This window comes from Bacillus cereus group sp. Bc061 (genome assembly GCF_027715825.1).
Taxonomy (GTDB): domain Bacteria; phylum Bacillota; class Bacilli; order Bacillales; family Bacillaceae_G; genus Bacillus_A; species Bacillus_A paranthracis.
The window spans coordinates 173,014-230,684 of sequence record NZ_JAQFTZ010000005.1 but is presented as its reverse complement, the minus strand read 5'-3'; the positions used below and the strand labels follow the sequence as shown (position 1 = coordinate 230,684).

The window sequence follows — 57,671 nt, the reverse complement described above, 5'->3', positions numbered from 1 at the left end:
TAGAGGAAAGCGGTGCTGACAGCTTACTCATCCATCATGATGATGCACAGCAGTTACAACAAGTCGCTAAAACGTTAGAAAATAACAATTTCCGCTCTGCTTTAAGAACAACTGGAGATGCTTCGTATATTGAAGTATTGAACAGATAGTGAAAGTCCGGATGTATGCCGGGCTTTCTTTTTTATAGTAAAACTTCAAACTCTTTCACATACACAGCTGTACCAGCAATATCTATTTGTAACTTCTCATTTTCTACATCTTTCGTTACATATACCGTTACACGACCATCTTTATGTATTTCTTGCCCTTGTTCAACGATTAACTCCATTTCATGGTCAAAATCTTTCTCCACATACGTCGCATAATATGCTCCCATTACACCTGAAGCTGTTCTTGTCACGGGATCTTCAATCGTTCCAGCATAAGCTGATGAGAAATGACGCCCATGCATATGTACCTTCTCGTCATAAGTTTCTAGACAAATTGGGTGAATAGAAGCGTTAGGTATTTCTTTTAATACCGATGGAAACACCTCATTGTTAGGTTTCATTCTCTCACATACATCTAGATTTTTAACCGGTACAATTACGGTCCAGTTCCCCGTACTTCCATATACAATCGGTAAACTTACATCTAAATCATTTACTTCTAAACCGATACTATGAGCTAATTCTTCTTTTGAACCTGTAAATTCTTTAAACTGAGGTGCTGCCTGCCTCATTTTAATAAAGGTTTCTCCATTTTCATTTACACCTATTTGTATCGGTAAAATCCCGGCCTTCGTTTCAATCGTAAGGCTTGCTTTCTCTTCTAATAAACCTCTTTCACGCAAAGCAAATATTGTCCCAACTGTCCCATGACCACATAAATCTATTTCAAAACCAGGTGTAAAGTAGCGCATTCTTATATCTCCTACTTCTGAGGAAAGAACAAAAGTTGTTTCGTTAAATCCAACTTTTTCAGCAATACGCTGCATTTCCTCTTCTGTTAATCCATCTGCATCTAATACAATACCTGCTGGATTACCCATATTCGATTTATTCGTAAATGCGTCATAATGAAATACGTTTATAGTCTTCATTTTCTTTTCTCCTAACCTTCTTTAAAAATTTTATAATAAAGCTCTATCTCCGTTTTCAACGAACAATTATTTCTCCAAAATATTCTCTGCATCTTTTCATTTGAAGTATGTGTGCTTCCGATGTAATAAGTAGCCCCTATTTCCTTTAACATATGTAAAGATTGAAGATGCAGCCGGGAAGCAATTCCTTTCCCCCGATAATAAGGCATTACCCCAAAATAAAATAATCGTCCTTCACTTTCTGTTCCAGTTTCTATATGCGGTATGGACATACCAATCGGCTCATTTTTATCATAAAAAACAATACATGACTTTTCCCAACCCTTACCTAACTCTGTTTGTACGGAATAAAAATGTTCATCGATAGTTAAAATTGAAGTTTGATTCCCTGAACCCGACATACATTGTTCCCAAATATATTTAAATTCTTTTTCCGATAACGTTCCTTCTGCTATTGATCGATATGTATATTGTCTTTCAAGTTCTTCTATATTGTTCAATTCTCTACATACTTCTATCTTTGCTGCGTGCAAAGAAAAACCGGCATCAAGTAACACTCTCACACTTGAGTTATAACTACTAAACCTTTTGTTTAATACAATACTCGCTCTTTTTAACTCCCAATTAAAACAAACCTCTTCAAATCTACTTATCTTTTCTTTATATGTTTGTACGTTATACAAAACGTCTTCTTCGATTTCTTCAATCGTTACTGCATTTGGTAAGCCATTTAATACTTTTTTAGAAGGGCCAAACAAATTCTGAATGATTGCAAGATCGTATATCACCACTTTAATTCACCTACACCTGGCTCAATAAACTTCCCTGAAACATCCTCATTTGAATCTATTATCCAATCATATATATTTTTTGCTCCTTCAGCCGGGGTCATATTCGCATCAAAAGCACCAATTTCAGTCTTTAATTTTCCAGGGTGAATAGCAGTTACACGAATTCCTTTATCCTCAAACTCTTGTTGTAAACAGAGTGTTAGCATATTTTGTGCAGCTTTAGCAATTCGATATGAATATGAGAAATGGCCTTGCGGAAACTCTTTGTTGGCCATTTTATGCAATGAACCTAACCGAGAGGACACATTTATGATTCTCGGATGATCCGATTTAGCTAAAGCCACATATGTACCTTTTACAGCTCGAATTACACCTAAGCAATGAATATTAAATAAGTCCGTTAACTCTTCTGAATTCGTATGTAAAACCTCAGTCTCCTTTCCAGTAATTCCTGCGTTATTTATAACTAGATCAATATACTCTGTATATTCCTCAAGCTGGTTTTTCATTTGCTCCGTACTCTCATCAACCGATAAGTCTGCCAATATAGGAAAACATCTGCAACTAAACATTTTCTTCAATTGTGTTAACGCAACCTCAGTTCTAACTAACGGATAAACGATATGTCCATTTTCATGAAACACTTTTACTAACTGTAACCCTAATCCGCGATTTCCACCTGTAATTAGAACTCTCATATATTCATCTCCTTATTTTTAAAATAAATAAGAAAATCCATCCACTTACCATTCTCTAATGAAAACGCCTCTCTCTTGCATTCAAAAGAAAAACCGGCTCTTTCCGCAAGACGAACGGATGGTTCATTACCAACATGTATATGTAATTCGATTCTATGAAAATGAAGACGATTAAAAAATAACGATACTGCAGCTTTCACACTTTCTATGCCATATCCGTTTTTCCAGTATTGATTATGTATGGAATATCCCATCATCGCCCATTGATAGTCCATACGTAAAATTTTAATCAGCTCTAGCTTACCAATATTAGCTCCGTCTTCTTTACGAAAAATACCTAATACGTACATCTCATCTCGATGTGCTGCTTCATCAAAGCCTCTAATCCATTCCGTGAACCATTCTTTCGTTGATGATGCCATAACTTGATAACCATCGTCATATTTATACTGCGATGGTAACCTCTTATGAAATCCATCTAACCAACTTTCATAATCATCATTTTGGAACGGACGGATCATCAGTCTCTCTGTCTCTACCTGTAATAGCGGCAGCTTCATTTACATCTCTTCCCTTGATTAATATTTGAATATTCTTTATTATCTTACACAAAATACAAAATCTAGTAAATTATTATGTTTTTGATAAACAAGGTTCTATTAAAATACAAAAGGAAACCCTGTTCTAAAGGGTTTCCTTTTGTCATCATACTACCAATCTTATCTATTTAAAACCTTGTATTCTGTCTTTAATATTCCATACACATCAACATCTTCATATGTATTTAATAAAAGTCTATTTTGTCTCAACGTGCCTTCTTTACGTAAGCCCGACTTCTCCAACACCTTAATCGATGATCGGTTTCTAGAAATGGCAGATGCCCAAATTTTATTTAAACCTAATTCGATAAAGCCAAATTGAATCATTCTGTTTACAGCCTCAGTTGCAAAACCCTTTCCCCAATAATTCTTACCAATCCAATAACCAAGTTCACCTCTATTGTTACCCTTGTCAATTCTTAGTGTAATTGTACCTACAATTTCTCTCGATTCTTTAGAGACAATTCCTAAAGGATATTCGATTCCTTTCCTTATAAGTTCTGGTTGCATATCAACCCAATCTTGCGCGAACTCTAATTTATATGGGTGTGGAAGCCCAAGGATGTTAGCTAATTCCTTATCATTAGCTAACTCTTTAATTCTAAACACGTCATCATTAGTAAAAGGTTCTATACATAAATGCTCAGTTTCTAATTTTATAGCCATAGTTTCTCCCCCTAGTACTGAAATTAGTTAGCTCCCTTTATTTTCAATATTACACTAAAAAAACATAAAAGGTTTTAAATATTTACAATATCCACCAACAAAATCATAAACAAAAAATCCAGTTATGCTTTATACATAACTGGATTCCTCATCATTTAATCGTTTTTATTTTACAAGTATATTTTCTCTTAATTCCCTTTTCAGTACTTTCCCTAAAGCATTTTTCGGTAATTTGTTCATAAATACAACTTTGGGTATTTTATAGCTTGCTAGTTTTTCTTTACAATACTGTATAATTTCTTCTTCCGTTAAAAACGTTTGCATGTCTTTTACAATGTACGCTGTCGGAATCTCTCCCCAAAATCCATCTGGAACTCCAACTACTGCAACTTCTAAAACACCATGTATTTCATGAATAACATCTTCTACTTGGTCTGGATATACATTGTCACCACCGCGTATAATAACGTCTTTATATCTTCCCATAATATGCAAGAATCCGTCGTCATCTATCATGCCAGCATCGCCCATGTTAAACCAATTATCTTTTACTACCTTCTTTGTCGCCTTTTCATTATTCCAATACCCTTTAAACATGTATGGACTTCTTACATGAATCTCTCCAACTTCATTTGCTTTAAGTTCATGTCCTGTTTCTGGATGAACAATTTTCACCTCTACATTTTTCAAGGCTTTTCCAACAGAAGACATCTTTTCTTTTCCCATCATTGGATGCCATGATGTTACAACCCAACCTTCTGTACTACCATAGCCTTGCACCATATAGATTCCTTTTTCCATATATTTTTGGATGAGTGTTTCTGGCACTTTTGTTCCACCGCTTTGTGCTACTTTAAAAGTAGAGATGTTACGTTCTTTTTTATTTAGTTCATCAAGCATATAGCTATAAACAGCTGGGAATGCAAGCATCGTAGTAATTTTCTCTTCTTCAATCTTATCCCAAATAAGAGTAGGATTCGAATCAGCTAAGAAGATCATCGTAACACCATGATAAATACAATTTAAAATAGAAAGCACGCCACTCATATGAAATAATGGATGCACGGATAAAAAGCGTTCACCTGCTGGAATTTCTCTTTGTCCTGCAATCTCATCAAAATAATGATGTAAGTTTTTATGACCAATTACACATGCTTTTGCCTGTCCAGTCGTTCCTGAAGTAAATAAATAAATGGCATCGTCTTCTTCATGAACTTCTACGTTCGGTTCTGTCATTGGCTGTTTTTGCAACTCTAATTCAAATGAACCAAAGCCTTCTTTTGTCGTTTGAATTACATAAGGAATTTCTTTAACAGCATCAACATTTAATAACACTTCACTAAATTCTTCATCAATAACTAACACTTTTAATTTCGCTTCTTTTACAATCGTTTCTAATTCATATACAGTAAGCTGATGATTTAGCGGAATACATACCGCTCCAATTTTTAAACTTGCCATCATAACGCTTGGAAATGGGTGATTATTTTTGCATAGTATTCCTATACGATCTCCTCTTTGCACACCATTATGTAATAAATAATGTGCAAGCTGATTTACTCGTTCATTATATTGCTGAAACGAATATCTTTTCCCTCCGCCTACAAGCGCTTCCAAATTTGGTGATTGCATTGCTCTTTTTTGTAATAATTTTTGCATCGTTCTCAAGTAAAACTCCCCTTTATATATGTTAGGTTTTTTATTTTACCAGATTAACTATTAATTTACTAAAGATTATACTTAGTGAATATAATAAGAATATAAAATAGCCATTTACTTCACAAGTAAATGGCTATTTCCTCTTATATATTAGAATACTTCTTGTTCATCACATATTGCACATACTCAGGTGCACTTTTATCAATCTCTTCATCACTTAGTTTATATTCTGCACCATATAAATAAAATGAAGGTATAAATTCCATACCTGTATATAAGCATGTAGCTTGGAATGGTTTCGTCAACTCATCCATCGTAATTCCGCTATTTTCATAATCTTTTTCTAATCCACCTATAGAAACTGCTACACCAAACTCTTTTCCCTTCACTTTATCCCCTTTTGATCCGTATGCAAATCCATATGTTAATACATCATCAAACCATTTTTTTAATAATGGCGGTGTGCTGTACCAGTAAAGCGGAAATTGAAATATATATCTGTCATGTTCTACTAATAACTTTTGCTCTTCTTCAATATTAAACTCCCAGTTTGGTGCCACTTTATATAATTCATGCACCGTAATTTCATCTGAATGTTTCTCAAGTTCTTCTATCCATCTTTTATTAATTTTTGATTTTTCAATATGAGGGTGTGCTACAATTACAAGTGTTCTCATCATTTTCCATCCCCTTTATAAATGAATCAATCCTTTACATATTAGTATGAATGCATTACATATAATTGAAAAGTACGTACTTTCAGGTGCTATAGGAACCTTGAGGTACCTTTGGAGGTGTTATATGAATCAAAATGATAACTGTCCAATTGCAACGACGCTCGATGTAATCGGTGGAAAATGGAAAGTTCATATTTTATGTGTTTTGATGGATGGAAAAATGCGAACAAATGAAATCCGACGAGAAATCCCAAACATTACGCAAAAAGTTCTGACTCAACAACTTCGGCAACTTGAAGCTGATGGGATTATCCATCGTACTGTATATCAAGAAGTACCACCAAAGGTTGAGTACACAATAAGCGAATACGGGAAATCTTTAATGCAAATTATGAATGAACTATTTGAATGGGGAAAAGATCATCAGCTCAAAAGATTACATGACTAAAAAGGCACTATATACTTTGTTTAATCCTCAATGTTTATATTTTGTGTTTTTATAAATTTTATTTTTATCGTTTTTGGGCTAACTTGTTTTCTTAGATTGATGGACGTGACCCCACATCCATCGATCTAAAAAGATATAATTAGAAAAATGAGATTTCTATACAATTTCGCATATAAACACTACTTCTACCTCATTAAACACTTGCCCGACTTTTTCTAATCTCAATTGTACGTAAACTATAAAGGAGCACACCTAAACCGAGAATTTTTTCGTTATTAGACGCATTAGAACCTAAGGTAATAGTAGGTACATTTAAACCCATAAACCTTTCACTCCATTCTATAGGCATATATCCCTGCTTACCAATTACTAATGTACGTCCATCTATTGTACGGAGAGTACTTTGAATAAAATCAAACTCAACTTCTACATCTGACAATTTTGTGGCTTTATCTGTCATCAAAGTACCTCGTATCATAGTAAATCCTTGTATCATTTTTTCTTTAAACATACCAATCTGATTATAATTTGAATCATAGACTACCCAATCATATCCGTCCACTTCAGTATGAAAATAAGCTAGAATTTCCCCGCTACTCGTTTCTAATCCGTAAACATCTTTATTATGTAAAAAGGGTATTACTGAAAAAAGAATATTTGATGAAACCATCTTTGTTCCTGCTATATACTTACCATCAGGATGATATAGACCAAATTGCTTGTTTCGTTTTGGTAATTCTAATACAACCAAAGTATCAACATCCCAAAATGTTGCATTACTTTTTATCATATTCTTTTGTATCAACTTTCCTTTTCTTAACTGCCAAAATCCAATCCCAAAAAAGATAGAAGCAGCGATAACAAAAAAGATAAACTGCCCCCAATTAATATGTCCCCAATCTTCATATACAGCGCATAAAGCAAGAATAAAAATACCCGTCCCAATTAACAGTTTCAACTTTCCTTTTCGTTTATAGTAATCAAATAATTCCATTTCTATATCTTCACCCCTTATTTGTGGTTCCTAACTATTAATATATCAAAAACATATAATTCCCTCTATTCAAAAATATAAGTTCTTCCACTGTCCACTGCATTGGAAACAAAGTGATAGTCGGCCTTTTGAGCTCAAACTCCTGAGAAAGAATAAAAGCGAAATCAATATTTTTTTATTTTAGAGATAATACCATATCACCATCAAGCTAATAAAAAGATACTCCTTAAAAATAAAAAACGCTATTCTCTCTGTAAAATCATAGAAAAGAATAGCGTTTCTTATTTTGAAATAGAAGTCAGCATTTAAACTAAACATGCTAATATTGATTTTGTGCGATTGTCAGTTACTTCATAATAAATTTCTAATCCTTTCCGAGTACCTGTAACCATTTTAGCAGCTTTTAGTTTAGATAAATGTTGACTAATTGTACTTTGAGGCATTTCCAAATCCCCATACATTGTTGTTACATTAGTAGGACCTTTTGCAAGCATTATTTTTACTAATGATAAACGAACAGGATGCGCCAATACCTTTAGTACTTCAGAGATTTCTTCAAACATTTCTTTTTGTTCTTTCATCTTATTGCTCCCCTTTTATATACATATTTATGTTATCCATATATATAATTCGAAGGTATATACGATTTTATGTCCGTCATTTTAAAAAAATATAAAAAAACTTTTTCTCGAAACTAAAGGAGTATCTTCACATAATGTCTCACTATTAGAACTCTTATAGATACAGATGTATGTACTCTACACTCAGCTCACTAAATCAATAAAAAAGAGAGCAGATAACCTGCTCTCTTAAGATGCCTCCTTATGTTCCGTGGAATGTTTTACACTTCCTATTCTCTTTAGCTTATTCCAACCTACCGCTACTCCTCGAATCGATGAGAATATAGATTTAACGACAACATAAGTCATAAATTGACGATAAATAAAGCGTTGTAAAATTAACCATACTAATGGTTTCGGATTCTCTTCCTCTAATTTAAATGCAAATAGAGATGCGAGAAGATCCATTAAAAAGAATACAAAATAAAATCCTAAAACTTTTAGCGGATCACTACTAAATAACCCCATAATCATTAATATATCTGCAAAAGGAGCAATGAATTGCAAAACATATTGGAATAACCACATGTTAGGCAATGCAATAAATCCTAACGTTTTATGCTTTGAATTACATAACGCTTTTCGATGTTTCCAAAGACATTGGAGTGTACCATATGACCAACGATATCGCTGTTTAATGAGACTTTTCACATCTTCAGGTGACTCCGTAAAAGCATACGCTTTTTCTTCATATACAATTCTATGTCCTTGACGTAAAAATGTAATAGTAAGATCTGTATCTTCTGCTAATGTATCTTCGCTTAAATATCCCGATTCAACTACATTCTTCTTACGCCACGCCCCAATAGCCCCTGGAACTACTGTAATACAATTTAATTCATCAAAAGCTCTACGTTCTAAATTAAATCCTGTTATATATTCAACATGTTGCCAAGTAGTTAACAAGTTTCGTCTATTCCCCACTTTAACATTACCTGAAACTGCTGCTACATTTTGATCTTCAAAGTGTCTAACCATGAGGGAAATGGCGTCTTGCGCAATAATAGTATCCGCATCTAAAGTGACAATAATCTCTCCTCGCGATTGTTGAAACCCTAAGTTCATTGCCGATGATTTCCCGCCGTTTTCTTTCTGAATGAAACGAACTTTAGAGTGTTTATAAAATGTTTCTTGCATTACTTTTGACGTACCATCTGTCGATCCGTCATCCACAACAATAACTTCAAATTCTCCATACTTACTATCCAAAATTGAGCGAATCGTCTTAGCTATCACCTTTTCTTCATTATATGCTGCTATGACAACACTAACAAAAGGTTGATAGGACGAATGAATAGTGTGAGGTAGCGTTTTTCTTTTCTGCTTCCATGCAAAATAAATTAAGAATAAGAATCGAAAAATCCCTAATCCAATAGCGATATAAAAAATAGTTGTTAATATATGTTTAAAGTATCCCGCCCCTGAAAAGACAGCTTTATTGTAAAGTAAATATTGCTTCCCCTCAGAAGAAACAGGAGGCATAATTTCATCACGTTCTTTATTCATTAAATCTGAAATTGTTACAAAACTATATCCATGCTTTTTTAAGTCTTTAATAATGATCGGCAACGCCTCTACCGTATGGGTACGATTCCCTCCCGCATCATGGAGAAGAATAATATTTCCCTCTCCCTTATAAACGGGATTAAGAGCACGCTTTACTAATTCATTTGTTGATGGTGTTGCCCAGTCCTCAGGATCCACTTTTTCTGCTACCATTGTATAGTTCATATTTTGTGCCCGTAAAATAGGCAATATTTCATTTGAGGAATCCGGGTTAGCATCCGCTTCGTATGGTGGCCTAAACAAAACTGTAGAATGCCCAGTTATTTCCTGGATCAGACGTTGCGTCGTATTAAGTTCTACTTTGGTTCGTAGTAAAGACGTATCAGCTACGTTAGGATGCTTGAAAGTATGATTGCCAATTTCATGCCCTTCATCGTATATTCTTTTCACAATACTAGTATTTAGTTGTGCGTTTTCACCAAGTACAAAAAAAGCAGCTTTGATCTTATTCTCTTTTAATATATCTAAGATTTCCGGCGTATATTTCGGGTCTGGTCCATCATCAAATGTTAGTACTACTTGTTTCCCTTTCGGTTTTCCATATCGTTGCACTTCGTATGCAGATGGTAAGGATTGATATACTTCATCTGTAAGATAACCATCTTTACCTACTTTAAAATCTCTCAATCCATTTTGCTTTTCATTCTCAATCTGTAAAATTTCACCTTGTCCAGAATAATTCACTTCATCTAAACTAGTGATTTTATGTAATACATCAGGATTTTTTTGTGCCTCAATCGGATTTTTTAAAACTTTCCATATTGTAGGATCTTCTGCTCCTAATCTCCATAACGCAAACCCCTTTGCTTTGTTGTCCATTGCGATTTTCACTTGATTATAGAGAGTAACGCCGTCTAAGAACCAAGCAGTATGTTCTTTATCTCCTGTTTTATATCTAAAATAAGGATTTCCACTCATCTTATCCCATTGAATATTCATATCTGAATTATGAGCCATTACCATAACTTCTGAAAAAGTTAAAGATTTCGCCGGTTCCTTACTATTTACTTTCCAATCATATCCATAGTTACCGAAAGCAACTATAAGTTTATTAGACGGAATATTCAGTTCTTTCAATGTGTGTTGAAACCATTTATTTGAAGCAATTGGTCCTGGCTCTCCTGCTCCATAGTGCTCATCGTACATCATTACAATCATTCGATCTATTATTTTTGCTAACGCACTATAATCAAAAGCCTTATCATTAGCTGGAACATCTTGTGTAACGAGCAAATCATGTTTATGAAAGACCGTAGTAAGTTCTTTCATAAAATTTGTTACGTTTTCTCTATCACTTTCAGGTACGGCCTCAAAGTCAATATTAATACCCGCAAATCGATTCTTTTCAACTTGCTTTACTAAATCATTTATAAACTTTGTCTTTACATCATTTGAGGAATTCAGCAACTTATGAATTAGCCCACTATCCGGACCAGAAGCTTCCTCAGTATAGTTAGTTAGTAAAGGCATAATTTTCACTTGATTTTTTTCTGCTAACTTTACTATCTCAGGTTTTATCTCACTTCTAATCGTTAAATCTGCTTTTAAATGATACCACTCTGGTACTAGCGTGGTTAATGAATCGATATTTTCTTTTAAAGAAGCGGTACTATTTTCATCCCAGTTTACATAAAAACCATACACTTCTTTACGTTGTTTACTATCCTTCGGCGAATTCACCAAATTTTTATTATCCTTCGTTTCGGTATTTGGTTTAAACTCTTCCTTCTTTAACTGCTGATCACTAAGTTTTTGATTAATTGGTACAAGTTTATTATCTTGTTGTACAGCGGTATTCATATTTGGAATTTCTGGTGTTGAAAAAATACTTTGAAAGAAAAAATAAAATACAATACTTACGCTAACTATTGAAATACATAGAAACGAAATAAAAGCTATGTTTCTTCTTCCTTTCGGATCATAAAAAACAGGTTTTACTTTATCTTTCTCTTGTTGAATGTTTTTCTCCATTATATTTTTCACATACTCCTTCTTAATAGAACGATAGAATAATAAAGTGCAACTTTAAGCAGCCCAACTCCCACCTAACTTCTTTACCCTAGCCAAATTTTGAGATGGGAGTTTTACTGCCCGCAATAGTGAGATAACTCCTTTTCACTTTAAAATGAATCTCCCACTTCTATATTTCTATTGATTCTTCTTTTCATTCCCTTGCTGGTGGCCTCTATTCTCTTGTTGAGATCCCCTACCATTATTTCCTTGCTCGTTCCCAACATTTTCTTTTTGGGATCCTCTTCCATTGTCACCTTGCTGGTTCCCATTATTTCCTTGTTGAGATCCCCTACCATTGTCACCTTGTTGATTCCCATTATTTCCTTGGGGTACTCTTCCGTTGTTTCCTTGCTGGTGCCCATTATTTCCTTGGGACCCTCTTCCGTTGTTTCCTTGCTGATTCCCATTATTTCCTTGGGACCCTCTCCCGTTATTTCCTTGCTGATTCCCATTATTCCCTTGTGATCCTCTCCCGTTATTTCCTTGCTGATTCCCATTATTCCCTTGCGATCCTCTTCCGTTATTTCCTTGCTGATTTCCATTATTCCCTTGTTGGGATTCTCGACCGTTGTTTCCTTGCTGATTCCCATTATTTCCTTGTTGGGATTCCCTACCGTTATTCTCCTGCTTATTCCCTCTATTTTCTTGCTGAGATCCTCTACCATTGTTTTCTTTTATTTGCTTCGTTGGCTGTTCCTCTATTTTCTTTTGTTCTTTATGCTCTGGCTTCTCATATTTTTTGTCTTTTACAGAAGACAAATCTGGCGCTACATCAGGAGATGAATCCGGCTGCGATTGCCTCTCTTCTTCGTTTTCCACCGGATTAGACGGCGTGGCGGGCGGCGTAACCGATTTGTTCTTCTCATTCTCTTGCTTTATATAGACACCTGTGCCCATTCCAGCTTTTCTAGCATTCTCTCGTACTTGCATCGTGCTATTTTGATATTCGACTGTAATATGTTTTAGCTCATATTCTTTCTTTAATTCTTTCATTACCTTTTCCAACTTCGGTTCTAGCAACTTATCCTTTGCAATAGCGGTTAGCATAACTTGCTTATCATTCGTTAAATACTTATCCTCTTGACTCTGCTTTATAATTGTACGTATTACTTCTTGCAATTGTTTATTTTCCCATTGCTTTAATTCTTTTAAAATACGTCTTCCATCATCATTACAAGCTTGTAAATCTATAACGCGAAGATCCTTCGTTACGCTCACTTCTAAACTTGGATTTATATCAACTGAGACGTAAGCGAATACTTTTTCTTCCGGTTGGTTGTAGAAAAATAACAGCGCACATAGAAAACAAGCAACAAGTAAGGATGCCGGCTTTAAGAAATAAGGGATTGAAAAACGCGATGCTTTTTGTTCTTGCTCATCAAATGAAATTTCCTCTCCAATCATGCAAGAATCCCCTTTTCTTTTACACGTAATAAACTCTCCATTTGGCGTTAAAACAACTACGCTATGTTTTTTTATATCCATCACAATTCCTTTATTCATCATGCTTCCCTCCCCTTATATAATCAAGAATGTATGTATAGTTGTTTGCGAAGATAATACACATTGCAATGATATATTTTCTATGCCGTTCCAACGTTTTACGACTTACCCTAACACGCGGTTCAATATGTTTAAGCGGTAACTTTTTCTTCCGGAACAGCTCCTCCATCATTTCCTCTTCTTTTATAATCATCTTTACAATTTCTATTAAGTGTTCACGCGTATCACGATGCTTAGGAGATTCTTTAGCAAGCTCTGAAAATGTGATTTTAAACTCAGCTAACACACTTTGAAAATGGAGAATTTCTTCCTTACGGTTACCATTTTCTATTTCCTTCATATACTCCGTAAGCGATACTTGCATTTCTAACATTTCCTCTTGCTCATCTTCTTTTAAAAAGACAAGGTTATGCTTAGACTCCTTGCGTATATAGTCAATTACATCTCTTTTTATAAGAAGATCAGCAAACGCTAGAAAAGATTTCCCTTTTTTATATGAATACTGTTCAATTGCTTCGTTAAACGCAAACAATCCAATACTATATTCATCATCCTGTTCTGTAATATATCGGCGGCAGACAGACGAGATTGATTTTCTAATAAACGGCTGATACTGTACGATAAAAGCTTCTTTATCTTCTTCATTATTTTGTATGTTACATACGATATCTTCTATTTTCGGTTTTCTTAAGATCTTCATTACTAAACTCAACACGGGTAATCTCTCTCCCTCCTTCTGCTTGAAATAGAAAAATGGTCACTAAACAAGTGACCATTCAACCACAGTTTCTTTAGGCTTGTCTTCTTGTTGTTCATATTTTTCAAAGCCAACTTTTCTATCGTTCTTACAGTTAGGCTTACATTTCACTCTACTTTCTTATTTTCTTCCGCTTGTTTTGCTTGCTCTGTTTCTATTTTATCTGCAATCCTTGAATAACTCTTCTCTATATCATTGGTAATTTCACCCTTTTATTTCGGATGCCCCACTTAATCTAGTAATTTTATTAACACGTCAATATTCTTTCATAATCAATTTTCTTCTATTTATTTTCTTCACTATACATATTCGGAGGAATACAAAGTTTTATGGGGGTCAAAAAATATTTTTTATAAAAAATACATATTTATTTCAAAAATAAAAACCATTGATTTGAAAAGGACTAATCAAATTGATGGTTTTCTTATCATATCTATTAAATTAAGTTCGGCTCTCATTATGTATAAAAAAATCTGCTGTTCTCCCTATTTCCTGCCGCTTTTCTCCATCGTTATCTTTCTTGATTATCATAATATGTCTTATCTGCATATTTTTGATCATTTCCTTTTAGATAAGCTAATATTACTTTTGGATTTTTAAGTAAAGCCCAGTCTCCATATGTATCAAATCTTCTGCATGAAGTTATCATGCCATTTTTAATGGTACCAAATTTCTTATTATTTCGTTTTCCCCATTCTTTTAAGCGTTTCGCGAAATCTGCATCCTCTGCCATAAGCATGTTTTCATTAAATCCGTTAATTGCCATAAAATCTTTTCTATAACACCAAAAAATCCCCACAGATATAGCTCCGTACTTAAAAAGTAAGGGAATTATAATTAGAATTGCAGAAAAGAATATTCCAAAAGACATTCTTTCGAACTTCCCATTCACCCCACCACCAATATATTTACCTGAAGATAAATATTTATCTACATTAGATAACAAAGACTCTGTCATTATCGTATCAGCATCTATAGTAACGATTATTTCTCCACTAGCTATTTCTGCCCCTGCATTTCGGATTTTAGATAAGTTTTTATCTTCATTTTTTAATGTAATACAATCATAAGATTTTGCTATTTCCTCTGTTTTATCTGTGCAACGATTTAAAACAACTATAACTTCCGTTTGCTCTTTATATGCCACTGATGCTTTTGCAATTGAATCCAAACATTTTCTAATGTACTTTTCTTCATTATGTGCAGGGATTATAATAGAAAACTTCACATCTTTTTGTAAATCGCTTCCTGAAGATTCGTTTATTTCAGTCATAATATTCCCCCTTATTTTAGATAAATATATGTTATACATAACATATATTAAAATTGATTAAGTTTTATTATAAAAAAGTACTTAAAACAATATAGACATATTATTTTAATTGTAATAGGGCTACTATTAAGCTAACAAAAATTGACGTTGCATAAGCTTAGCTTAATAGGGACGTGTTGGGGCCTCTATATAAAAAACCACAGTTTACACCCAAACTGTGGTTTTTTGACGTACAATGATTTATCAACTTCTGTTTTTAGTCTTAAAATCTGCAACAGAACCAGGATCCCTCCTGAAAGTATAAATTCCAAGGAGGGAATCCGTTTTTTTATTTACTTATATACGTACAGCTGTACCACTTACCGCAACCATTAACATTCCATCACGAACAACTTCGTAATCTACGTCAATACCAACGATAGCGTTCGCACCTTTTTGTTTTGCAAGTTCTTTCATTTCGTCCATTGCGATATCACGAGCTTCTTTTAGCTTACTTTCATAAGAACCAGCACGACCACCGACAACATCACGAACAGAAGCGAATAAATCGCGTACAATGTTGGCCCCCATAATAGCTTCACCATTTACAATATCAATATAGTCAATAATTTCTTTACCTTGAATTCCAGACGTTGTTGTTACAATCATGTTTGACACCCTCCTAATTTTTTATAATATTCAACTGCATGTGTCTCTCTATGACATATGCAATTAAATAAAAGGAATAAAATTGTTTAACATATGTATCGCTATAACATATGCAAGGGATCTATTAGAAATAAGATAAGCTGCAGTAAGCATCACCGCGCCAGGTAAATAGATAGCAATATCCGAAAGTTGGTTCGTGTGAAGAAGTGTAAAAATTATAATCGAAACGATGGATGCAATAGCAGTACCAACATATTCCGAAAAACGATTTACTAATATATGGCGAAATATAATTTCTTCAATTATTGGTCCTATAATCCCAAATACAAGTAATGTGAATATAATAGGCATCTCTGCGCCATTTGTAAGGATCTGTTCTTGGTTCTCTGGCTGACCTGTATTTAGAAAATGCATAATAGAATTTTCCACAATTATCATAAGTAAAACTACCATAGGAATGCTTACTATTTTCAAAATTGTTTTCTCTTTAAAATAAGTAAAACTTTCAATAATTTCTTTCCTAAAGAAAATGATTCCTACAATAGCAGGTACAGTCACACCGATGGCACTAAGAGCAAATTCTGATTCAACTAAGTTGCTGTTAGTTAAAAGGGATATGCCAAATAATATGAACAAGCCAATTTGAAGTAGTGCAAACAGTATATAAACTATTAGCATAATAAGTTCTTTTGTATTCGTTTTTATAAAGCTCACTTTATTACCTCCATAATGAAATTACTTAGAATCTTTGATTTTTCTTTCTGCATAACGTTCTCCTTCTAAATATACTTATATAAATCCCAAACCGGACGGTTCGGTCCGAAAACTAATGATACTATAAGTTTCTAGTTTTTTAAACCCCCTTTATAAATTATTTACAAAATCAAAACGGTACAAAGCAAATAAATTTATATTTCAGCTCCTGATTTACAATCAAATTCCAGTACTCATTCATTATTAACAATTAATCTTTTATAGTATGAAGTGATACGGCTTTTAACCGCAAGATCTCCTAATTAAACGAAGTGAAAATGAGAGTAGTTCAAACATTTTAGCTAAACATATTAATTAAAATTATATATAATACTCATATGTCGATACGGTAAAATTAGTTGCATGATATGACTGAATTAACCAACTGGTCATATTGTTTTTGACAGAAAATTCATTCGAATAGTATGGATAATACAGTTTGAGGTTTCCATCAGATAGGAATTGATAAGATATTTTTTGTTCCAAACTTATTTCTACTTACAAAAAAATCAAGGAAATAGAGGGTAAACATTACCTGGAATATTAAGCTCGTTTTTATTAGGAGGACTATAAAGCATGACTAAAGTTGATACAGTAAAAGAAAAGATTATTGAAACATCTTTATATTTATTTAATACTAATGGGATAACTCGCACATCCATTCAGGATATAATGACAGCCACTGAACTACCGAAAGGATCTATTTATCGTAGATTCAAAAATAAAGAAGAAATTGTTCTTGCTGCCTACGACAAAAGTGGTGAGATTATGTGGAGTCATTTTCATAAAGCAATGGAAAATAAAAAGACAGCAATCGATAAAATCCTTGCAATTTTCCTTGTATATCAAGATGCAGCTAATAACCCCCCTATCGCCGGAGGCTGTCCATTGCTTAATAGCGCAATTGAAAGTACTGGAGTATTTCCAGAATTACAAAAAGCAGCAGCAAAAGGCTATGATGATACAGTAATGTTAATGGCTTCTCTCATAAAAGAAGGAATAGAGAAACAAGAACTTAAAGAAGAGATAAACATTATTTCGCTCGCTTCTTTCCTTGCCTCTTCAATGGAGGGCGCTATTATGGCAAGTCGTGTCTCTAACGATAATATACACCATCATTATTTTATTGAACAAATAAAACATCATCTTTTCTCTTATTCTAAATAAGTGAGAACTTGCATTGCTTTCATTCAATTTTTATAGACTTAAATTGAATAAACCCCTCACATAAAGAATGCTTTCTATTTATGTGAGGGGTGAATAGTTTTTAGCAAAGGTAGCTTTTTAGGCGTTGTATATTATGCATACAACCAATCTATTTTTTTACATACCTCTCCTCACTATCTTGACGTGGATTTTAGGTTCTTATTTGTTACTGGTTAACCAAAAACTTTATAAAATCTCACATGTTCTTAGCTTGATAGCGATGCGCCGCTTCCCTATTTAAAAGAATGTAAAAAAGGCCAACAATTCAAGATTGTTAGCCTCCATATTCCATAATCGTGCATTTTAAAATACTACAAACGACTGGATTCTTCAACTTACACTATATTCTCCTTTAATTACAAAAAACGAACCCCGAATTGTTCCAGCTAATTTAGACTTCTGCCTAGCAAACTTAAATTTCTCTGCCAATTCTGTTGGTACCTCCATTCCATCAGAAAGCTTAAATCCAACAGCCCTCTTCTTCGGGTTATCCAATGTATACATGACGTTAATCACAAGACCATCTTCATAAAAGACGTATGCAAACTTAATATTTTCCACTTGAAAATACGATGTTTCTAAAGGTTTCGCCGCAAATTCAATATCACGTTCTTCCTTCAAAATGCGGTTCACATAATCAAGAGTCTTCTGGCTTGCACTAGCTGGTACAACTATAAATTCATGCTTGTATTTATTCATAAAGTAACGGGCTTCATGAGCACGTAAACCAGCTAGCGCTTCTACTATAGGTGAAGACTCTAAACCAACTGTAGTTACATTTTTAAAATCAACGATACAGGACAATTTCATCTCTCCTTTTAACTATTTACTTCCTAACAACCGGAATCCACATTTCACCAAACACTAAACCGTTTCTTTTCCCCATCTCAACCGTCGTATTTGGTCCACCAACATAAGCAAAATCTGTTGCTTCTCGTAAAGCCTGACCGAAGGCGATACCAGTAAGCTTATTACTTAGCTCTTCAGCTGTTTTGTCTTCTCCTTTTACTACTAAGTATTCTCCCTTAGGAAACTGAATCACTCTAGATTCTTCTATTTGTGCTTCTGTCATGACGCCCGCATAATACATCATCTTGTTATTCACCGCTTCGCTCACAGAAAAAATGTAATCATTTGTAGCTAGAGCTTTTAAAGTATCCAACCTTCCATCTTCTTTAACAGCCGACCAAAAGTCTTCCTTTTCTTTTTTTATTCCAACAAAATCTGTATATTCACTCTTAATTTCAGTTCCAATACCTAACACAATAAAGCTATCTTTTTCTTCAATCGTATAATTTTTCATATTCAAAACCTTCCTTCTTTTAAAATGAATCAAATGATTTATCTTTTCATCTGATGAGTTTATAATAACTTTAAATCATGTCAAAAAATGATACTGTTTAGGAGAACCAAATGAAAAAAGTTGAACGGATTAATACAATTATGCGGTATATCAACAACCGCTCCCACTTTACAATTTCAGAAATCATACAAGAATTTAACATCTCTCGATCGACAGCTATTAGGGACATTAGAGAAATAGAAGCTATGGGCATGCCACTTGTTGCTGAAGTTGGGAGGACTGGGGGATATTTTGTTATGCATAACTCTATCCTGCCCGTTGTTCGCTTTACTGATAACGAAGTGAAAGCTCTTTTTATTGCCTTTATGGCTACAAGAAATCAACAACTTCCCTATTTAAAAAGTCGTCAATCTTTAGCCGAAAAACTGTTAGGACTCATCTCAGAAACCCAGCAAGATGATATCGTTCTTTTAAATCAACTCTTGCTGTTTGAAGGGACTAACCCATATAACCCTGATCTACTTGAGCTTTCTGACCTCCCTCACCCTATGTTAGAAAAACTCATCCAAATCCTTCTTTTGGATAGACATTTATTGATTTCCATTAAAGAAGAGAAAGAAATCAAGTCTTATTCCATTTATCTATTACACCTGTATCAAGAAAAAAGTCAATGGATCATTGAAGGTTTTGACTTAAAAGAAGAAAAGAAGAGAATGTTTCCTGTCGATCATCTCATCCATATCGAACCATACACGACGAAAAAAAAGCTAAATAAGAAAAAGATTTTAGAAAAACTAAGTAAGAAGGATGAAGTGATTAACCTTATACTTGAACTTGGTCCAAAAGCAATTGCCCAATTCAAAAAATACCACCCTTTCAAAATTTCAATATCTTATACAAATCCTTACCAATCCACAGCCATTTTAAAAACATTTATCAATGTTAACAATTCGGATGAAGTAACGGAAATAGTAAATTGGCTACTTTTCCTAGGGAAAGATATTACAATTAGGGAAATGCCTGAAGAAATACTAGAGAATTTACAAAAGCAATTGTGCTTTTACACTCCATAAGCAGTGAGCCATTGTCACTGGGTAGATATCCTTTTTTAATATCATTTTATTTACTACAGCGAGAGCACAACAAATAATAAAAGCACGGAAAATCTTTCCGTGCTTTTTCAAAGATATATATTATTTCGGACGATTTATTTCACTTACCCTAACTGACGTTTAAATGCTTTACTAGCGAAAAAGTAAGAGATGATCATGATCCCTACGCACCAAGCGAGCGCAATCCAAATATCGCTTCCAACAGATCCTTCATATAAAAGAGCACGAATCGCATTCACGATTGAAGTTACAGGCTGGTTTTCAGCAAATGCACGAACAATTTTCGGCATCGTTTCGGTAGGTACGAAGGCCGAACTAATAAATGGAAGAAAAACGAGTGGGTACGAATATGCTGTCGCCCCTTCCATAGACTTCGCTTTCAGCCCTGGAATGATAGCCAACCATGTTAGCGCTAACGTAAACATCCCTAGTATCCCAGCTACTCCAAGCCAATCTAGAATATTCGCACTGGAACGGAAACCCATTAAGAGCGCAACAAGAATAACAACTAAGATAGTAAGTACATTCGCAACAAGAGAGGTTAAAACGTGAGCCCACAATATCGATGAGCGCTTAATAGGCATCGTAATGAAACGTGCCATAAGCCCACTCTTTACATCCGTAAATAATCGTACAGAAGTGTAAGCGACACCAGATGCGATAGCCATTAGCAAAATTCCTGGCAATAAATAATTGACGTAGTTATCTGTTCCTGTTTGTATAGCCCCACCAAATACGTATACAAACAATAGCATCATCATAATCGGTGTAATCGCTACCGTAATAATTGTATCTGGACTACGCATAATATTGCGCATTAAGCGCCCAAGTAATACCCCTGTTTTGCTTTTCATTTACATCTCCTCCTTTTTGCCAATGATCGCAAGGAATATTTCTTCCAATGTAGGCTGCTTCTCGATATACTCCACTTTTGCTGGCGGGAACATCTCTTTCAGTTCAGTAAGAGTACCTGTCGTAATAATTTTTCCACCATGTAAAATAGCGATACGGTCAGCTAATTGTTCTGCTTCCTCTAAATACTGGGTTGTTAGTAAGATAGTTGTTCCTCCACCAGCAAGCTCTTTAACTGTATCCCACACTTCAATGCGCGCTTCAGGATCAAGCCCAGTCGTTGGTTCGTCAAGAAAAATAACTGCTGGCGCCCCGATCAAACTCATCGCGATATCAAGCCGGCGCTTCATCCCACCTGAATACTGATCTGCCCTTTGATTGGCCGCATCTGTCAGGCTAAATCTATCAAGCAAATCGTCAGCAACTTGAGCAGGATTGGAAACACCACGTAACTTGGCAATCATGATTAAGTTTTCCCTCCCGGTAAGCATGCCGTCTAAAGCTGCAAATTGTCCTGTCAAACTGATACTTTGACGAACATGATCTGGTTGGCGCTTAATATCAAATCCGCAAATACTTCCTTCACCGCTATCTTGTTTCAGTAGCGTCGAAAGGATGTTAACCGTTGTCGTCTTTCCCGCTCCATTTGAGCCTAGCAGCGCGAAAATTTCTCCACGCTGCACCTCAAAATCCACTCCCTTTAAGACTTCTTTATCTCTAAAAGCTTTTTTTAACCCTTTTACAGAAATCGCTGCATTACTCATACTTTTTCCCCCTTATAAAATTAAATTACCTGCACCCTCTATTTAGTACCACTGATAATCTGTATTACTTAGTAGTGGTTTAAAAATATAACTGAATAGCGATGGCGTTAATTCACATTTATGACCAGCTAATCAGTCGGTATTACTTGTTGCATTTATTTTTTTCTCAATTTCTTCATAATACTTTCATTCAAATCTTCACGATACTTAGAAACATACGTTTTAGCGTTTGCCACTAGTTCGTCAGCAAAAGATGCCACATCTTCCCCAGTAATATCTAACACTTGTCTGCCTTCCGCTGCACCAGCTTCAAACAAATCGATTAATTCGTACTGAATGTGCAGCATATCCATCCCGTTTCCGGTCGAAAAATTCCACATGTAGTTTTGAATTTTCTTAAACACAAACTGATAGTCCTCTGGCAGTGCTGCAACACGTGCCATCATCATTCTGTACTCTTTTTTATCACCAATTAATTTTTTGAATATTTCCAACATCTTTTTTTCCTCCTTTTTTTATAAAGCAGAACCAGAAACTCTCCACATATGAGCCGAAACATTTTATATTATGAGGCTAGTTTGACTTCAAGACGTTAATTTTTGACGATACAAAATCCCATTTTTTCCAAAACAATTCAAGTTCCTGACGTCCAGCTTCATTTAATGAATAAAACTTACGAGGCGGTCCCATATCTGATGGTTTCTTTTCAATATTCACAAGCTTTTTCTTCTCCAATCGTACGAGGATAGTATAGACTGTTCCTTCCACGACTTCTGTAAACCCAAGATCATTCAGGTGGCGAGTAATCTCATAACCATACGTTTCACGGCGACTAATGATTTCCAGCACACACCCTTCCAGTGAACCTTTCAACATTTCAGTTAAATTTTCCATGTTCTGATCCTCCTTTACCCCCTATTCTGTCTGACTTATATTCAGTATTACAGAGTACTAAGGCGAATTTTTACTGAATAGCTTTTGAGTAAAACTACACTATTCAGTATTACTTATTACAACTACATTGTATGACTAAGTAGTGGTACATGTCAACTGATTTTCAAATTTCTTCTAAAATCCGCTATTACCTATTATTTAGTGAAAAGTTTTTTAAGAAACAACACTACTCAGTATCACCTATTACAACTACATTGTATGACTGAGTAGTTGTAAATGTCAACTCGATTTTTATATTTTTCTAAAATCAACTACTACCCACCCCGCTAAGAAAAGAAAATACCCCAAAACAATAATTCTATATTATTGTTTTGGGGCGCTATAAGCTAGCTCTTCTTCTGAATAAGACCAATCATCCTCTTGTTACGATAACATCATATCCATATCTTCTGCTGCAGTTGTAATTAATTTCAAACCGAATGTTTCTTGTAATACATCGAGCACGCCAGCTGAAATAAATTCAGGTGCCTTTGGACCGATGCGAATATCTTGAATTCCAAGACTAAATAGCCCAAGCAAAATAGCAACCGCTTTTTGTTCAAACCAAGATAAGACAATGCTTACTGGCAATTCATTCACTTCGCATTGGAAAGCATCAGCTAAAGCAGCCGCTATTTTCACTGTAGAAATGGAATTATTACATTGTCCTAAGTCGATGTAGCGCGGAATCTCGGTACCAGGTACAACGCCGTAATCCACATCATTGAAGCGGAACTTTCCGCAAGAAGTCGTTAAAATCACTGTTTCAGGCGGAAGTGACGTTGCTAATTCACGATAATATTCCCCGCCTTTTCCTGGTGCATCACAACCTGCGATGACAAAGAAACGCTTAATCTTTCCTTCTTTTACTGCCTCAATAATTTCTGGAGCTAATGATAAGACTGTATTATGATGAAACCCTGTTACTAACTGTTCATCCGACTCCATATGTACTTCTGGAAGTTCTAGCGCTTTTTGAATCAATGATGCAAAGTTATCATTTTCAATTTTTTGTACACCCTCTAAGCCGGCAATATCATATGAAAAGAATCGATCAGAGTATGATCCTTTAATTGGCATAACACAGTTCGTTGTCGCTAATATGGCACCTGTAAATTTTTCAAAAAGGCGTCTTTGATCATACCATGCCTTACCGATGTTTCCTTTTAAATGTTTATATTTTTTCAGCTGCGGATACCCGTGTGCTGGTAACATTTCCGAATGCGTATAAATATTAATTTCTTTTCCTTCTGTTTGTTTTAATAATTCTTCTAACGCAAATAAATTATGGCCTGTAACTACAATAGCTTTACCTTCTACACGGTTTTGTGTAATTTGAACAGGCTCTGGAACACCAAAATGATTCGTATGTGCCTCATCTAGCAACTCCATTACCCGTAAAGCTGATTTCCCAACTTTCATAGCCATATCAACATGTTCTTGTTCATTAAAGTTAGAATTGGTTAATGTCATATACAATGCTTCTTGCGTCGTAGCATCTACAAAAGCATCCGTATACCCTAGCTGAGCAGCATGTGTGCGATAAGCTGCAATTCCTTTTAACCCAAAAACAATCGTATCTTGTAAACTCGCAATCGTTTCATTCTTGCCACAAACACCCATTACTTTACATCCGCCTGTTGGGGTTTGCTCACATTGATAACAAAACATATCATCCCACCCTCTCCCAATCATTCATTACACCCTAAGCATAATATCCATTGAAAAAAAGTGATGTGATATCAATCACAATAATATATAAAGATTTGTGACAGTTCATATTGTTGACATAATATTTTTACTATATCCTGGCATTCATACTTGCACATGATTTATTTGCATCATATATCGGTACACTTTTAAGGAATACAAATATCCTATCCACCTAACATTTCACAAATTTTTCCTTACTAATGGTACAATTAAAGTTATGGAGGGACAATATGATGGTATATATGATGTTTTATTACGGAATACTGTTTCTTATACTTGGTATTGCAGTATTTCTGTTTATTATGGCTGGGGCACGAAAAATTAGGAATAAAAATCTTTCATTCGTATTGATCGGTTTAGGGATAAATATACTTGCAAGTCCAGTGGCACTTTTTATAGGGGGGATGGCAACAGATTCTCCATATAGTACTGCACTTGATTTTTGGAAAGGATTTTTCTTTATTCAAGGAATACCTCTTTTCTTACTACTTATAGCTTTCGTTTGGTGGTTTATTTGCCCGCCAAAAGTAACAGTTCAAACGAGTATTGAAAAAGAACTTGAACAAGATAGTAAAAGCACTAAGAAAAAAAGGAAAAGAATCCGTCCAATTACTGCCTTACGTATTGTAATTTCGATTATTTTAGTAGTAGGCTGTTTGTCTTACATTTTGTATTTACAGGACATTACACTAGAAAAAAGTCATTCTCCAAATAATAAAAATACGATTAAAGTAGTGAAAATAGATTCAGACTCTTCTCATGGTTCCTCTCCTGTCAGAATTAAATACGGCTTATGGGAACATTTTGACATAAGTATTGCAAATGAGGGAGAACGCCTCGATTCCTCAAACGTTTTCGTAGATTGGAAAAACGATTATGAAGCAACGATAACACTACGAGGAAAAGAATCCGTACCTGAAGTTGTGGAATTTAACATATCAAATAAATCCAATGGTCCTGTTTTTAAGAAGGTACAAAAAGTGGTCAGTTCCTTTACCTTTCAAAAAAGTGAATCTCCAAATCTCATAAATATTATCGAGCTTAGAGAAACAATAAAATCAAAAGGACCAAGTCCCAGCTCAACTGTAAGAATCTATTATGGGAAAAGAGGTAGCATTTTAGAAAAATATAAAGAGGTCACTCTTAAGGAAATGTATACGACAGACAACTTCAATATCAATTGGAGAAACGATGAACAAGTACAGGTAGAAGTAATAGAGGAAAATGTAGTAACATCTAGCATCGTGATTGATTTATCAAAATGAATCTATTTTTCACATATTATAACTGCGTTCTATCCGGCACACGAGAGATACATAGTATTTACAAATAAAGTGAAACTTTAATCAGTGGGGGGGCATCCCCCACTAATTATTAGTTGAACCAATCGGACTTTTATGGGCAGTTGATCCCCCACCTAACTTCTTTGCTTTCGCTGAATTTTGAGGTGGGGGTCTTACTGCCCATTAAAGCGGGATAAATAAATTTATAGACTGATGAGTCACCCCTTTCTTTACAATACATTTACACTTTCTTAACATCGTTTACATTATTTATATGATATATTTATATAGAATCTACTTAATAAATTTCATGTACATTGTTATCTTTATAATCTCTGATTTAATTGATAAGAGATTATGTTATATTTTCATGCCAGGGGTGAATGAGGATGACTGAAACTTTAAAAACACTTATTATGCTTGATGCTACTTACGTTGTTATCGCAATTATGACGGTACTGGTATTTGTATACTTGGAATTAAAATCTCAGTAACGTATGCGGACTTCGCATTTAAATATAGTTAGAAGAAAGCGAGGAGAAAATTGTTTCTCCTCGCTTTTTTTATTTCAACAAATCCAATGTATGTAAAAGTAATCCTCTATCCCCTACTTCTCCATGACCAGGCACTACTAAATTTATATTTCCATATCGCTTCAGCACATTTTCAATCGATGTGGACCATTCATTTACATAAGCATCAGCAACATTTCCTAAATCTTTCGAGGACGCAGACTTAACTAAACAGCCTCCAGCTAAAATTTGATATTGTGGCAACCAAACAACAATATTATCTTCTGTATGTCCCTTCCCTGGATAAAATGTTTCTACTTTCATATTTCCAAACTTCAAATTTGTAACGCTTTGTAAGTCTCCAAGTGGTTCTTCATATCCATTTTTCTTTGCTAATTCCGCAGTTAACGCTGTACTATGCGCTTTAATGCCTCTTTCTTTCAATGTTTTCATTCCACCAATTCGATCAGCGTGTGCATGTGTAATAATGACATCTGTTACGCGCTTCTTAAATTTCTTTTCTACCATCTCTATTAATTCCTTCGTTAACTTATCATCCCAAGAAGAATCGACAAGTACTAACCCTTTAGAAGTAATAAGGACTAAACCGTTCGAAGGAACTGCTTCTCCGCTAAAATAACCTAACTCCGTATGAACCCATACATTTTTGTTTAACTGAGAAATCGAAATAGTTCCTGTCTCATTTTTTATTACTTTATGCTCTACCGTTCGTTCTGCTTGTACAGAAGAAATTGTACTAACAAATGGAATTGTTCCTAGCAAACTAACACATACCCCTAATTTTAATAATGTATTTTTCATTTTCTCCACCCTTTCTTTCAAACGAAATAGTTATTACCTATAATAGACAATTCATCTTCAGTGTTTGTTCCATCTTTTCTTACTATTTTTCATACCATTAATTAAAGCGCACAAAATTTTGTACGCTTTTTAACTTCCCTTTTACCATTCACGTTTTTTATTAATCATCATTTTTTCTTCAAATGCCTTCTCCAAATCAATTTCTAACTTGTTTGCTAAATCACATATATTCCAAATGACATCAAACATTTCTAAACCGATTTCTCTTTTTGCATCTTGTATTTTATCGCGCTTTAATATAACTTCCGCTAATTCCCCTAATTCCGCCATTGTATACATTGTACGCTCTTCAATTGTTGTATCTTGAAATCCTTTTTCTTCACTGAAATTTGATACATATCTCTGGAATTCCACAATATTCATACTTAATCCCCCTTCATGATACATACTCCATTTTCTATTACACTTATATTTTGTTAAATTATAACATTCATACTATAATTGATTTATAGCCCTTTAACGGAGGTGTTCTCAATGACTCTCTTCGCTTCCCCATCATTATTCATACTAGCAATCATTTCATTTGCACTAGCTTATTTCATCGGAGTAAAACAATACACTTGGCTCTTATCAGGATTCAATGAACGCCGTGTACCAGAAAAAGATAAGTTATCAAAAATAGTTGGTCTTTATAATTTAACTGCTGGTGTTATTGCCACAATTGGTAGCGTCTTCCTTACTCCTAATGTAAAAATCTTATTTCCTATCATTATAATTGGACACTTTATAATCGCTGCTTATGTAAATACACGCATGGTGCAGTGAAAAAAGATCACCCACACGGATGATCTTTTTATAATTTATCAACATATTGCTTCGCTTCTAGTAAAGAAAAACCAAAAGCTTCTCTTACTCTCTTAACTGCTGTAACTGTTTTTCCTTCTTCCATAAGCTGCCGCAACTCTTTATTAATTTCCGGTTCTCTATCTACAATTCCCATTTCTTTCGTAATTAGCTGTAACCTATCTTCCATTCGCTTTAAACGCGCATCCGTTTTCTTTTCAATTTTATTTAACTTTTCAACGATATAAATAAACCCAAAGATCGCTATCGGTATGATCATCCAAAATTCCATGACTATTCCTCCTCACTAGCTTTCATTTGTTTTATTTCACTAACTTATGTAAATTTTACCACGAAACACATTTAATGTATAATAGTAATATACAACACTGTTGATAAACCTTTTATTTCAGGGGGACACTTTATGAAAAGATTTTTTAAGACGTTACTACAATTTGTAGTTCTTTCAATTGCACTACATTTATTATTTGATATCGTTGGCTGGCTTGTTTTCAAGGCACCAATTCAAAACAAACAAATCATTATTTCATTAATTACAGCCTCATGGCTTATGTACATGTACCGCGATAAATTTTTTAAAACATTCACTTCGAATTAACTAAAAAAACTTCATCGATAAAAGATGAAGTTTTTTCTTTTTCTCTCATTCTCTATATTACATTTTTCGCAACAATTTTTATATGTTCTGGTGCGATAATCTCCGTTATACTTTCTTGGAAATCTTCCTGCAACATTTCTTCAATATGTTCTAGCTGCACTTCAACATGTGTGCATTCTAAATTATGTATATTTAAAAGTGCATAATGATCTTTTTTCTTTATTACTAAATATTGATTTTCTTCTGTTACAAGTACAGAACCTAATCGTACTCCTAGTAGGCGTTGATCATCAAACTTCACAGTCATCCCCCTTACTTTATATGTAATAAAATAACATTTTATGTAATCCACTCTTTATAAACTATATCATAATTTATTAAAATATAAATATCATATTTCTTTTTACTAAAAACCCCCTATTCTTTTATATATTTCGATACAAAAAACTTTCTCAACACGAAATTAGAATTTTCAGTTTTTATTCTCATGAAAATCAATTATAATAAAGTCAATAAATGTTTGACCTCTCCTAATTCATGTACATATGGATGATCAGTAGTCGCTGCTACTGATCTATTTTTTTGATTTCAGAAAGTAAATACGCCGCATCCTTTCCTACACCACAAATAAGTGCAGAACCTCTTTGAGACTGCCATGGCAAGCCGATATAATATAATCCTCTTACTGGACTTATTCCTTTTACATGATTAGGCAATCCATTCTCATCCACTGCCTTTTCTATTTCAATCCAGTTATAGTTCTGAATAAAGCCTGTTGACCATATAATGCTTTCTGCACTATATGTTTCACCGTTCTGAAACATAATGTTATTTTCTGATGCACTTACTACTTTTTCTTGTAGTTGTATTGATCCATTACGAATGAGTTCCTTACCTTCAAATCCAAAAATGGGATCCTTTCTCTTTTGAAACCATTTCCCCCTCTTTGTATTTACTTCGGCGTACAATAAACCCAATTTTTCTAACCAATTGAAAATACTTTTTCTAAAAAGATGTAACGGTAAATACGTTAAAGGATGACTAATAGACAGTGTAACTTCATGAGTTTTTGCCAGTTCTACTGCAATTTGCATTCCTGAATTCCCGCCACCTACTACGAGTACTTTCTCCTTAGGAATTTGTGATGGTGATTTATATTGTGATGAATGTATTTGAAAAACATGTGATGATAGATTTGCTGAAACTGAGGGAATAAACGGGTGCTGAAAACCACCTGTTGCGATAATAACTTTTTTCGTTTGTAAAATTTCTGTAGGGGTATGTAATTCGAATATATCTCTTTCTTTCTTTATTTTAAAAACTTTAGTTTGCAATTGGATCGGTAATTGAAAATGTCTTGCATATTCTTCTAAATACGTTGCAATTTCATCTTTATATGGAAATTCATTTTTTTCATCTATTAACGCCATACCTGGTAAACTACTGTAAGACCGCGGAGTAAAAAGCTGTAAAGAATCATATCGATTTCTCCATGAATCACCAACTCGGTTTCCTGCCTCAAGTAATAAAAAATTATACCCTTCTTGTTTCAAGTAATATCCCATTGTTAAACCAGCTTGACCCGCTCCAATAATAATTAGGTCTTTCATTCTAATCCCTCCTCTTCTCAAACATATGAATACTTGTTCATATATTCATACGTTTCCATAATCATAACATTTTATTTTTATATAATTCAATATGTACTCAAAATAAAAAAGAGCAGTTTACCATAAAGTAAGCTCCCCTTCATTCTATCTTCCCAGTCTTTATCGCCTGTGCCCAATCATGCCTTTCATGTTGAGTAGCTAACCGAGCAGCTTCTTCCCAATTATACGGAACTGAAATTTGTTCAATTATCCATTCTCCCAAAACCTCTTCTATCACTACATATTTTGCATGCGGAGTTCCTGATTCCATTTTATGCATAACAGGTAACTCATCTTTGTATGCTGGAAGTCCTACACTCCCCGGATTTATAACGATTTTTCCGTTTGCTAAATATACAACTCTAGGAATGTGCGTATGACCGCATACTATTATTTTTTGCTCAATATTTTGGAGTTGATCCATTATATTTTTTTCATTCTTTAATATCGCACCATTTTCATTCATCTCTTCTAACAAATACACTTCATCTGAAATTGGCGTACCATGACAACATAACATATCTTCTATAATAAATTGTGACGGATGTTGTTGTAACCAATCTATATGATTTTTTGTTAATTGATTTTGGACAAAAGTTAGTGTAGCCGACTGCTCTTGTATAGGTTCCCAAAGCATGCGATCACAGTTTCCCTTAATATGTACCATCTCGTTCTTCATTAATATTTCAATGGTCCCTAAAGGATCTAACGGCCCATACACACTATCTCCTAAATTTATTATCATTTCGACCTTGCGACGTTCCAAATCTTTTAATACTGCTTGTAAAGCGTGACTATTTCCATGAACATCTGAAATGATTGCTATTTTCATCTAAATCCCCACTTTACTATATTATTTATAAACATCTGCCGCCAATTCTCTCAAAACATCCACATTCACTACTTCAAAGCATCCATTGTTTTTCTTTATAATCTCTTTATCACAAAAAATATTTAATGTACGTAATAGATGCCGATAACTCGTTCCTAACAATTCCGCTGTTTCCGTTAAATTCCCACTAAATACAATTCTATTTCCGTGCTGTACTGCCCGTTCCCCTGCTGCTAACATGTAACTCGCAAGTCTATTTTCAAGAGGATATAGTAAATTAATGGTACTATTTTTTGAAAGCCGATTTAACTTATGCGCTAACGATCCGCAAATACATCGTAAAAATTTCGCATCATGAAATAGTTGATTTCTCACTTTCCCTAAAGGCAAACCAACACAATATGAATCTGCCATCACTTGTACGTTTGAAGTTGTCTTTTGAGAATGAATTAACTCTACATCTCCTAACAGCTGCAAGCTATCATAAAAGCATAATAATACAGATTTCCCGTTACTTAATGTATTAAACGCTTTCGCTTTTCCTTCAACGAAGAAAAATAAATAATCTATCTCTTCATTTTCTCTACAAATAAACTCATTCTTCTTAAAAAATATAAGTTCCATATATGGTTTCATATCATTACTAAAAAATGAGTCAATATTATTTTGTTTCATATACTCTGCTAATTTAATAGAATTACATATTTTCTTCATAGTTCCCCCGCCTTTACAACTACTCCTCATTGTAATCAAAATTTTCTCCTTCCACTATGACATATGTCATAGTAATACACAATTTTAGCATGATACAGTCATTACAAATATGAAATACAAAGGGGATATTACATTGTATAACTTTCTTTCTGTCTTTATTGGTGTGCTCATCGCCGTTATGCTTCCATTGAATGGGATTTTATCTGAGTTAATTGGCAAGTATACAGCAAGTATCGTCATTCACCTTGTCGGTTTAATTGCAGTTATTTTCGTTTTAATCATAAACAAACATAAAATCCATTTTGATAAAAGCATTCCATTTTTTTTATATAGCGCTGGAGCGATTGGAGTATTCACTGTTCTTTTTAACAATATAAGCTTCTCCGTCCTTGGTGCCTCTATTACGATTGCATTAAGTTTACTCGGTCAATCCATTGCTTCCATCGTTATTGATCATTTCGGCTTATTAGGAATGAAAGTTGCAAAGTTTGAAAAGAAAAAACTAATTGGATTATGTTTCATCTCTTCTGGAATTATAATCATGACAATTTATTAATGGGGGCAAGAAAATGTTATATGTTACGATCGCTATTTTAGCTGGTGTTTCTATCGTCGTTGCTAGAATTATTAACGCGAATTTAGCAAAAGAAATTGGAAATTGGGAAGGCACTTTTTTTAATTATATTACTGGATTATTTTTCTCTATATTATTTTTAATGTTCAGTTCAGATTCATTGTACATTCCAATGCATACGTTACAGTCCATTCCTATCGCTGTATATTTAGGCGGATTAGTAGGTGTTATTGTCATTTCATTATCCAACTATATTACCCCTAAAATATCAGCATTCTATTTAACGTTACTTATCTTTATCGGACAATTATTTGCAGGAACTATCATTGATTTCTTCCTAACAAATGAACTCTCAACTGGAAAGATTATCGGAGGTGTTTTCGTATTAATTGGGCTTACTTACAATTTACTCGTTGATCGCCCTCTTAAAACTGTTAAGAATAGCCACGTTCAACTATAATACTTTACGCTTACCTATCATATATTAATAGAAAAGCTCTTCATACGAAGTAATAGAGAGGAGAATATTCTATTAAGAAAATTATTTTACTGCTTTGTAGCACATTGATTATTTGTGGGATCATATGGTTTGTAAACTCTGGAAAATCTATTCAAGACTTCTATACAGAAAATAAGCCAAAGAAAAAAGCTACTATTATTTCAACGCAAAGGGATTCAAATGAGCCCCCTGTCTTCTTAGGAAAACAGGAAATAAAAGATATACATGTCGAATCCATTAAAACAAAAAAGGATATCTTCCTCACAAAAACAGATGAATTAAAAACGTTTATTAATAGTATGGATACCGCAAAAAAAGGAAAATTAACATTAGATGAAGAAGGATCAGATTTAATAGATTGTGATATGTGGATTACCTTTGAGGATGGAACTTATAAAAAATATTTCATATGGGTAGTTGATCATCACAGTAACGAAGTGATGATTGCTCAGCAAGATACTCCTGATGATGTAAACCTCAAGTACTATCAATTAAATGAAGATAGCTCAAAAAAGGTTTATAACTTATTCAAAAAAATTATTTAAACGAAAAAGTCATGAGCACGTAAGCTCATGACTTTTTGCACTATACATATTCAGGAAACACTTTACAACCCTTTTCCTGTTCTATATCATGTCCAAAGAAAATAATTGGTTTCTCTTTTGTCACAACTTCTTTTAAACGTTTAATTGAAGATAAAGCTAATTCCGAATCAAATCCCGCAAACGGCACTTCATCTTCAAAATTCTCTTTCGTATAAGATGCATCAATCGTTAATAGTACAGGACCGTTTTTTCCGTCTCAATTAATAATGACTGATGTCCTGGAGAATGTCCTGGTGTATACAATAACCGAACACCAGGTACCACTTCATAATCACCTTCAATAATTTTGCAGTTTAAATTTGGAAGATACGCTATTGTTTTTCCACTGTAATATTTCCGTTATGTGTATTTAATTTAATTACATTTTCTCCTTTTCCAATAACGGTATTTCCATTATATTTATCAAGGATATTCGCTCTACCATTATCAACAGCAACATTAAATTGAACATTAGTTGGTTCTTTTTCCGTTTCAATATTAATTTTTCCATTGTGAGTCGTAAAATTGAGATTTCGATCCAGTTCATTCGTTTTCAGAGTAAGACTTCCATTTTTAGTTTGCCCCTCTATTTCACCTTCAACATGGTCTAGCATTATTCGTCCGTTGTTCGATTTCACATGAATATTTTGTGCCAATACATCTTTGAAATCCATAATTCCATTGTTTGTTTCCGCGATAATTTTTGGCGAATTGATTTCTCTTAATTCAACACGTCCATTGCTTGTATTGATATTAAAATTTGTTGCGTTTAGTTTTTTAGCAGAAACATAGCCATTATTATTGGAAACTTTTAATGATTCATATTGTTTTTCAGGTAGATACACATTTAATGTTAATGGCGCCAACACTTCAGAAATATTAAAGTTGAACCAACTCTGTTGTTTTTCTTTATAAGAAATAAGAAGCGTTGAATCTTTCTCATCCGTAGCTAATGTTCTTTTTACGTTTGGATTAACCTCACCATCTAATTTTACTTTCACGTTACTACCTGTTGTAGGGTTGATGTTAACACGAACATTATTCGTATCGATAATGACGCTTGACACATTATTATTAATGACCTTTTCTTCTGAAATTGGTACCCCAGCAATTGAACGATAAGTGAATAAACTTCCGATAATACCAATAATGAAAATAATACCTGCAATGATTGAGAAACTCTTCTTATTTATCATGCTTCAAACCACCTTTTACTAGTGCTATATTGAACTTTAAATAACGAACAAATCCTTTCGTTGCTAACTTCGTTAAAAATAACATAGCAATAACAATGAAATATCCAAGTCCACAAAGTGCTAAAGAAACGAAAAGATTAAATAACAAGAATGTATTTGGATGTATAATCGTATCAACTAAAACAAGTAATGGTGCACCTAAAAATGAGATACCTAGAACCCAACCTGAAAAAATCAATGCCGCTAATGTAATTGCAGGTGCAAGTACGATTAACAAATTGAAAAAACCTAATCCAATTACTGCCCAAATTGCACGAAAAACATTTCCTGTTGTTGCACTTGTTGTTACTTTCTCAATATGATAATCTGCTAATAACTCTTTGGCGATTTGAGCTGGAGAACCTAATGAAGCTACAATTTCTTCTTCCCTTTTCCCTTCCTCTAATCCGAAAGTAAAATGTTCTTCATAATCTTTTAAAATATCTGCACGCTCTTTTTCAGATAATCTTTTTAGAGATGCATTTAATTGTTGTAAAAATTCATTTTTCGTCATTACTTACACCTTCTTTTATTAATTGATTGACACCTTGTGAGAACTCATTCCATTCCCTCAAAAGTTGGTACAAATACGTTCTACCTTTATCCGTCAGCGTATAATACTTCCTTGAAGGACCTTCTGAAGACTCCTGTAAATACGTTGTAAAATATTCTTCTTTAGTTAATCTACGCAGTAGAGGATAAACAGACCCTTCTGATATTTCAATTCGATTGGAAATACTTCGAACTAATTCATACCCATAACGGTCTTGCTTATCAAGTAAGACAAGAACACAAAGTTCTAAAACTCCTTTTTTAAATTGTACATTCAATATTCATTCACCCTATTCTAATTGATGTTCACTACTATTTATTATTCAGTACTGTTTTATAATAAGTAACCACAAGTATAATATAACACTTGGTATTGTTCATTGCAAGGTACACTGGAAAAATAAGTATAACTTTCATCCAACGCCTATAAAATCAAAACGATGGCGGATCCTCTCCAGTTACACGGTACTACATGATGCTGAAACAGGCCTTTTACAAAATAGAAGGGACTTAACTTTTTTACATAATGACACTCCACCTACTATAATAAAAATAAAAGAGTAAATGACTCTTACTTTAATGGAGGGAATACAAATGAAAGCAATTGGTTTACATGAATACTTACCTATTGAAGAAGAAAACAGTTTAATTGATATGGAAGTTGAAAAACCTGTTGCTACAGGAAGAGATATACTCGTTAAAATTAACGCTATTTCCGTTAATCCAGTTGATACAAAAGTTCGCTCTCCGAAAGATAAAAAAGAAGAAGTAGCGAAAATACTTGGCTGGGATGCGAGTGGTGTTGTTGTACAAACTGGCGAAAGTTGTACGTTATTTAAAGAAGGCGACGAAGTGTTTTACGCTGGAAGTATTACGAGACAAGGTACCTATAGTGAATACCACCTAGTTGATGAAAGAATTGTTGGTAAAAAACCAAGAACGTTAAGTGATGCTGAATCTGCAGCACTTCCGTTAACAGCTATTACAGCTTGGGAAGGTTTATTCGAACGTTTAGGTATTGATTATAATAAGAAAGATACGAACTCCTTTAAAAACATTTTAATTATAGGCGGTGCTGGTGGTGTAGGTTCAATTGCCATTCAACTTGCGAAATGGGCCGGACTAAATGTTATCACAACTGCATCCCGCAATGAAACGATACACTGGGTTGAAAAATTCGGTGCCGATTATATCATTAACCATCACCAACCTTTACAAGAACAAATATTAGAGTTTGGGCTAAAAGATGTAGATTATATTTTCTGCCTAAACAATACAGATCAACATTGGCAAGCAATATGTGACCTCATTAAACCGCAAGGCAAAATTTGCTCTATCGTAGAAAATGAACACCCTCTTGAGATGGGCATTTTAAAAAGTAAAAGTGCTACACTCGTTTGGGAATTTATGTTTACAAAAGCGATGTATGAAACTGGAGACATGATTACGCAACACGAACTATTAAATAAAGTAAGCGAACTACTAGATGAAGGCATTTTAAAGACTACTTTAAATGAAACATTCACACCAATTAACGCTCAAAATGTAAAAAAAGCACATGCCCTGCTTGAAAGCGGAAGTACAATTGGGAAGATCGTTTTAGAAAAGTTTTAATAACAAAAAGTCCGATTTCCAAATAAGAAATCGGACTTTTTACTATCTTTATTTACTTGAAATCTCTTGATCATTTTGAACGTCTAACGGAGTTCGCTTCCCTATTCCGAAAGCATAGAAACTAATTGTAACGATAGCTAAGAAAATAATACCTACAACTAGTGAAATGCGCGTATCATCGTTAAACCACATTCCGATTAATACCATAATTAAAAAGGCAATTGTTAAATAGTTTGTAACAGGAGCAAACGGCATTTTGAACGGATGATCTTTCATCTCTGCTCCCTTTTCTTTTCTAAAATTAATTTGGCTAATTAAAATGACAAACCATGGTACCATACCAGGAAGTACACTCGCACTATATACATATACGAATAAGTTTTTTGGTGCAATATAACTTAGAACTACACCGACCGCTAAACCGATAATTACGCCAACTGTACCGAATAAAGGTACACCATTTCCAGAAAGTTTCGTGAAATATTTCGGTGCTTGTCCATTTACACCTAACGTATATAGCATACGACCAGCACTATAAATACCACTATTACAACCAGACATTGCTGCTGTGATAACAACGAAGTTAATAAGTCCCGCAGCTGCCGTAATACCAACTTTCGCAAAAGTTGCTACGAACGGACTTCCAATTGTACTTAATTGATCCCACGGATACACAGTTACAATAACGAAAATCGCACCGATGTAGAAAATTAAAATACGCCAAATTGTACTTTGAATCGCTCTTGTAAGTGTCTTCTTCGGATCCTTCGCTTCACCAGCAGTAATACCGATTAATTCTACACCTTGATATGCTCCAACTACAAGTGATAAAGCAAAGAAGAATCCTGAGAAACCACCTGTAAAGAAACCGCCATTTGACCAAAGATTTGATATACCAATCGCTTCTCCGCCGTTACCAATTCCAAAGAAAATAAGTCCAAATCCCGCAATAATCATTAATAGAATCGTAACGATCTTAATCATCGCAAACCAAAATTCAAATTCACCAAATGACTTAACAGAAATTAAGTTAGCTGCGCCAAGAATAACCATTGCGATTACACCTGGTATCCAAGCTGGTAAATCCGGGAACCAATATTGCATATACGCCCCCACCGCGATAATCTCTGACATCCCAACGATAACCCACTGGAACCAGTTACTCCACGCTGTCATGTAACCAGCTAACGGGTGAATATACTTATGACCGAACGTTGCAAATGATCCTGTACTTGGCTCCATATACAACATTTCTCCCATGGCACGCATGATGAAAAAGATAAAAATACCTGCAATTGCATACGCAAGCATAACTGACGGACCTGTCCATTTAATTGTGCTGGCTGACCCCATAAACAAACCAACACCAATTGTTCCGCCTAAAGCAATCATTTGAATATGACGTGCTTCTAAACCTCTTTTCAATTCTTTGTTTGCCACTTCACTTCCCCCTCTTAGATGATTCATAGCCGCATTTTAAAACAAGATGCTTTCCCCTAATTCCTTTCGGCCCTGAAAATGATGAAGCAAACGTCATTTTACACTAGCTTTAAAGCTATCCTAAAATCGTTTTGTGCTCCTAATAAAATTCTCAAAACCTTTCATCTTCCAATATTCTATAAATCTTAAAATTACTTACCTTATATTAATTCATTAATCTGAAAAATTCAATTATTTTTTCAATAAATTAATATGCATGATTACGTTTAAATTTTAACTGAATTAACAATAAAATACATCTATTCAATATGATTCCGGTATGTATATTATTACAATATAAATAACCGAGGAGAGCATTTTTCCTTCGGTTTCACATCTCATGTACTTCAATTGTTATAGTTGATAACGTAATTTCCCACGCGTCCAATTCATATACCAACCAGAAATTTAATATATTAATAAACTACTAACTTTTTTAATCTAATTTTGAGGCAGGAATCTTACTGCCTCAAAACAGCGGGATAAAATATAAAAGAGTCTCATTTTTAATGAGACCCTTTTACCATTACATATTTAAATCGTTTTTGAAGTTTGTTTACCTAAAATAAACACTTTAGTAAACACCATCATGATAACGACTATAGCTAGAAAATAAAGTGGCATCACTATTAATGAGCCTGTATGAAGCTCGCTCATTCCCAAAATTATCATTGTTACTACTATATAGTACCCTAGGCTAAACAATGCGCCCGCTGTACCAATGACATCTTGAAAATCTACTAATGCTAAACTTAAACAGTTAGGTAACGCCACCCCAATTCCTAATAGCAATATAAACATCGCTACTAAAAATACAACCATATATATTGCATTCGGATTTGGTCCAACAAACGTAATAACAGATAAAAGGATAGCTCCTCCTGTCATTACGAGACAACCGATATATATAATTTTCTCTGGTTTATAAGTAGCAAGTAAACGTTTCGAAACTTTCGCTCCAATAATAGAAGCAGAAGCAACAACAATCCCTAAAAATCCATACATACTAGGCGATAATTGAAAGTATTCAATAAAGATAAACGGTGCTTCTGCATAATAGCTAAATAAAACACCATTTGCTCCTCCAATTAATAGCCCATACGTTACTACTTTCGGATTTGTAATTAACTTCTTTAAGACTGCAAACACATTTATTTTATTCGTTACCGAGTCCGTTTTTGTTTCTGGAAGAGAAACAAACGTATACAGAAAAATACCGATACTCATAACTACTAAACTTAAAAATACGATTTTAAATCCAAACATTTGATCAAGAAAGCCACCAATTAACGGTCCTATCGCTGGTGTAAAAGCAATAACTGCCGAAATTTGAGCAAACATAACGTGGCGCTTATGCCCCTCTACACTTTCACGTAGAATCGTTTGTGTCACAACTGATCCTGCACTTGCTCCAAACGCTTGAATAAAACGACTTACCAATAAAACTTCAATGGAATTTGTAATAAAGCATAAGAAACTCCCAACGCCATATACGACAATTCCAAGTAACATTGCTGGGCGACGGCCAATTATATCTGATAACCATCCAATAAAAAATACACCTAAAGCAAATCCAGCAAAATACACACTAAGCGTTAACTGTACCTCATTATTACTTACATGTAACGCCTTTGAAATGTCCGGTAAAGACGGTGTGTAGATCGTTTCACTAATTTGCGGAAATGCGACAAGAATAATCATTAACAAAAGTGATGGTACTGAGACTTTTTTCATTTTTCATACCCTCCTATAACTTTGAAAATCTCAGAAATAAAAAGACTTTCCTTAGCTACGGAACAGGAGGGGCCATGATAGAAATTCGCTCATAAAACAACAAAGAAAACACCTCAATTACGTATGTTAATACTTATAGGAGGGTAATATTAACATTGATTTTTTAAATACACTTTTTCAATTATATTACATATTGCGTTTCTTTTTCTATTATTCGGCCTTGGCAGATTTATTAAAGAGATACCTTGAATCAACAACCTTTTTATGGAATAATTAGAAATAGTTTGAATCGATAGATTTAATTATTAAACGATAGACTAGCATATTTCTAATTTCGCCAAGCTTACAAACAGGAGGACTTTCGTAATGATTGAAATTTTAAGGACACTATTAAACTTCCTAATTTCTCTATTCTCAGGAGAATTACCAATTGTATATTATGTATGGATTATTAGCCTATTCCTAATTCAAATAACCCAATCTACTCTGAACTATAAGCTTTTTAACAAGAAAGATAATTTCAGCACTTATATATTGGAAGGATTACTCGCTTTTATTATTTTATTGTTTGGAGGCATGTTAGTATCTAAGTTACTTGCTTACATAATAGACGACCCTACTATTAGTATGACGAATGTAACACATTATTTTGTTTCTCTTATCATATTAACTATATTTGTCTTAATAACCTGCGTTAAAGACTTTATAGAGACATCTATAAAGAATAAAAATATATCTCTTTTTAGCTTTTTAGTAATTTCCTTACTAACAAGTATACTTTCATTCAAGTTTTTATCACCTTTAATTGAAGGTTCTTTTTCTCTTTCTAAATCTTTTATAACTACTTTAATCATTCTTGTAACTATATCAATCCCTCTATTAATTTCCTTAGAGGATAAGTATGCAGATGAAAAGGAAACGGAAAATTTATAGTTTCTTATTTATTTAAAAGAAAGAGGGAGCTCCCCTCTTTCTTTTAAATCATCCCTTTTAATATCAATCCTAAAACTGACATTATTATCGCACTAATAATAATTCGCAAAATCCAAGTTGTATTTGTACTTATTTTTTCTAATTGCTTATTAATTGTTGCTATGTCTTTCTCATTAATAGTGGTACGCGTTTCTAAATTTCGAATGTCTCTCATCATTTCTTTTTGCTCCGCCTTGAGACTGTCAATTTTAGCGTAAACATCTTCCATATATTCACACCCTCTGTTCATCTTAATAGAAAAATCTATATATATTATGAGACAACCCTCTTACCGGTGAATACATTCCGTATATGTGCGCACCAAATTATTTGTACAATCTAATTATGTTTCCATTCTTCTATATTTAAATTAGCGTTAGGATAAATTAAATATAGAAAAGGAATCCCTTGTTTATGTAACAGCAAACAAGGTGCTCTCCAGCATATGAGAGCACCTAAGATAATTTCTATTGTTTTCATCACCATTTTCATGTTTACTAACTCAATATAGTCAGTATGATTTTATGAAGAGTCTACTTTGTTAGCTGCTTAATGTATACTAATAGTAATACGAAATAGTTCCATTGATAAACTCTCTAGAACAATAAATATACTGGCGGAAACAGACCTATACCCAATATTTTTTCCAGTAACATGAATGGTTATTTCTGATAGATGTGTTTGTATATCATTGTTTTCAAAAATTCCATCCTCAACCTTTACAATATCTGCTTCACAATCTACTTCTTTAAAAGTTTTCAGTAATTTTGTTTTTAATAAACTACAGTCAAAGTTTTCATCTTTTATTACAGCAAATTTAACCTTCATATCGATTTCCCCATTTTTAACAAACTAAAATCATTAAATCTATATAAATATATATTATTCTATTAAACAATTCAAAATATATGTTTCTTATAAACCATTACTAAATTCCAGTTCTAAGGCTTTATATAAAAAAGAAAACAAAAAAAGTGAAATTCTAATCATTAAGAGGGGTATCTATCCCCCACTAATTGTTTAGTTGAACTAACCAGACATTTACAAGATTAAAAAATTACTCTTTCAATCGCTAAACTAATTAATATATAATCCCCCTGTTTTCAGTGGCTCAAATTTTTTCATTTTTAATTCATGGATTCTGAGAACTTTTTGCTTTAATATTAATTAGTCGCTTCTTAAATTCTGTAATATTGGAAATAACTATATAGTGAAACAAATTAACTATTAGGAGTGCTATTGATGTTTGATATACTTCGTCTCTTAATTTTTTTTCTCATTGCTATCTTTTTATTTTTCTCCATAATAATGGAATTTAAAAAACCTCAAAAAAGTGTATTTTGGTTTTCGATTGAAGTCTTATCTCTTCTAGGAATTGTAATGCTTTTTAAAGATTTTTTATCAAAAATATAACTTAACCCACGAATAATCACGTGTTTCAAATACGATATCTTTATCTGTTGAACGACCTTATCTCTCGTTAAAAAATCTTGTTTTCACCCTATTTCTTAACAAGGGCTCTAGCCTTAAGTTGTCTTTTCTTTATAAAAAATAGCCTGCCTATTTCTGTAGGCGGGCTATATCTTTATTACACCATACAAAAAGTATACTCTCTTCTCCACTCGAACTTTATGTAATAATACAGATTCCAAATAATGATAAAAGCAACAAACTTTCTTATAACATCCTCATTCTAGTAAGAAAGTAGCTAAAGCTGTCCTATCTTTAGAAAGGGATGATGCTAATATTGTTAATAGCACAAAAAAGCACCGTCACAAATGACGGTGCTTTTTCTATGTAAGAGCTACTAGAAGATACCCTTCTAGTCTACTCCCATTTATAAGTCCAAAATTGTTCCAGTTGCAGCCATTTTAATGTTGCTGCATCTTTGTTTTTGATTTTTACATGCGTTTCTTCAAGCATCGCTTCTGTTTGCGAACGGTGCGCACCTAGTGCAGCTAATTTATGCTCGAATACTTCACTAATATTATTTACAACATCCGGCTCACCTAGTACAGCTTCGCGATTTTTCGTAATCGCAACCGCATGAATAACTGGCCGTTCTTCTTTTGACATACGTGATACGGCGCGAACGACAGCGCGGCCAAATGCATCATGATCTGGATGTACGCCGTGCTCTGGATAAAATGTAATAATTCGAGATGGATTTACTTCTTGAATGATCGCTTCAATTTTATCTGCTACGAAATCAACATCTTCAAATTCTAACGTTTTATCATGGAAACCAAGCATTCTTAAGTCTTGAATCCCCATCGCTTCACATGCATCTTTCAATTCTTTTTTACGGATATTTGGAATCGTTTCACGGTTAGCAAATACGTTCTTACCCATGTTACGTCCCATTTGTCCTAGCGTACCGCACGCATACGTTACAGGTACTCCTTGATCTGTTAATAAGCGAATTGTTCCTCCCGCCGCAAATGCTTCATCATCTGGATGCGGAAATACAACAAGTACATGTCTCTCCATAAGTTTCCCTCCTTCTTACTTAAATGGCGTTAAGCTTAACTCAAGCGCTACTGCTAAGCGGCCTTGGTTATCGTGCCCTGCAAGTAATAAACGCTCTTTATCGTCTACTTCCCAGTGCGTAATACCTTCTGCATATACCCAGCCGTGATCCATCTTTAAACCAACTCGGTATGGGTTTGTTCCAGTTATTTTCCCGCGCTCAAAGCGAATCATTGCATTTCGAATGAATGCTCCAACTGTCATCATCTTTTCATTAAAGTGTGACGCGTACGCTCCGTTCGTCGTTTCTAAATGAATATATACATCTTTATTTACAAAACGTTCAATTTCATTTTGAATAAGAGAACTATCTTTTACTATTTCCATCGGAATTCACCTCTTTAAACCATTTTACGCAAAAATAATGTAAATTGCTATCTCTATATTAGAGGACAACGCCCACTTTTCCTAATAATTTGCACTGTGTTTCTTCATTTTTTTATATCATATTTGACACTCCCACGGCTAAAGCCGCAAGCTGACTAACGTCAATGGGATTCTTGCTACCAAAGGCGACGTCTATTTCTAGTATCGCTGACGTGCAAGATTGCGGTGTGCCATCACCACTCCGTATCCAGTGCATCTAGCAGATACGGCACTCGTTCTATTACCAAACGAGTCAGATTGTGAGTTCTCAAATGTGTTTTAGCGTCTTGTACTTGACGACTCAATACATTTTACGGAGTAGAAGAATTTGTTACTCCAACCTCATATGTATTCTGTTTTCAGAGAACAAGATTGTTTTAGAGACTTTTACTTGTCTGTTATGAAAATTATACCATTTCAAATACTTGATGTACAGAACATACTTTCGGTATTTTATCTGTACATCGCATTTGACCTCACTATCATCCACCCCTAAAGGGGGTACTATCGCACCGTAGTGGGCTTTCCTATTCGGAAAATCTGTAAAATCATCATTTTTTCCTTCACTTTGTTAAATAGTTTTCTTTCTTTTTTGAATTTGCTACAATATAAATTATGCAGAAGGATGCATGTTTACAATTGAATACATACTTTAAAGAAGGTGACATGATTGGAACAATCAGCACATGAAGTAGCAAATTGGCAATATTATTTTGCAATTGCCGTATTTTTAGTCACGTACGGATTTATTATTTCTGAGAAATTGAATCGTGCTGTAATTGCACTATTCGGTGCTGCTATTATGATTATTTTTGGAATTGTAGATTTACATACCGCTTTCACATCACATATTCAATGGGAAACAATCACCCTTTTAATTGGGATGATGATTCTCGTACATATTACGAGTCAATCAGGCGTCTTTGAATTTGTGGCCATTAAAGCAGCGAAGGCAGCTGGCGGAAAACCAATCCGCATTTTATTATTGCTATCCCTATTAACTGCTGTCGGATCTGCATTTTTGGACAATGTAACGACTGTCTTATTAATCGTACCTGTTACACTATCTATTACACGTATTTTAAAAGTAAATCCTGTTCCTTATTTGATTTCAGAAGTATTATTTTCAAATATAGGCGGAACAGCAACATTAATCGGTGACCCACCTAATATTATGATTGGATCAGCAAATAAGCATTTAGACTTTAATGCCTTTTTACTTAACTTAGCTCCTATCGTAATTATTATTTCTATCGTGACACTTGGCATTATTTACTTTATGTATCGCAATAAACTAAAAACAACAACTGAGCAAATCGAAAAACTTATGGTATTAAACGAAAAAGATTATATTAAAGATCAAAGCCTCCTTTTAAAATCGATCACGATTTTGGGACTAACTATTTTAGGGTTTATCCTTCATTCTGTTATTCATGTAGACGCTGCGGTTGTCGCGATGACAGGCGCTACACTTCTTATGCTAATTGGAGTAAAAGAACACGATATTGAAGATGTATTTGCCCACGTTGAATGGGTAACTATTTTCTTCTTCGCTGGACTATTTGTTCTCGTTGGCGGGTTAATTGATATCGGACTTATTTCTTCACTCGCAAAAGAAGTACTCGACGTAACGAATGGTGATATCGGTTTTGCCGCTATACTTATTTTATGGGTATCAGGGATCGCATCTGCGACAATTGACAATATCCCATTTGTCGCAACGATGATCCCACTTATTCAAGATTTAGCTACAGGGCTCGGACTATCTGTCGATTCTCCGCAAATCGAAGTACTATGGTGGGCATTATCACTTGGAGCTTGCTTAGGAGGAAACGGAACGTTAATCGGAGCATCAGCAAACGTAGTCGTTGCTGGTATCGCTAAACGTGAAGGACATGCTTTCTCTTATATGGACTTCTTAAAAATTGGTTTGCCGTTAACAATCATTGCATTACTATTATCACATGCTTATATATATTTACGTTATTTAATGTAAAAGTTGTATTGCATGAAATTATATCGACGATTTTTAAAATATATCAACGATTTTCTAAGTATATCGACGATTCGACAGAGAATATCGACTTACCGACAAATAACGACAACGAAAAAAGGTATGCAGCGCTAAACTGCATACCTTTTTTCGTTCACCAAAATATACCGATAATTGCTAATCCACCTAAAATCATACCACCAATTTGTCCAACGATTGCTGGTGATAGTTGAACACCTTTTCTCACTTCAACAACTGGTCTTTCGTGCCTTAGTTGCTGCACTTCGCTTTGCAATTGATGTACACTTCCGTGCAATTCTTTAATTAACTCCTTTAATTCAGCGACCTCTTCATTTACTGGTTTTGCTTTTTCTAAATTCATCTCACATAGCTCCTTATCAATGCAATCAGTACACTGTAAAAATTCGCCAATTATTATTATATCTCCTGCATACTACATATATAATTTCGAATATACTTTCTAACCTTGTAGCTCTATCCATTCATCCCGCAATATCCCCATAATCATACGGTCAAAACACTTCCCATCTCTTTGAACTGCTTCTCTCATAGCTGTTAATTTAATCGTTTTATGTTGATAAAATTCATCGTCATTTCAAACTCCCCCTTTTTTAATAACGGGGATACTTATTTTAGCCTATTTATCCCCTTGTTCCATAAACTGCTTTATAAACGGGATACTTACAATAAGCGCTGACATTGGCACATCTCCTCTACACGAAATTAACTTCATTGTATAATTTTTCGTTTATTCTAACAATAATAAAAAGCCCTCCAAATTTAGAGGGCCTTCCCTAATAGCAAAACTATATTATTTCGTAAACATTTTCTCCGCTTCATCCATTGCCATTTTGTTTCCTAAAGCAGAATAGTCAAGCCATGGTTGGTCATTGATAATGTATACGTGCTTGCCTTTAACTGCTTTTAAGTCTTTCCAGATTGGTGTTTCTTGAAGTTGTTTAAATGCAGCTTTTGCTTTATCGTCTCTGTTTACAACAACGAAAATAGCATCTGCATCAAAGTCAGGTAATACTTCTTGTGAAATGACTTCGAAAGGACGGTTTCCATCGATTTTCTCTACACCATTTGCAGGTTGTAATCCTAAGTCTTGGAATAAAATTGGTCCCATCGGTCTTTTCGTACTAAATACACGTAATTCTTTTGCAGTAACGCGAATTGCCATTACTTTTTCGTTATTACCTAGCTCTTTATCTATTAAACCTTTTACTCGTTTTGATTGCTCTTCGTAATCTTGAATATATTGATCCGCTTCTTTCTCACGGTTTACAAGTTTACCAACTTGTTTTAAATGGTCTCTCCACGTACCTTCATCTAAATTGAAAGTATGCGTTTTTGCAATTTTTTCGTATTTCGCTACATCTTTACCCGCGTATTTTTCATCCACATAAATGTCAGTAGGCTTTAATTGAAGTAATGCTTCCATATTCGGATCAGTTACAACACCCAGTTTTTTCGTATCTTTCAGTTGTTCTTTTGCGTGTGGTAAGAAATCTTTTAAATCTCCACCAATTACAGAACCTACTGGTGTAATTCCTAATGCAAGTAAATTATTCGTTAAATGAATAGACATTGAAGCAATTTTTGGGTCATTACTTTTTTCTGTTTTTTTCGTTTCCTCTTCATTAGCTTTCGTTTGACCACATGCTGCTAATACTAAAATACACATGATGCTAAATAAAATAGTAAGTTTCTTTTTCATATGTTCTCCTCTTTGAAGTATTTATTTTGTTTTTGTAAGTAAATAAAGAAAATACGGTGCTCCTAATGCGGCCACTACTACACCAGCTGGAATAGAATTTGGCTCAAATATAGAACGACCTATCGTATCTGCTAGTACTAAAATAATCATTCCGATAATACCAGCCAGTGGAAGGAAATGTTGATAGGTAGTACCTACTAACTTTCTGGCGATATGCGGAGCAACTAAACCGATAAAACCAATCCCTCCTGCCATCGATACACTCCCGCAAGATAATCCAACCGCTGTAGCTAAAAGTAGTAACCGTTCTTTTTGAACAGAAACACCAAGTCCCGCTGCCACACTATCACCTAGTGACAATGCATTTAACGTTTTAGATTTTAACCATGCATACGGGGTAAGTATGAAAATCCAAGGTAATAATGCTAGGACATGAATCCAATCCCTTCCCCACACGTTACCAACTAGCCATCTAGAAGCGAATGTATACGTCTCATCATTTAACTTGAGAGAGAAAAATAACGAAATTGCACTAAAGCCAGCTGAAACAGCAATACCAACGAGAATAAGTCTAATGGGAAGTAAACCTTTCGAACGATCACTCGCAAGTAAAATAATAAGAAATGCAGCTAATACTCCTCCACCAAATGTAAATAACGGTATTAAAATCGATGCATTCTCATTAATAGAATGAAAGAAAGTAACGAATATAATTAGCCCGAAAGATGCACCTGAATGCAGTCCAAGAATACCAGGATCGGCCAACGCATTCCTTGATAACCCTTGCAAAATCGCACCGGAAATCCCAAGGCCAATACCAGCTAACATTGTGATTATAATTCTTGGCATACGATAATCGTATAGCACGGTTGCACTCTCAAAATCACCATGACCGAAAAGCGTTTGAATTACTTTGAGCGGTGCAATGCTAAGTGTCCCCGTATTTAAGCTAAGCAAAATGACAGCGATACCAATACAACCGAATATTGTAGTTACAATAACGGCTCTCGTTTTATCTGTGTTTAAAATCTTCTTCACTTACAACTCCCTCCCAACTTTACGTGCTATATAGAGGAAGAACGGAACTCCAACAAGAGCCACCATAATTCCTATTGCAAGTTCTTTAGGAGGATTTACTGTTCTTGCCCCTAAGTCAGCTACAACTAATAACATGGCTCCTAAAAATGCTGACATAGGAATAATGAGTCGATAATTAACACCAACTAATTTTCTAGCAATATGCGGGATAACTAGTCCTACAAATCCAATAGAGCCAACAGCTGAAACAGATACACCTGCAAGAATGACTACTATAATCATCCCTAGTATTCTCGTTCGGTTCGTTTTTACTCCTAAATTCGTAGCGACATCATCACCCATTGATATGAGTGAAATAGACCGCCCTAAAATTGTCGCAAAAACAATGGTTATGAGAATAATAGGAACCAAAAATTTCAAGTGTTCCCACTTAACCCCTGCAACACCACCAGCGTACCAAAAAGCTAAATCTTGACTTAAGTCATAATAAATCGCGACACCTGAACTTAACGAATGTAAAAGCGCAGCCATAACTGCCCCAGCGATCGTTAATCTCATCGGTGTTAATCCGCCTGATGTTGCTGATCCGATAATAAAAATGAGCACTGTACTTAAGACCGCTCCAATAAAGGAGACAATCATTAAATAGGAATACGGCATATGCGGGAAAAAGGCAAAACTAAGTGCTACTACAAACATCGCACCTGCATTTATGCCAAGCACACCTGCATCCGCTAAAGGATTTCGTGTTACTCCTTGCATAACAGCGCCAGCCACTGCAAAAGCAGCTCCTACAATTGCTGCACCAATTACCCTGGGGAGCCTTAATTCATAAATAATTTGGTGCTGCGTTAATTTCGGGTTATAATCAAAAACCGCTGTCCATACGGTTTGCAAATGGATATCCTTTGCACCAAATGCAACAGCTAAAAATATAGAGCCAATTAAACATACAATTGTTAAGCTCATGAAACATATGAACTTAATATGTAGCCAGCGATTATTGCCAGCATATACAGCAGGCTTATGTAACATGTTTCATTTCATCCTTTATATTCAGTTGTTTTTTATAATTATTTTTTATTTATAATTAATATTGATAATAATTATCATTTTCATTTAGATATTATATCCCCACTTTTTTTAAATAGCAAACTATTTTTTCACTTCGCTAAATATTAAAATACTTATTACAATTCCCTTCCAAAACTTACAAATACACGCAAAATAGACTACTAGCTTATTTTTAAAAGTGTAGTATACTTAATCATTATTTTGAGTTTTCAAATAAAAACACCCAAGGTGATGCAATGTTATATATAAAACAACTACTCTATTTTACCTATGAACAAGCATTATCCTGCTTATTCCCAGTCGTTATTTTCTTAACACTAGCCCTTTCAAAAATCGTTTCGATCCCAGGGTTATACCGCTACGATTTCATACTCATCGTATGCCTTCTTATGCAATGGGTTATGTACAAGACTGGACTTGAGACGAAAGACGAATTAAAAGTAATTACTGTCTTCCACCTCATCGGCCTTTTACTAGAAATATATAAAGTTCATTTCGGTTCATGGAGTTATCCGGAAGAGGCATATTCAAAGGTTTTTGGAGTTCCACTTTACAGCGGCTTTATGTATGCAAGTGTTGCAAGTTACATATGCCAAGCGTGGAGAAGACTACATTTACAAATGTATCATTGGCCGAAAGCTATTTTTGTAATACCTCTAGGAGCAATGATTTACTTCAATTTTTTCACACATCATTTTCTATACGATTTTAGATGGTTCTTAACGTTACTTCTATTCATCGTTTTCTTTCGAACATTTGTGGAATTTTCATTACGAGGCGTTACATATAAAATGCCGCTCGTTCTCTCCTTTTTTCTTATCGGATTCTTTATTTGGATTGCAGAAAACATCGCAACATTTTTCGGTGCATGGCAATATCCAAACCAACGGGAAGCTTGGAATCTCGTTCACTTAAGTAAAATCAGCTCATGGTTTTTACTCGTTGTTATTAGCATTATGATTGTTACACAACTCAAACATTTGAAGCAGTTGAAAAGATAATACTGATTATATAAAAATAGTTAGCCCATCACTCATTAGAGGGTGATGGGCTTTTTTTAGTAATATTTTTTAAACCATCCTTATCAAAGGAGTTATAATTTACAATAGCATAAGCAGTTGCACATTATGAACTACTACTAGCTGAAGATGTTGCTGCAGATGAAGCGGCAATCGTTGCCATCATAGCTGCTTGTTGTGCTTGGATAAGGACTTCTATCATAGTTTGTAAACCTGTGTTAGTAGCTTTACTTTCCTCACCTTTCTGACTTACGAACAGTTGAATAGCAATAAGAATATTCGTATCTGTATGCCAACGGAATAATTTCTCTCCCTGCAATTTTTCAATCAACGCTTTAATAGAATGAATCTCTTTTTCTCCATCCTCAAGTAACGCTAATAGCCCGATTGCTGGGTAATGCATCTGTTTCACTTTTACCTTTTCTTGCTTTAACAAATTCCATATGTTTGTGCATGTTGCAACTAATATTTCTTCCCTGACATCCTTCTTTAGTGAAAGAATATGGCTTAGAAATTGGAGGTCATTCCCTTTGCGCAAGCCAGCTTTTGCTAGTTTCTGATAAAGACGCTCCACTCGGTCCATAAGTGTTTCTACATGCTCTGATTGTCCTGCTAATAAAACGGAGAGCGGATAATCATTTGTACCTGTTAGGAAAAGATGATCCTCTTTCATACGTTTATATACTTGCATTGAACGCTGAATGTGCGTGCCATGATGCTCATTATCTTCTGTTAAAAGCACAGCTGCTGCAAGATAAGTAAATATACTGCGGCTAAAGCCACCAGCGACCAATTGTTCATATAAGTCTAAAAACTCTCGAAAAGCTTTCTTATAATCTGTAAAGTGAATATCTAATGTTGCGGCCACTACAAAGCGATGATAAGACTTTAAGTATGAAAACATCCCTACCTCATTCTTAATATAACTACTAATTTCTAAAAAACGTCCGAGATCAAGCAATTTATCACTACTTGCATACATAGCAGCAATCATCATTCCTGTTCGAGAATCACTCGTTTTCCATTTTAGTTCTCCCTTTAACTGTGCATATGTATGTGTATATTGCTCCAGCTTTTGTTCTAATGTAATCATAGTATTCACCCCTATTTCTAGTTCCTCTCTATTATTATACGCATATTCCATATTTAGGAATACTATAATTAATAATCCATCATAAAAATAATAATTTATTTATCCTTATATATTGTTTTTCAGTCCTTCTTCATCAGCATCACGATGATAATCCCTAATCCTTCAAGAAGTTATACAAAAAAGGTAGATAATAATTTATCTACCTTTTTTGTATATATTATTTAACATTACACTTGTATTGCTTGTTATATGCAATTAAGACTAAAGAGCTTTAATAATACGTTCCATCGCCTTCATTTGCCCAATATGATCAGCTTCATGATAAAGCATCATACCGTAAAGTTCCCCTACTGTTTCCAATCCTAGGAACGGCTCTGGCAGTTTATTTTCAAATGCTTCTGCTGGAATTTCTTTAATACGTTTTGCTTGTTCTTTTAATTGAACCGTTAACACTTCTAACGATGGTCCTGCTGTTGTCCATTTAGATGGTCTTGATCCATATCCAAACATACCTGGATATTCTGTTGGTAATTGTTTGAATTCTTTTCCAAACATGAAAACTTCTGCTGCCGTTAACACATGACCGATATGCCAGCGAATTGTATTGTTAAAACCCTTTGGCTGCGTATCTGCAGTTTTATCATCTAGCGTCTCCATAAATGTAAGTAACGCACCGCGCGTTATTTCAAATTGTTTTAAGCCAACTAGTCTATTCATTTTATCGTTCCCCTTCTTCATGTACCATTTATTATGAACTAAGAATGTTCAACTTATTAAAGTTTTACCTTGTTTAATCTATCAGAAACAAATAAGAAATACATCTAATATGCTTATTAAAAATAATAAAAAGGTTCACTCCTCGTAAATATAGAATTACTTACTATGTAAATAAAGGAGGAGTGTACTTGCATGTTACACATTTTAAAACAACAATATAATCTTATTAGCTCTACAAGAGAAACTCTATTTTCGTTTTTGGAAGAAATTCCACTAGAAAAATTACATAGCACAATTCCGAATTTCGGGAGCGGTAGCATTATAAAGACACATATTCATGTAGCCGATTGCTACCGATACTGGCTTGGATCATTCGCATTCAAGCAAAAACGGGCAGATTTTTCATTTGCTAGCGATTATGAAATTGAGCATGCAGATGTCACGAAAGTCCGTGCTAGATTTAAGTTAGTAGATGAAACTGTACAACGCTTTTTAGATGAATACAATGACCGATGGCTCGACAATATAGCAAATGAAGTAAAATGGCAAAAAGAATCTTGGAGTACAACGCCGCTATGGCTTTTAACTCATACGGAGACGCATGAGTTTCACCATAAAGGACAAATTGTATCTATGGCTAGACACCTTGGATATGTTCCTCCTGATACAGACCTGATTAGTTGATATCAAAAAGCTTAGGATGAATACAAATCGAGCATGTTTTGAAAACCAATCAAAACATGCTCTTAAAATATTCTACCTTACAATCTCCATATCCTCATCAATACCAAATAGTCTCGGCATAATTATAAGCATCACTATTTGGTATAGCATGTTTCCCTTGTGCTTGTGCCTTTCTTGGATCTAAATCATATACCATTGGTGTATAGCATGATGTTTGCCCTTTATTTACAACACCATTTCCTCCAGCACTTCCGCAAGTATATGCCTTTCCATCTGTTTTTCTAACAATTCTTGCATCAGCTTCGTTATTATAAACTGCCAGGCGAGTTATAGTAACTTTTGCCCATGCTGTTTTACACGTCGTGCTAAATTTTAATTCCACATAAGAATTTGAATCAATCCACTTCTTCTCTTTCGTTACTGCTGATTGATCACAGCTATTATAATAAGGACTTTTCCCATCATATGAGTGGTCTTCTGCGTATGCTTTATCGCTATTAGTCGTACTAAACATATTAGTTACAACGAGTAAAGATAACAATAAACATGCACTCACCTTTTTTAATAGCTTCATATAATTTCACTCCTTTATTAATAACGTGCTGTTTTCCCGTAACCGTTATTAAACGTAACTGCTTCAGCATCTGCTGTGTATCCGAAATCAGCAGTTAAATCAAATACCATTCCTGTATAAGTACTCGTTTGACCAGTTTTAATTGTGCCATTTCCTTGATTGGAAGTGACTGATTTTTGAAACACACCATTTTTGTATTTATTCACAACAGCGTATGCATACACTCCTCCTGAAACAGCTGGTGCTGGTTGATCTAAAACAAACTTAGCCCAAGCTGCATGACATTTATTACTGTAACGTAAATACACTGTCCCTACTTTTTTACTACCTTCGTATACCGCTGTAGACTTTGCATTAAATCCATCTGCATCACACGTTGTACTTCCCCCGTATACTTTCGTTGTTGCTGGATTTTTCCCGTCATAATAACTACTCAGATCGGTAGCTGCAAATGTACTTCCTTGAAAACTAAATAATACCCCTACACTCGCTACACTTAACACACATACTTTCATTAACTTTTTAAACATTGTAAATCTCCTCCCTCAAAATAAGTACGTATATCTATCCCCTATGTACGCCCCTCCTTTCATGCTGCCTAGAGGCATCTTACAGAAACGAATAAAAGTTGTAAATTCCCTTACGATTATTGGAATATACGAAGAAATTTACTTACCCTTGTAAGAAAAAAAGTTGAGAAATACACATTTGAAAACATCCTTTATTTAAAACATAAAGAACCGATACTCGTTTCATGCAAGCATCGATTCTCAATACAAAATTACCATTTCTTCTTTTATAGAAAATAAATATTTCTCCACTTAATCCGTTGTAAAAAACTCCCTCGTCACATCAATAAATTGCTGCAGTGGCACTGTCATCCATTTGTCTTTATGCCAAGCAATTTGTGTGAAAATTGGATTGATAGTATTTTCTAGATGTAACTCTTTTATCGTCCCCTCTCGTATATCTTTTTCTACTACTATCGCCGGTAAAACGGCTATACCTAAATCTGCAATAACACATTGTTTTATTGCCTCTACACTAACAAACTCAATCTTATTTGCTGGATACACATCTTGGATGCGAAATAACTCTTCAAATAAAGTCCGATATGAGCACCCTAGTTCTGTTAATAAAAGTGTTTCCGTCCCTAAATCTTTTATGGAAACAGAAGTTTGCTGGAGTAAATGATGCCCTGGAGCAGCTACTACTTTTAATTCTTCTTTCATAAGCGGCTCAACATGTAAAGCATCTTCTGTTTTACATTCATCCAAAATAAATGCAAGATCGACTTTTCCATCCATCAATTGTTCCTTCGCATCTGTATTGGAATGTGCGGGTTTAAATATAAGTTTTATTTGAGGAAATTGTGCTTTAAATCTCTTTAATATAGAAGGAAGTCTATATGTACATTGGCTTTCTTGCGCACCAATCGTTAACGTACCAGCTATTTCTTCATCATCTTTCACAGCCGTCTTCGCTTCGTTACTAAGTGCGATTATCTTGTCCGCGTATAGTTGAAACTTTCTTCCTGCTTCGGTTAAGAAAAGACGTTTCCCTAATCTTTCAAATAACGGCGTACCTAGCTCAGTTTCTAACGTTTTAATTTGCGCCGTTACGCTTGATTGAGCAAAGTTTAATTTCTTCGCAGTTTGGGTAAAGTTCAAAGTGTCCGCGGCGATTTTAAAGGTAATTAATTGTTTTATCTCCATTTATCATCCCTCTTTTCAATCGGAATTCCCGATTGATTTCATCGAAATAATCCTCTTTGTCTATTGATATTTGTATTGTATGATAAAGAGCATCGACAAACAATATAATGGAGGTATTCCATATGAAAGCACTTTGTTTCGAACAGTTTGGAAGTCCAGATGTACTACAATATAAAGAAATACATGATCCAATCATAAATCCAAATGAAATTCTTCTCCGTACAAAAGCAATTGGATTAAACTTCGCTGATATTTACAGACGCCGCGGTGATTATCATCTTGCTGGCAATCCACCTTATATATTAGGTTATGAAGGGGCTGGTATTGTTGAAGAGGTAGGAGCTAACGTTACAAATATCAATCCTGGAGACCGTATTGCATTTACTGATGTTCCATTTGCAAATGCAGAATTAGTTGCCGTTCCATCAGAAAAAGCAATCCCGCTTCCAGATTCAATTTCTTTTGAAACAGCCGCTTCTGTCTTATTGCAAGGCTTAACAGCACATTATTTAACGAAAGATAGCTATCAAATAAAACAAAGTGATATAGCTTTAGTGCACGCTGCAGCTGGCGGTGTTGGGCAACTTCTTATTCAAATGATTAAACTGCTAGGCGGAAAAGTAATCGGCCTAACTTCATCAAACGAAAAAGGAAAAGTAGCCACATTAGCTGGTGCCGATCACATATTTTTATATACGGAATCATGGGCTACGAAAGTACTTGAAATAACAAATGGTACCGGGGTAAATGTTGTATATGAATCAGTAGGCTCTACACTTGAGAAAAGTTTTAACGCTACTAAAGTTGGTGGTACTGTTGTATTTTTCGGAATGGCTGGCGGTAATCCTGCTCCCGTTGATCCGCGTATGCTTATGGATACTTCAAAAACTTTAACTGGCGGAGACCTTTGGAACGTGCTTACTACTTTTGAAGAACGAAAAAAACGCTCTACTCAATTATTTGATTGGATCGCTACTGGAAAATTAAACATTGCAAGTCCTACTACATTCTCTTTACAAGACGGTGCCCGTGCTCATAAATTATTAGAGAGCAGAAAAAGTACAGGGAAGATTTTATTGATTCCATAATTCACAAAATGAAAAGGAATCTAGGTTAAGTTTTATGAAAACCTATAGTAAAAAAAGTTGATAAATGAAAGGACATAACTAATACGTTATGTCCTTTCTTCTTCAAATCGCTCGGATAATTTTCGATCTCTTTTCTCAATTAAAAGCATATGTTTTTTATTTGTATATCGCTAGGAAATTATCACTTTATTTATGAATAAGGCTACGTACCGATTTAAACTAAAAACTAGCTTTCGATCCTATAACAACAGTAGCATCTAATTCCTCATCTCGAGCTACTTTCGTGGTAAGCCCAGCACCAGCAAAGATTTCAAAGGTCTGATTTGCCTGCATTTCGCTCGTCTCTATTAAAAGATGACCTCCAGGTGCTAGCCAGAGAAATGCTTCTTTCGCTACTCTTCGCTGAATGTCAAGTCCATCCTCTCCCCCATCAAGCGCCACCTTTGGTTCATGTAGGCGAGCTTCCTGTGGGAGCAGTTTTATTGCATCAGTAGGAACATAAGGTGCGTTTGCAAGTATGGTCTTCACGTTGCCTTTAAGTGAATGAGGCAACGATTTATACAAATCACCTTCAAAAACATGGCCACCGAAACTCGTTACATTGCGCCTTGCACATCGTACCGCAATAGGGTCAATATCAACACAATATAATTCAACTCTTCCTAAAGCTGCCGCTAGAGCTGCACCGACAGCACCTGAACCACAACAGAGATCAACGACAATATCACCAAAACATGACAGCGCTTCTGCTTGGTGAACAAGAAACTCGGTTCGTTGACGAGGCACAAAAACACCCCGCTCCACTTCTATCCGCATCCCACAAAATTTTGCGTATCCAACAACATATTCAAGTGGTAAACCATCGGCTCGCATTTCCACCATTCTCTTGAGGTC

Annotated in this window: 64 protein-coding genes and 2 pseudogenes (2 of these 66 only partly in view); 16 read left to right on the top strand and 50 right to left on the bottom strand. The window is 34.5% G+C overall.

The genetic code is table 11. The features are described from left to right. Positions 1–149, top strand: partial view of a hypothetical protein gene (locus PDQ40_RS19020; protein ID WP_000801653.1) — the 3' portion only. Its footprint begins 61 nt before the window's first position; the window shows 149 of its 210 coding nt (coding positions 62–210); the start codon falls outside the window, past its left edge; it ends in the stop codon at positions 147–149. Between the two features lie 32 nt (positions 150–181). Here PDQ40_RS19020 and PDQ40_RS19015 read toward each other — a convergent pair whose 3' ends face one another. From PDQ40_RS19015 to PDQ40_RS18985, 7 genes are all read right to left on the bottom strand, one after another. Beyond that, complete coding sequence (locus tag PDQ40_RS19015; protein ID WP_270691584.1) at positions 182–1,081, bottom strand: PhzF family phenazine biosynthesis isomerase; 900 nt, start codon at positions 1,079–1,081, stop codon at positions 182–184. An 11-nt stretch (positions 1,082–1,092) separates the two neighbouring features. Then, complete coding sequence (locus tag PDQ40_RS19010) at positions 1,093–1,869, bottom strand: GNAT family N-acetyltransferase (protein ID WP_157829371.1); 777 nt, start codon at positions 1,867–1,869, stop codon at positions 1,093–1,095. Continuing rightward, positions 1,866–2,570: an SDR family NAD(P)-dependent oxidoreductase gene (locus PDQ40_RS19005; protein ID WP_214328242.1), complete on the bottom strand. Its 705-nt coding sequence runs from the start codon at positions 2,568–2,570 to the stop codon at positions 1,866–1,868. The genes PDQ40_RS19010 and PDQ40_RS19005 overlap by 4 nt, the downstream gene beginning before the upstream one ends. After that, positions 2,567–3,130, bottom strand: coding sequence for a GNAT family N-acetyltransferase (locus tag PDQ40_RS19000; RefSeq protein ID WP_061536200.1), 564 nt, complete (start codon positions 3,128–3,130; stop codon positions 2,567–2,569). Before PDQ40_RS19000 ends, PDQ40_RS19005 begins: the two co-directional genes overlap by 4 nt. 159 nt (positions 3,131–3,289) lie before the next feature. After that, positions 3,290–3,835: a GNAT family N-acetyltransferase gene (locus tag PDQ40_RS18995; protein ID WP_048550366.1), complete on the bottom strand. Its 546-nt coding sequence runs from the start codon at positions 3,833–3,835 to the stop codon at positions 3,290–3,292. A 165-nt stretch (positions 3,836–4,000) separates the two neighbouring features. Further along, positions 4,001–5,503 (bottom strand): class I adenylate-forming enzyme family protein, encoded by a 1,503-nt coding sequence (locus PDQ40_RS18990; protein ID WP_270691583.1) that lies wholly within the window; start codon positions 5,501–5,503, stop codon positions 4,001–4,003. A gap of 134 nt (positions 5,504–5,637) precedes the next feature. Further along, a complete protein-coding gene (locus PDQ40_RS18985) occupies positions 5,638–6,171 on the bottom strand; it encodes an NAD(P)H-dependent oxidoreductase (RefSeq protein ID WP_002156901.1) in 534 nt (177 codons plus the stop codon). Between the two features lie 124 nt (positions 6,172–6,295). Between PDQ40_RS18985 and PDQ40_RS18980 the strand changes: the two genes are divergently transcribed. Further along, positions 6,296–6,619: a winged helix-turn-helix transcriptional regulator gene (locus PDQ40_RS18980; protein ID WP_001072984.1), complete on the top strand. Its 324-nt coding sequence runs from the start codon at positions 6,296–6,298 to the stop codon at positions 6,617–6,619. A 193-nt stretch (positions 6,620–6,812) separates the two neighbouring features. On the opposite strand, the gene PDQ40_RS18975 is transcribed toward PDQ40_RS18980, so the two are convergent. The 8 genes from PDQ40_RS18975 to PDQ40_RS18940 form a co-directional block, all read right to left on the bottom strand. Next, entirely contained in the window at positions 6,813–7,613 is an 801-nt protein-coding gene (locus PDQ40_RS18975; RefSeq protein ID WP_000418468.1) for a hypothetical protein, read from the bottom strand. A 305-nt stretch (positions 7,614–7,918) separates the two neighbouring features. Beyond that, the gene (locus PDQ40_RS18970) at positions 7,919–8,194 is read right to left on the bottom strand and encodes an ArsR/SmtB family transcription factor (RefSeq protein WP_000662957.1); all 276 of its coding nucleotides are present in this window, start codon (positions 8,192–8,194) and stop codon (positions 7,919–7,921) included. 228 nt (positions 8,195–8,422) lie between these two features. Further along, positions 8,423–11,770 (bottom strand): glycosyltransferase, encoded by a 3,348-nt coding sequence (locus PDQ40_RS18965; protein WP_242216324.1) that lies wholly within the window; start codon positions 11,768–11,770, stop codon positions 8,423–8,425. Positions 11,771–11,947: 177 nt separating this feature from the next. Further along, positions 11,948–13,318 (bottom strand): anti-sigma-I factor RsgI, encoded by a 1,371-nt coding sequence (gene rsgI / locus PDQ40_RS18960; protein ID WP_270691580.1) that lies wholly within the window; start codon positions 13,316–13,318, stop codon positions 11,948–11,950. Then, entirely contained in the window at positions 13,308–14,030 is a 723-nt protein-coding gene (sigI, locus tag PDQ40_RS18955) for an RNA polymerase sigma factor SigI (RefSeq protein ID WP_013246469.1), read from the bottom strand. The genes rsgI and sigI overlap by 11 nt, the downstream gene beginning before the upstream one ends. Positions 14,031–14,583: 553 nt before the next feature. After that, positions 14,584–15,345: a glycosyltransferase gene (locus PDQ40_RS18950; protein ID WP_000136100.1), complete on the bottom strand. Its 762-nt coding sequence runs from the start codon at positions 15,343–15,345 to the stop codon at positions 14,584–14,586. 336 nt (positions 15,346–15,681) lie between these two features. After that, positions 15,682–15,993: a YbjQ family protein gene (locus PDQ40_RS18945; RefSeq protein WP_000637502.1), complete on the bottom strand. Its 312-nt coding sequence runs from the start codon at positions 15,991–15,993 to the stop codon at positions 15,682–15,684. A gap of 63 nt (positions 15,994–16,056) precedes the next feature. Beyond that, the gene (locus PDQ40_RS18940) at positions 16,057–16,707 is read right to left on the bottom strand and encodes a CPBP family glutamic-type intramembrane protease (RefSeq protein WP_000008257.1); all 651 of its coding nucleotides are present in this window, start codon (positions 16,705–16,707) and stop codon (positions 16,057–16,059) included. 615 nt (positions 16,708–17,322) lie between these two features. Between PDQ40_RS18940 and PDQ40_RS18935 the strand changes: the two genes are divergently transcribed. Continuing rightward, a complete protein-coding gene (locus PDQ40_RS18935; protein WP_000169674.1) occupies positions 17,323–17,913 on the top strand; it encodes a TetR/AcrR family transcriptional regulator in 591 nt (196 codons plus the stop codon). Positions 17,914–18,282: 369 nt separating this feature from the next. Here the strand turns inward: PDQ40_RS18935 and PDQ40_RS18930 are convergent, their stop codons facing one another. Next, entirely contained in the window at positions 18,283–18,762 is a 480-nt protein-coding gene (locus tag PDQ40_RS18930; RefSeq protein WP_025991629.1) for a hypothetical protein, read from the bottom strand. 16 nt (positions 18,763–18,778) lie between these two features. After that, a complete protein-coding gene (locus PDQ40_RS18925) occupies positions 18,779–19,255 on the bottom strand; it encodes a GyrI-like domain-containing protein (protein WP_171484361.1) in 477 nt (158 codons plus the stop codon). A 110-nt stretch (positions 19,256–19,365) separates the two neighbouring features. Here PDQ40_RS18925 and PDQ40_RS18920 point away from each other — a divergent pair, with 110 nt between their 5' ends. Further along, positions 19,366–20,328 carry a helix-turn-helix transcriptional regulator gene (locus PDQ40_RS18920; protein WP_270691578.1) on the top strand — a complete coding sequence of 321 codons (963 nt, stop codon included), beginning with the start codon at positions 19,366–19,368 and terminating at the stop codon, positions 20,326–20,328. Positions 20,329–20,471: 143 nt separating this feature from the next. Here PDQ40_RS18920 and PDQ40_RS18915 read toward each other — a convergent pair whose 3' ends face one another. The 5 genes from PDQ40_RS18915 to hcp all read right to left on the bottom strand — a co-directional run bounded on the left by PDQ40_RS18915 (position 20,472) and on the right by hcp (position 24,587). Then, the gene (locus PDQ40_RS18915; protein ID WP_000837823.1) at positions 20,472–21,221 is read right to left on the bottom strand and encodes an ABC transporter permease; all 750 of its coding nucleotides are present in this window, start codon (positions 21,219–21,221) and stop codon (positions 20,472–20,474) included. Next, positions 21,222–21,983 carry an ABC transporter ATP-binding protein gene (locus PDQ40_RS18910; protein WP_000063321.1) on the bottom strand — a complete coding sequence of 254 codons (762 nt, stop codon included), beginning with the start codon at positions 21,981–21,983 and terminating at the stop codon, positions 21,222–21,224. A 155-nt stretch (positions 21,984–22,138) separates the two neighbouring features. Then, complete coding sequence (locus PDQ40_RS18905; protein ID WP_000889650.1) at positions 22,139–22,480, bottom strand: DUF1048 domain-containing protein; 342 nt, start codon at positions 22,478–22,480, stop codon at positions 22,139–22,141. A 76-nt stretch (positions 22,481–22,556) separates the two neighbouring features. Further along, positions 22,557–22,877 carry a PadR family transcriptional regulator gene (locus PDQ40_RS18900; RefSeq protein WP_000429483.1) on the bottom strand — a complete coding sequence of 107 codons (321 nt, stop codon included), beginning with the start codon at positions 22,875–22,877 and terminating at the stop codon, positions 22,557–22,559. A gap of 423 nt (positions 22,878–23,300) precedes the next feature. After that, positions 23,301–24,587: a hydroxylamine reductase gene (gene hcp, locus PDQ40_RS18895; RefSeq protein WP_098921919.1), complete on the bottom strand. Its 1,287-nt coding sequence runs from the start codon at positions 24,585–24,587 to the stop codon at positions 23,301–23,303. A 275-nt stretch (positions 24,588–24,862) separates the two neighbouring features. On the opposite strand from hcp, the gene PDQ40_RS18890 reads away from it, so the two are divergent. Beyond that, a complete protein-coding gene (locus tag PDQ40_RS18890) occupies positions 24,863–25,894 on the top strand; it encodes a hypothetical protein (protein WP_061536207.1) in 1,032 nt (343 codons plus the stop codon). A gap of 581 nt (positions 25,895–26,475) precedes the next feature. Here the strand turns inward: PDQ40_RS18890 and bla2 are convergent. Next, positions 26,476–27,246 carry a BcII family subclass B1 metallo-beta-lactamase gene (gene bla2, locus PDQ40_RS18885; RefSeq protein ID WP_270691577.1) on the bottom strand — a complete coding sequence of 257 codons (771 nt, stop codon included), beginning with the start codon at positions 27,244–27,246 and terminating at the stop codon, positions 26,476–26,478. 141 nt (positions 27,247–27,387) lie between these two features. After that, positions 27,388–27,669, bottom strand: coding sequence for a MazG nucleotide pyrophosphohydrolase domain-containing protein (locus PDQ40_RS18880; RefSeq protein ID WP_001028126.1), 282 nt, complete (start codon positions 27,667–27,669; stop codon positions 27,388–27,390). 111 nt (positions 27,670–27,780) lie between these two features. Between PDQ40_RS18880 and PDQ40_RS18875 the strand changes: the two genes are divergently transcribed. Beyond that, a complete protein-coding gene (locus PDQ40_RS18875) occupies positions 27,781–28,071 on the top strand; it encodes a DUF3784 domain-containing protein (protein ID WP_000171761.1) in 291 nt (96 codons plus the stop codon). A 28-nt stretch (positions 28,072–28,099) separates the two neighbouring features. On the opposite strand, the gene PDQ40_RS18870 is transcribed toward PDQ40_RS18875, so the two are convergent. Next, a complete protein-coding gene (locus PDQ40_RS18870; protein WP_000397700.1) occupies positions 28,100–28,381 on the bottom strand; it encodes a hypothetical protein in 282 nt (93 codons plus the stop codon). Positions 28,382–28,513: 132 nt separating this feature from the next. Between PDQ40_RS18870 and PDQ40_RS18865 the strand changes: the two genes are divergently transcribed. Beyond that, entirely contained in the window at positions 28,514–28,708 is a 195-nt protein-coding gene (locus PDQ40_RS18865; RefSeq protein ID WP_000819249.1) for a hypothetical protein, read from the top strand. 52 nt (positions 28,709–28,760) lie between these two features. On the opposite strand, the gene PDQ40_RS18860 is transcribed toward PDQ40_RS18865, so the two are convergent. The 4 genes from PDQ40_RS18860 to yeiL all read right to left on the bottom strand — a co-directional run bounded on the left by PDQ40_RS18860 (position 28,761) and on the right by yeiL (position 31,903). Then, the gene (locus PDQ40_RS18860) at positions 28,761–29,009 is read right to left on the bottom strand and encodes a hypothetical protein (protein ID WP_000666946.1); all 249 of its coding nucleotides are present in this window, start codon (positions 29,007–29,009) and stop codon (positions 28,761–28,763) included. Between the two features lie 265 nt (positions 29,010–29,274). After that, positions 29,275–30,318 (bottom strand): flavin-containing monooxygenase, encoded by a 1,044-nt coding sequence (locus PDQ40_RS18855; RefSeq protein WP_000653888.1) that lies wholly within the window; start codon positions 30,316–30,318, stop codon positions 29,275–29,277. A 139-nt stretch (positions 30,319–30,457) separates the two neighbouring features. After that, positions 30,458–31,189: a metallophosphoesterase family protein gene (locus PDQ40_RS18850; protein ID WP_000684269.1), complete on the bottom strand. Its 732-nt coding sequence runs from the start codon at positions 31,187–31,189 to the stop codon at positions 30,458–30,460. A gap of 21 nt (positions 31,190–31,210) precedes the next feature. Beyond that, on the bottom strand, positions 31,211–31,903 hold the full coding sequence (gene yeiL / locus PDQ40_RS18845) for a transcriptional regulator YeiL (protein WP_000717649.1): 693 nt from the start codon (positions 31,901–31,903) through the stop codon (positions 31,211–31,213). 109 nt (positions 31,904–32,012) lie between these two features. On the opposite strand from yeiL, the gene PDQ40_RS18840 reads away from it, so the two are divergent. The 3 genes from PDQ40_RS18840 (at position 32,013) to PDQ40_RS18830 (ending at position 33,521) form a co-directional block, all read left to right on the top strand. Then, positions 32,013–32,459, top strand: a complete 447-nt coding sequence (locus tag PDQ40_RS18840) for a DMT family transporter (protein ID WP_001997926.1) — start codon at positions 32,013–32,015, stop codon at positions 32,457–32,459. A 13-nt stretch (positions 32,460–32,472) separates the two neighbouring features. Continuing rightward, entirely contained in the window at positions 32,473–32,937 is a 465-nt protein-coding gene (locus PDQ40_RS18835; RefSeq protein WP_000967627.1) for a DMT family transporter, read from the top strand. 89 nt (positions 32,938–33,026) lie between these two features. Then, complete coding sequence (locus PDQ40_RS18830; RefSeq protein ID WP_033688100.1) at positions 33,027–33,521, top strand: hypothetical protein; 495 nt, start codon at positions 33,027–33,029, stop codon at positions 33,519–33,521. Positions 33,522–33,561: 40 nt separating this feature from the next. Here PDQ40_RS18830 and PDQ40_RS18825 read toward each other — a convergent pair. The 4 genes and pseudogenes from PDQ40_RS18825 to PDQ40_RS18810 form a co-directional block, all read right to left on the bottom strand. Continuing rightward, positions 33,562–33,887, bottom strand: a pseudogene (locus PDQ40_RS18825) (MBL fold metallo-hydrolase); the annotation flags it as partial. A gap of 5 nt (positions 33,888–33,892) precedes the next feature. Beyond that, positions 33,893–34,756 (bottom strand): DUF4097 family beta strand repeat-containing protein, encoded by an 864-nt coding sequence (locus PDQ40_RS18820; RefSeq protein WP_000608746.1) that lies wholly within the window; start codon positions 34,754–34,756, stop codon positions 33,893–33,895. Beyond that, positions 34,746–35,309 carry an HAAS signaling domain-containing protein gene (locus PDQ40_RS18815; RefSeq protein WP_000164531.1) on the bottom strand — a complete coding sequence of 188 codons (564 nt, stop codon included), beginning with the start codon at positions 35,307–35,309 and terminating at the stop codon, positions 34,746–34,748. Before PDQ40_RS18815 ends, PDQ40_RS18820 begins: the two co-directional genes overlap by 11 nt. Continuing rightward, positions 35,296–35,625, bottom strand: a complete 330-nt coding sequence (locus PDQ40_RS18810) for a PadR family transcriptional regulator (protein ID WP_001102641.1) — start codon at positions 35,623–35,625, stop codon at positions 35,296–35,298. Before PDQ40_RS18810 ends, PDQ40_RS18815 begins: the two co-directional genes overlap by 14 nt. Before the next feature lie 316 nt (positions 35,626–35,941). Here PDQ40_RS18810 and PDQ40_RS18805 point away from each other — a divergent pair, with 316 nt between their 5' ends. Next, complete coding sequence (locus PDQ40_RS18805; RefSeq protein ID WP_000643770.1) at positions 35,942–36,961, top strand: zinc-binding alcohol dehydrogenase family protein; 1,020 nt, start codon at positions 35,942–35,944, stop codon at positions 36,959–36,961. Positions 36,962–37,009: 48 nt separating this feature from the next. Here PDQ40_RS18805 and PDQ40_RS18800 read toward each other — a convergent pair whose 3' ends face one another. Together PDQ40_RS18800 and PDQ40_RS18795 are read right to left on the bottom strand one after the other, a co-directional pair. Then, positions 37,010–38,401, bottom strand: a complete 1,392-nt coding sequence (locus PDQ40_RS18800; RefSeq protein ID WP_001284419.1) for an amino acid permease — start codon at positions 38,399–38,401, stop codon at positions 37,010–37,012. A 573-nt stretch (positions 38,402–38,974) separates the two neighbouring features. Continuing rightward, complete coding sequence (locus PDQ40_RS18795) at positions 38,975–40,174, bottom strand: multidrug effflux MFS transporter (protein ID WP_076856363.1); 1,200 nt, start codon at positions 40,172–40,174, stop codon at positions 38,975–38,977. Positions 40,175–40,540: 366 nt separating this feature from the next. Here PDQ40_RS18795 and PDQ40_RS18790 point away from each other — a divergent pair, with 366 nt between their 5' ends. After that, positions 40,541–41,107, top strand: a complete 567-nt coding sequence (locus PDQ40_RS18790; RefSeq protein ID WP_270691573.1) for a DUF5823 family protein — start codon at positions 40,541–40,543, stop codon at positions 41,105–41,107. Between the two features lie 43 nt (positions 41,108–41,150). On the opposite strand, the gene PDQ40_RS18785 is transcribed toward PDQ40_RS18790, so the two are convergent. From PDQ40_RS18785 to PDQ40_RS18770, 4 genes are all read right to left on the bottom strand, one after another. Continuing rightward, positions 41,151–41,375 (bottom strand): hemolysin XhlA family protein, encoded by a 225-nt coding sequence (locus tag PDQ40_RS18785; RefSeq protein WP_000390469.1) that lies wholly within the window; start codon positions 41,373–41,375, stop codon positions 41,151–41,153. A 320-nt stretch (positions 41,376–41,695) separates the two neighbouring features. Further along, on the bottom strand, positions 41,696–41,974 hold the full coding sequence (locus PDQ40_RS18780; RefSeq protein WP_000865011.1) for a hypothetical protein: 279 nt from the start codon (positions 41,972–41,974) through the stop codon (positions 41,696–41,698). A gap of 999 nt (positions 41,975–42,973) precedes the next feature. Next, on the bottom strand, positions 42,974–43,636 hold the full coding sequence (gene bshB2 / locus PDQ40_RS18775; protein ID WP_000439477.1) for a bacillithiol biosynthesis deacetylase BshB2: 663 nt from the start codon (positions 43,634–43,636) through the stop codon (positions 42,974–42,976). Positions 43,637–43,651: 15 nt separating this feature from the next. Next, positions 43,652–44,002, bottom strand: a complete 351-nt coding sequence (locus PDQ40_RS18770) for a YojF family protein (protein ID WP_000407043.1) — start codon at positions 44,000–44,002, stop codon at positions 43,652–43,654. 709 nt (positions 44,003–44,711) lie between these two features. Between PDQ40_RS18770 and PDQ40_RS18765 the strand changes: the two genes are divergently transcribed. Continuing rightward, positions 44,712–46,037, top strand: a complete 1,326-nt coding sequence (locus tag PDQ40_RS18765) for an ArsB/NhaD family transporter (RefSeq protein WP_000438015.1) — start codon at positions 44,712–44,714, stop codon at positions 46,035–46,037. A gap of 151 nt (positions 46,038–46,188) precedes the next feature. Here the strand turns inward: PDQ40_RS18765 and PDQ40_RS18760 are convergent, their stop codons facing one another. The 5 genes and pseudogenes from PDQ40_RS18760 to PDQ40_RS18740 all read right to left on the bottom strand — a co-directional run bounded on the left by PDQ40_RS18760 (position 46,189) and on the right by PDQ40_RS18740 (position 49,848). Further along, complete coding sequence (locus PDQ40_RS18760) at positions 46,189–46,416, bottom strand: hypothetical protein (RefSeq protein ID WP_001047302.1); 228 nt, start codon at positions 46,414–46,416, stop codon at positions 46,189–46,191. A gap of 99 nt (positions 46,417–46,515) precedes the next feature. Next, positions 46,516–46,605: pseudogene (locus PDQ40_RS18755) on the bottom strand (GNAT family N-acetyltransferase); the annotation flags it as partial. A 261-nt stretch (positions 46,606–46,866) separates the two neighbouring features. Beyond that, positions 46,867–47,775 (bottom strand): iron-hydroxamate ABC transporter substrate-binding protein, encoded by a 909-nt coding sequence (locus PDQ40_RS18750; RefSeq protein WP_000728191.1) that lies wholly within the window; start codon positions 47,773–47,775, stop codon positions 46,867–46,869. A gap of 21 nt (positions 47,776–47,796) precedes the next feature. Further along, entirely contained in the window at positions 47,797–48,813 is a 1,017-nt protein-coding gene (locus PDQ40_RS18745; protein WP_095842778.1) for a FecCD family ABC transporter permease, read from the bottom strand. Next, entirely contained in the window at positions 48,814–49,848 is a 1,035-nt protein-coding gene (locus PDQ40_RS18740; protein ID WP_000902677.1) for a FecCD family ABC transporter permease, read from the bottom strand. A 275-nt stretch (positions 49,849–50,123) separates the two neighbouring features. Here PDQ40_RS18740 and PDQ40_RS18735 point away from each other — a divergent pair, with 275 nt between their 5' ends. Continuing rightward, complete coding sequence (locus PDQ40_RS18735) at positions 50,124–50,888, top strand: DUF817 domain-containing protein (RefSeq protein WP_000965758.1); 765 nt, start codon at positions 50,124–50,126, stop codon at positions 50,886–50,888. Between the two features lie 124 nt (positions 50,889–51,012). Here the strand turns inward: PDQ40_RS18735 and PDQ40_RS18730 are convergent, their stop codons facing one another. Both PDQ40_RS18730 and PDQ40_RS18725 read right to left on the bottom strand, forming a co-directional pair. Beyond that, on the bottom strand, positions 51,013–52,050 hold the full coding sequence (locus PDQ40_RS18730; protein WP_002170191.1) for a DUF4003 domain-containing protein: 1,038 nt from the start codon (positions 52,048–52,050) through the stop codon (positions 51,013–51,015). A gap of 210 nt (positions 52,051–52,260) precedes the next feature. Next, positions 52,261–52,737 carry a DinB family protein gene (locus PDQ40_RS18725; protein ID WP_001997933.1) on the bottom strand — a complete coding sequence of 159 codons (477 nt, stop codon included), beginning with the start codon at positions 52,735–52,737 and terminating at the stop codon, positions 52,261–52,263. Positions 52,738–52,908: 171 nt separating this feature from the next. Here PDQ40_RS18725 and PDQ40_RS18720 point away from each other — a divergent pair, with 171 nt between their 5' ends. Next, entirely contained in the window at positions 52,909–53,400 is a 492-nt protein-coding gene (locus PDQ40_RS18720) for a DinB family protein (protein WP_229142848.1), read from the top strand. Positions 53,401–53,497: 97 nt separating this feature from the next. Here PDQ40_RS18720 and PDQ40_RS18715 read toward each other — a convergent pair whose 3' ends face one another. From PDQ40_RS18715 to PDQ40_RS18705, 3 genes are all read right to left on the bottom strand, one after another. Further along, positions 53,498–53,974 carry a DUF2690 domain-containing protein gene (locus tag PDQ40_RS18715; RefSeq protein ID WP_000771165.1) on the bottom strand — a complete coding sequence of 159 codons (477 nt, stop codon included), beginning with the start codon at positions 53,972–53,974 and terminating at the stop codon, positions 53,498–53,500. Positions 53,975–53,991: 17 nt separating this feature from the next. After that, positions 53,992–54,504 carry a YjfA family protein gene (locus PDQ40_RS18710; protein ID WP_000473749.1) on the bottom strand — a complete coding sequence of 171 codons (513 nt, stop codon included), beginning with the start codon at positions 54,502–54,504 and terminating at the stop codon, positions 53,992–53,994. Between the two features lie 291 nt (positions 54,505–54,795). Further along, complete coding sequence (locus PDQ40_RS18705; RefSeq protein WP_270691569.1) at positions 54,796–55,689, bottom strand: LysR family transcriptional regulator; 894 nt, start codon at positions 55,687–55,689, stop codon at positions 54,796–54,798. Between the two features lie 122 nt (positions 55,690–55,811). On the opposite strand from PDQ40_RS18705, the gene PDQ40_RS18700 reads away from it, so the two are divergent. Next, complete coding sequence (locus PDQ40_RS18700; protein ID WP_270691568.1) at positions 55,812–56,777, top strand: quinone oxidoreductase family protein; 966 nt, start codon at positions 55,812–55,814, stop codon at positions 56,775–56,777. A gap of 219 nt (positions 56,778–56,996) precedes the next feature. Here PDQ40_RS18700 and PDQ40_RS18695 read toward each other — a convergent pair whose 3' ends face one another. After that, a protein-coding gene (locus tag PDQ40_RS18695; protein ID WP_000369197.1) for a putative protein N(5)-glutamine methyltransferase crosses the window boundary here: on the bottom strand, positions 56,997–57,671 show its 3' portion. 108 nt of this gene lie beyond the right edge of the window; 675 of the gene's 783 nt are visible here — the last part of the coding sequence; its start codon lies beyond the right edge, outside the window — the gene reads right to left on this strand; it ends in the stop codon at positions 56,997–56,999.

Bases quoted from the DNA above. Each gene is read 5' to 3' on its own strand.
- PDQ40_RS19015 (WP_270691584.1), bottom strand. From the start codon at position 1,081: ATGAAGACTATAAACGTATTTCATTATGACGCATTTACGAATAAATCG.
- PDQ40_RS19005 (WP_214328242.1), bottom strand. From the start codon at position 2,570: ATGAGAGTTCTAATTACAGGTGGAAATCGCGGATTAGGGTTACAGTTA.
- PDQ40_RS19000 (WP_061536200.1), bottom strand. From the start codon at position 3,130: ATGAAGCTGCCGCTATTACAGGTAGAGACAGAGAGACTGATGATCCGT.
- PDQ40_RS18995 (WP_048550366.1), bottom strand. From the start codon at position 3,835: ATGGCTATAAAATTAGAAACTGAGCATTTATGTATAGAACCTTTTACT.
- PDQ40_RS18985 (WP_002156901.1), bottom strand. From the start codon at position 6,171: ATGAGAACACTTGTAATTGTAGCACACCCTCATATTGAAAAATCAAAA.
- PDQ40_RS18980 (WP_001072984.1), top strand. From the start codon at position 6,296: ATGAATCAAAATGATAACTGTCCAATTGCAACGACGCTCGATGTAATC.
- PDQ40_RS18975 (WP_000418468.1), bottom strand. From the start codon at position 7,613: ATGGAATTATTTGATTACTATAAACGAAAAGGAAAGTTGAAACTGTTA.
- PDQ40_RS18970 (WP_000662957.1), bottom strand. From the start codon at position 8,194: ATGAAAGAACAAAAAGAAATGTTTGAAGAAATCTCTGAAGTACTAAAG.
- PDQ40_RS18965 (WP_242216324.1), bottom strand. From the start codon at position 11,770: ATGGAGAAAAACATTCAACAAGAGAAAGATAAAGTAAAACCTGTTTTT.
- rsgI (WP_270691580.1), bottom strand. From the start codon at position 13,318: ATGATGAATAAAGGAATTGTGATGGATATAAAAAAACATAGCGTAGTT.
- PDQ40_RS18950 (WP_000136100.1), bottom strand. From the start codon at position 15,345: ATGACTGAAATAAACGAATCTTCAGGAAGCGATTTACAAAAAGATGTG.
- PDQ40_RS18945 (WP_000637502.1), bottom strand. From the start codon at position 15,993: ATGATTGTAACAACAACGTCTGGAATTCAAGGTAAAGAAATTATTGAC.
- PDQ40_RS18935 (WP_000169674.1), top strand. From the start codon at position 17,323: ATGACTAAAGTTGATACAGTAAAAGAAAAGATTATTGAAACATCTTTA.
- PDQ40_RS18930 (WP_025991629.1), bottom strand. From the start codon at position 18,762: ATGAAATTGTCCTGTATCGTTGATTTTAAAAATGTAACTACAGTTGGT.
- PDQ40_RS18925 (WP_171484361.1), bottom strand. From the start codon at position 19,255: ATGAAAAATTATACGATTGAAGAAAAAGATAGCTTTATTGTGTTAGGT.
- PDQ40_RS18920 (WP_270691578.1), top strand. From the start codon at position 19,366: ATGAAAAAAGTTGAACGGATTAATACAATTATGCGGTATATCAACAAC.
- PDQ40_RS18915 (WP_000837823.1), bottom strand. From the start codon at position 21,221: ATGAAAAGCAAAACAGGGGTATTACTTGGGCGCTTAATGCGCAATATT.
- PDQ40_RS18910 (WP_000063321.1), bottom strand. From the start codon at position 21,983: ATGAGTAATGCAGCGATTTCTGTAAAAGGGTTAAAAAAAGCTTTTAGA.
- PDQ40_RS18905 (WP_000889650.1), bottom strand. From the start codon at position 22,480: ATGTTGGAAATATTCAAAAAATTAATTGGTGATAAAAAAGAGTACAGA.
- PDQ40_RS18900 (WP_000429483.1), bottom strand. From the start codon at position 22,877: ATGGAAAATTTAACTGAAATGTTGAAAGGTTCACTGGAAGGGTGTGTG.
- hcp (WP_098921919.1), bottom strand. From the start codon at position 24,587: ATGTTTTGTTATCAATGTGAGCAAACCCCAACAGGCGGATGTAAAGTA.
- PDQ40_RS18890 (WP_061536207.1), top strand. From the start codon at position 24,863: ATGGTATATATGATGTTTTATTACGGAATACTGTTTCTTATACTTGGT.
- bla2 (WP_270691577.1), bottom strand. From the start codon at position 27,246: ATGAAAAATACATTATTAAAATTAGGGGTATGTGTTAGTTTGCTAGGA.
- PDQ40_RS18880 (WP_001028126.1), bottom strand. From the start codon at position 27,669: ATGAATATTGTGGAATTCCAGAGATATGTATCAAATTTCAGTGAAGAA.
- PDQ40_RS18875 (WP_000171761.1), top strand. From the start codon at position 27,781: ATGACTCTCTTCGCTTCCCCATCATTATTCATACTAGCAATCATTTCA.
- PDQ40_RS18870 (WP_000397700.1), bottom strand. From the start codon at position 28,381: ATGGAATTTTGGATGATCATACCGATAGCGATCTTTGGGTTTATTTAT.
- PDQ40_RS18865 (WP_000819249.1), top strand. From the start codon at position 28,514: ATGAAAAGATTTTTTAAGACGTTACTACAATTTGTAGTTCTTTCAATT.
- PDQ40_RS18855 (WP_000653888.1), bottom strand. From the start codon at position 30,318: ATGAAAGACCTAATTATTATTGGAGCGGGTCAAGCTGGTTTAACAATG.
- PDQ40_RS18850 (WP_000684269.1), bottom strand. From the start codon at position 31,189: ATGAAAATAGCAATCATTTCAGATGTTCATGGAAATAGTCACGCTTTA.
- yeiL (WP_000717649.1), bottom strand. From the start codon at position 31,903: ATGAAGAAAATATGTAATTCTATTAAATTAGCAGAGTATATGAAACAA.
- PDQ40_RS18840 (WP_001997926.1), top strand. From the start codon at position 32,013: ATGAAATACAAAGGGGATATTACATTGTATAACTTTCTTTCTGTCTTT.
- PDQ40_RS18835 (WP_000967627.1), top strand. From the start codon at position 32,473: ATGTTATATGTTACGATCGCTATTTTAGCTGGTGTTTCTATCGTCGTT.
- PDQ40_RS18820 (WP_000608746.1), bottom strand. From the start codon at position 34,756: ATGATAAATAAGAAGAGTTTCTCAATCATTGCAGGTATTATTTTCATT.
- PDQ40_RS18815 (WP_000164531.1), bottom strand. From the start codon at position 35,309: ATGACGAAAAATGAATTTTTACAACAATTAAATGCATCTCTAAAAAGA.
- PDQ40_RS18805 (WP_000643770.1), top strand. From the start codon at position 35,942: ATGAAAGCAATTGGTTTACATGAATACTTACCTATTGAAGAAGAAAAC.
- PDQ40_RS18795 (WP_076856363.1), bottom strand. From the start codon at position 40,174: ATGAAAAAAGTCTCAGTACCATCACTTTTGTTAATGATTATTCTTGTC.
- PDQ40_RS18790 (WP_270691573.1), top strand. From the start codon at position 40,541: ATGATTGAAATTTTAAGGACACTATTAAACTTCCTAATTTCTCTATTC.
- PDQ40_RS18785 (WP_000390469.1), bottom strand. From the start codon at position 41,375: ATGGAAGATGTTTACGCTAAAATTGACAGTCTCAAGGCGGAGCAAAAA.
- PDQ40_RS18780 (WP_000865011.1), bottom strand. From the start codon at position 41,974: ATGAAGGTTAAATTTGCTGTAATAAAAGATGAAAACTTTGACTGTAGT.
- bshB2 (WP_000439477.1), bottom strand. From the start codon at position 43,636: ATGGAGAGACATGTACTTGTTGTATTTCCGCATCCAGATGATGAAGCA.
- PDQ40_RS18770 (WP_000407043.1), bottom strand. From the start codon at position 44,002: ATGGAAATAGTAAAAGATAGTTCTCTTATTCAAAATGAAATTGAACGT.
- PDQ40_RS18760 (WP_001047302.1), bottom strand. From the start codon at position 46,416: ATGAATTTAGAAAAAGCAAAACCAGTAAATGAAGAGGTCGCTGAATTA.
- PDQ40_RS18750 (WP_000728191.1), bottom strand. From the start codon at position 47,775: ATGAAAAAGAAACTTACTATTTTATTTAGCATCATGTGTATTTTAGTA.
- PDQ40_RS18740 (WP_000902677.1), bottom strand. From the start codon at position 49,848: ATGTTACATAAGCCTGCTGTATATGCTGGCAATAATCGCTGGCTACAT.
- PDQ40_RS18735 (WP_000965758.1), top strand. From the start codon at position 50,124: ATGTTATATATAAAACAACTACTCTATTTTACCTATGAACAAGCATTA.
- PDQ40_RS18730 (WP_002170191.1), bottom strand. From the start codon at position 52,050: ATGGAATATGCGTATAATAATAGAGAGGAACTAGAAATAGGGGTGAAT.
- PDQ40_RS18725 (WP_001997933.1), bottom strand. From the start codon at position 52,737: ATGAAGAAGGGGAACGATAAAATGAATAGACTAGTTGGCTTAAAACAA.
- PDQ40_RS18720 (WP_229142848.1), top strand. From the start codon at position 52,909: ATGTTACACATTTTAAAACAACAATATAATCTTATTAGCTCTACAAGA.
- PDQ40_RS18715 (WP_000771165.1), bottom strand. From the start codon at position 53,974: ATGAAGCTATTAAAAAAGGTGAGTGCATGTTTATTGTTATCTTTACTC.
- PDQ40_RS18710 (WP_000473749.1), bottom strand. From the start codon at position 54,504: ATGTTTAAAAAGTTAATGAAAGTATGTGTGTTAAGTGTAGCGAGTGTA.
- PDQ40_RS18705 (WP_270691569.1), bottom strand. From the start codon at position 55,689: ATGGAGATAAAACAATTAATTACCTTTAAAATCGCCGCGGACACTTTG.
- PDQ40_RS18700 (WP_270691568.1), top strand. From the start codon at position 55,812: ATGAAAGCACTTTGTTTCGAACAGTTTGGAAGTCCAGATGTACTACAA.